Below are 56,467 nucleotides of genomic sequence, written 5' to 3'. Positions count from 1 at the left end.
CCTTGCGGACGGTGGTGCGGGAGGTGCGGAACTCCGCCGCGAGCAGGCGTTCGGCCGGCATCGCCGTGCCCGGCGGGCGGGCCTCGGTCATCCGCAGCAGCCGCTGCTTGATGCGGTAGTACTTCGGGACGCGGCTGGTGTCGCCGGGCGCCTCCCGTTCGGGTTTCCCGCCGCTGACGGCTTCGGTTCTCCCGGTGCTGACGTCCGTGGTCATGACCTGCCTTCCGGCTGCGGTGTCCGGCGCGCGGACGGCAGGGGCCGGCCGCGGTGCACGTCGGCGGACGACCGGGTTCGGGGCCGCACGCTCGGCGGTCCCGTTATAACCGCGCCTCGCTGGTTGGTCTAGTCCAACCCTCGGTCGGCGGGTCGTTATGCCCGTGTCTGGGCGGAGTTCGGCCCTCCGGATCCCGTGTTCCAGCCGTCACTCACCGGTGATGTGGCGACCCTTGACAGGGTCATAGGTCTAGGCCAAGCTCCCCTTGCTGGTCTAAACCATTTCGAGGAAGCCGGGTCCCAGCCCGCCGAGCGCGTGGGTGTTCAAGGCATTCCTTCAGGGAGGGGTGGCGCGTGAAGCGCAAGCTGATAGCCGCGATCGGTATCGCGGGCATGATGGTCTCCATCGCGGCGTGCGGCGGCGACAGCGGCGACGACAAGAAGGCCGGGGCGGACGGCTACGCCGGCGAGACGCTCACGGTCTGGGTGATGGACGGCTCCTCGCCGGACCAGTGGCAGAAGGACCTCGCCGCCGAGTTCGAGAAGAAGACCAAGGCGAAGGTCAGGTTCGAGGTCCAGCAGTGGAACGGCATCCAGCAGAAGCTGACCACCGCGCTGTCCGAGGAGAATCCGCCGGACGTCTTCGAGATCGGCAACACCCAGACCCCGGCCTACGCCAAGACCGGCGGCCTCGCCGACCTCGGTGACCTCAAGAAGGAGATCGGCGCCGACTGGACCGAGTCGCTGAACGAGTCGTCCGTCTACGAGGGCAAGCAGTACGCGGCCCCCTGGTACTTCGCCAACCGCGTCGTCCTCTACAACAAGAAGATCTGGGCCGACGCGGGCATCAAGGAGACGCCCAAGACCCGCGACGAGTTCTACAAGGCCCTGAAGACCATCGGTGAGAAGACCGACGCCGAGCCCATCTACCTCCCCGGCCAGAACTGGTACCACTTCGTCGGCCTGGTGATCGGCGAGGGCGGCGAACTGGTCAAGAAGGAGGGCGACAAGTACGTCTCCAACCTCGGCGACCCGAAGGTCGCCGCCGCCATGGAGACGTACAAGAAGTTCCAGGCGCTGTCCAAGGCCCCCAAGGACAAGGACGAGGCCACCCCGCAGCAGGGCGAGGTCTTCGCCAAGGGCAAGACCGGCGCGTTCATCGGCATGGGCTGGGAAGCCGGCATCGCCACCAAGGCCGACCCGAAGATCGAGAAGGAGATCGGCTACTTCACGATCCCGGGCGCCACGGCCGACAAGCCCGAGGGCGTCTTCCTCGGCGGCTCCAACCTCGCGGTCGCCGCGGGCAGCAAGAAGCAGGAGCTGGCCAAGGAGTTCCTGAAGCTCGCCCTGTCCGACAAGTTCGAGGGCCAGCTCGCCAAGCTCAACGGCGTCATCCCCAACAAGGAGTCGCTGCAGAGCAACCTCAAGGGCAACGCCCCCGCCGAGGCCGCCGCGCCGGCCGCCGCCGTCGGCGGCACCACGCCGCTGATCCCGGAGTGGGCCGCGGTCGAGAACGAGCCCAACCCGATCAAGACGTACATGACCGCCGTGCTGAACGGAAAGTCCCCGGCCGAGGCCGCCGAGAAGGTCGAGGACGAGTTCAACAAGCGCCTGGCGCAGCAGCAGTAGGAGCGCAGGGAGCTCCGGCCGAGCGGGGGCCGCCACCGGACGGCCCCCGCCCGCGTCGCGTGACGCGACCCGCCCCCGCGACCCCGGATAGGGGAACGGCGGTCGCGGGAGCGGGAGCGCGCCGGCCCGGTGCGAGGGCGCCGCGGCCCGGACGCCGCCGCGATGCCGCCGCGTGCGCCGCCGAGTACGTCGAGAAGAGAGATCGCGAGCATGACCGTGCAGACCGAACGGCCGCCCTCCGGCCCGGTGGACGTCCGCAAGACGGACGACGAGGGACCCGGCAGGCCCACCCCGCGAGCCGCGTCGCGCGCCGGCGCGCTCGTCCCGTACCTGTTGCTGCTGCCCGCCTGCGCGGCCACCGTGCTGCTGCTCGGCTGGCCGCTGCTGAAGGACGTGCTGCTGTCGTTCCAGAACCTCAACATGGCGCAGCTGATCCAGCACGTCACCGAGTGGAACGGCGTCGACAACTACAAGGAGGTCCTCACCGGGGAGGATTTCTGGCGGGTCACCCTCCGTTCCATCCTGTTCACGGCCGTCAATGTCGCCCTGACGATGGTCCTGGGCGCCCTGGTCGGTCTGCTGCTCGCCCGGTTCGGCAAGCGGATGCGCTTCACCCTGATGATGGGTCTGGTCCTGGCCTGGGCCATGCCGGTGGTCGCGGCCACCACCGTCTACCAGTGGCTGTTCGCGCAGCGCTTCGGCGTCGTCAACTGGACCCTGGACAAGCTCGGCTGGCACTCCATGGCCGACTACAGCTGGACCAGCAGCCAGATGTCGACCTTCTTCGTCGTCACCGTGCTGATCGTGTGGATGTCCGTCCCGTTCGTCGCGATCAACCTCTACGCGGCGACCACCACCATCCCCAGCGAGCTCTACGAGGCCGCCGCCCTCGACGGAGCCGGCAGCTGGCGCAGCTTCACCACCGTCACCCTGCCGTTCCTGCGGCCGTTCCTCTACGCCACGACGTTCCTGGAGATCATCTGGATCTTCAAGGCGTTCGTGCAGGTGTACACCTTCAACCAGGGCGGCCCCGACCGGCTCACCGAGATCCTGCCCGTCTACGCCTACATCGAGGGCGTCGGCAACCAGCACTACGGCATGGGCGCGGCCATCGCCGTGCTCACCATCCTGATCCTGCTCGGCCTGACGGCCTACTACCTGCGGATCGTGCTCAAGCAAGAGGAGGACGAGCTGTGAAGCGCTCGCTCTTCGGCCGCCTGTGGCCCAACGTCACGGCCGTCGTCCTGTTCATCGGCTGCGTCTTCCCCGTGTACTGGATGTTCGCCACGGCCTTCAAACCGACCGGCGACATCATCGCGGAGAACCCGGTCTGGTTCCCGGCGAACGTCACCTTCGAGCACTTCCGCACGGCGACCGAGGTCGACCACTTCTGGACGTACGTCACCAACTCGCTGACCGTCACCGTCCTCGCCGTCGCCTTCTCCCTGATCATCGCGCTGGCCGGCTCCTTCGCCCTGGCCCGGATGCGGTTCAAGGGGCGACGCGGATTCATCATCGGCTTCATGCTGGCCCAGATGGCGCCCTGGGAAGTCATGATTATCGCTATGTACATGATCGTGCGGGACGCCTCGATGCTGAACAGCCTGGTGCCGCTCACGCTCTTCTACACGATGATGATCCTGCCCTTCACCATCCTGACGCTGCGCGGCTTCGTCGCCGCCGTGCCCAAGGAACTGGAGGAGTCGGCGATGGTCGACGGCTGCACCCGGGCCCAGGCGTTCCGCCGGATCATCCTGCCGCTGCTCGCCCCCGGCCTGATGTCCACCTCGCTGTTCGGATTCATCACCGCCTGGAACGAGTTCGCGCTCGTCCTGGTGCTCAACAAGGACGCCGAGGCGAAGACGCTCCCGCTGTGGCTGTCCAGCTTCCAGACCCAGTTCGGTGACGACTGGGGAGCGACCATGGCAGCCTCGTCGCTGTTCGCCGTCCCGATCCTGATCCTCTTCGTCTTCCTGCAGCGCAGGGCCGTCAGCGGCCTGACCGCGGGCGCCGTGAAGGGATAACGCCACCCGATGACTGCCACCACCACCGGCACCGACACCCTCACACGGGACGCCCTGGCCGTACTGCAGCCGGGCTTCACCGGCACCACACCGCCCGACTGGGTGCGCCGCCGGCTCGGCGAGGGCCTCGTCTCCGTCGCCCTGTTCGGCCGCAACATCGTCGACGCGGAGCAGGTCGGCGCGCTCACCGCCGCGCTGCGGGCCGAGCGGGACGAACTGCTGGTCGCCATCGACGAGGAGGGCGGCGACGTCACCCGCCTCGAGGTCCGCACCGGCTCCTCCTTCCCCGGCGCCCACGCCCTCGGCGCGGTCGACGACGTGACGCTGACCCGGGGCGTGGCCGCCGAGCTGGGCCGCCGGCTCGCCGCCTGCGGGGTCAGCCTCAACTGGGCGCCCTCCGCCGACGTCAACGCCAACCCCGACAACCCGGTCATCGGCGTACGGTCCTTCGGCGCCGACACCGACCTGGTCGCCCGGCACACGGCCGCCTACGTCGAGGGCATGCAGGCCGCCGGGGTCGCCGCCTGCACCAAGCACTTCCCCGGGCACGGCGACACCAGCGTCGACTCCCACCACGCGCTCCCGCACATCGACCTCGACACCACCACCCTGCACGAACGCGAGCTCAAGCCGTTCCGGGCGGCGATCGAGGCCGGCACCCGGGCCGTGATGAGCGCCCACATCCGCGTGCCCGTCCTCGACCCCGACCGCCCGGCCACGCTCTCCCGCCGCATCCTCACCGACCTGCTGCGCGGCGAACTCGGCTACGACGGACTCATCGTCACCGACGGCATGGAGATGCGGGCCATCTCCGGCACCTACGGCCTGGAGCACGGCGTCGTCCTCGCCATCGCCGCCGGCGCCGACGCCATCTGCGTGGGCGGCGGGCTGTGCGACGAGGAGACGGTGCTCAGCCTGCGCGACGCCCTCGTCGGCGCCGTACGCTCCGGCGAACTGGCCGAAGAACGGCTGGCCGACGCCGCCGCCCGGGTCCGCGCCTTGGCCGCCTGGACCGCCGCGGCACGCCGCTCGTCCGCCCCGCCCATCGAGCCCCGCCCGGACATCGGCCTCACCGCCGCCCGCCGCGCCGTCACCGTCACCCGCACCCGGCCCAGCGCCCCCGTCACCGCACCGGTGTTCGTGGCCACCTTCACCCCGGCCGCCAACATCGCCGTCGGCGACGAGACCCCTTGGGGAGTCGGCGCGGAACTGCAACGAAGGCTCCCCGGCTCCGAGGTGGGCCGCTTCTCCGGCCCCGACGCCGGCGCCGAGGCCCTCAAGGCCGCCGCGGGCCGCCGGATCGTCGCCGTGGTGCGCGACGAACACCGCCACGCCTGGATGCGCACGGCACTGGACACGCTCCTCGGCGCCGCTCCGGACACCGTCGTCGTCGAGATGGGCGTACCCCAGTCCGCCCCGCGCGGCGCCCTCCACATCACCACCCACGGCGCGGCCCGGGTCTGCGGCATCGCCGCGGCCGAGGCGATCGTCACCGGCTGACCTGTGACGATCGGTTGATCGGCTGACGGGGGGCTGACCGGCGGAGCCGGTCCGGACGAAGGCTCGGCCGCCCGGACCGGCTCGGCCGGTCGGGGGACGGGTGCACCGGCCCCCGACCCTTCTCGCGATCAGGGATAGATCTTCTCCCCGGCCGTCAGCATCGCCACGAACTTCTCGATGCGGGCCGCTCGGGTCGCGGGGCGCTTGGCGTCCTGGATGCGGTAGAGGATGGCGTAGCGGTTGCGGCTGTCCAGGGAGTCGAAGAAGTCGCGGGCCGACTGCGGCGCCGCGTCCAGGGCGGCCCGCAGGTCGTCGGGAATCGTCGCCCTGCTCGGACTCGCGTACGCCGCCTCCCAGCGTCCGTCCGCCTTGGCCCGCTCCACCTCACGGAGCCCCGCCTCCCGCATCCGGCCCGCCTCGATCAGTGCGGTCGCCTTCTTCACATTGATCTGCGACCACTTGCTGCGCGGCCGGCGCGGAGTGAACCGCTGCACCCAGTGGGTCTCGTCCAGCTTCTTCTTCTGCCCGTCGATCCACCCGAAGCACAGGGCCGACTCCAGCGCGGTGGCGTAGTCGAGGCCGGTGAGCCCGGAGCCCTTCCGCGGCATCTTCACCCACACCCCGGTGGCCTCGGCGTGGTGTTCCTCCAGCCACTTCTCCCAGTCCTCCTGCGTGGCGAAGGCCAGGACCGGTTCACCCGATTCTCTTGGTTCACTCGCGTCGTTCGTTCCACCCGTGATGTCCGTCATGCCCGTCAGCGAAGCCGATCGCCGGGGCGAGGTCAACGCTTCGCCGGACCTTTCGGTCACGAGGTCCTGCCCGTTGGCGGAGCGTGTCGGTGTTGGGCCGAACGGGTGACCATGCGTAAGAATTGCCCGATGCAGACACTCAGGACGACCGAGGACGGAGCATGCCGGTGAACAGGCACGATGTCACCGACGAGCAGTGGGAGGGGCTCGCCCAGGTCGTTCCGCTGCGGGGCCGGGACGCCTGGCCGTCCGCGGTCGACCACCGGTCCGTGCCGGAGGTCGAGACGGAGGCGCGGCGCCGCTTTGTCGTTCTGCGTGTGAATGTGTTCGCGGACGCCCGCGACGTCGCCGAGACGCTGATGGCCGGCGTCCCGGTCCTGCTCGATCTGACCGGTGCGGAGACCGAGGTCGCCAAGCGGGTGCTGGATTTCAGCACGGGTGTGGTCTTCGGGCTGGCGAGCGGGATGCACCGGGTCGACCGCAATGTGTTCCTGCTGACGCCGGCCGGAACGGAGGTCACCGGGCTGATGGAGGGGGTCGAGGTTCCGGGGGCGTGAGGGCCGTCGGGGGCGTCGAGCGGGCGTGCGCGGTGGCAGGGGGCGCGAGCGGGTGAGCGGGCCGCCCGCCCGTTCGTAGGAAGGGCGCACCAGCGGAACGGTTCGCCCGGCGGTCGGCGGTCTAGCGTCCCGCGTATGACCGTGTCTTCGTCCCCTTCTGTTCCGCGCTCCGGTCGGGCGTCCGTCACGTCCGGCGGGCCGGTCGTGGATCCGGCAGCTCCGGTTCCTGCCAGTGCCTCGGTTCCCGCTCCTGCGACGCCCGTGGCGCGGCCGCTGCGGCCGTATGTCAGCGAGTTGGTGCTGACGGCGTTCGCCCGGCACCGGCGGACCGAAGTGCGGCTCGGGGCGCTGACGCTGCTCGCCGGACCCAGCGGGAGCGGGAAGAGCAGTGCGCTGCGGGCGTACGAGGCGCTGGCGCGGCTCGCGGGCGGGGCCGAGCTGGGGGAGGTGTTCCGCGAGCCGGGGGCCTGGGTGCCCGAGGGGGCGCGGCCCGATGCGCAGGGCCGGCGGGGGTTCCGGATCGGGTGTGCGGCGGCCGGGCCGGAGGGGCCGGTGCGGCTCGAGGTCGCCGTGCAGGCCGAGCCCGAGCTGCGGATCGTGGGGGAGCGGCTCACCGCCGACCGGCTGGTCCTGCTGGGCTCGGCGCTGCGCGACCCGCGCCGCCGGGTCGTGCAGGCGGCCTGGCATACGGCTGGTGCGGAGGTCACCCGGGGACTGCTGCCCGACGACCGGCTGGGCACCGCGCTGCTGCCGCTGCGCGTCGCCGGGACGACGTCGGGGCAGCGCAGGGTGCTGGCCGCCGCCGAGCAGATGCTGGTGGCGCTGCGCTCCGTCTTCGCCTGCGATCCCCGGCCCGACCGCATGGGCGCGCCCGTGCCCGTCGGCACCGGCCGTCTCCTCGGCGGCTGCGAGAATCTCGCCGCCGTACTGGCCCGTACCCGTGTCGAGTGCGGGCGGCGGCACGGGCTGCTCGTCGACGCCCTGCGGGAGGGGTGCGCAGGTCCGGTCGCCGATCTGCTCGCCGAGCCGTGCGGAGACGGACGTGTCCGCGCCCTGCTCGACCGCGGCAACGGCATCCGCACCGGCATCGAGCGGCTCGGCGACGGCGAGCTGCGCCATCTCGCCCTCGCGCTGGTGCTGCTCACCGGCCCCGGCGTGCTGGAGGTCGACACGGCCGTGGAGGTCCCGGACGCCCTGCAGACCCTCACCGTGCTGGCGGACAACTTCGACCGCGGCCTCGATCTCGCCCAGCGCGCCGCCCTGCTGGAGCTGGCGGTGCGGATGTGCGCCCGCGGGCACATCCGGCTGGTCGGTGCGGTGAGCGACGCGTCCTGGGCCGAGGGAGTGGACGGTGTGACGGTGGTACACCTGGACCGTGACTGATCACCGCGATCCCACGGACCCCACGGAACCCACCTGCCTCCCGGCCGGGACCCCGGCGCCCGGCCTGGCCGAACTCCAGCAGCGGCTCGCCGAGTTCGCCGCCGCCCGGCGCTGGCAGCCCTACCACACGCCCAAGAACCTGGCCTCCGCGCTCAGCGTGGAGGCCGCCGAACTCCTCGAGATCTTCCAGTGGTCGACGCCCGAGGAGTCGGCCCGGGTGATGGACGATCCGGACACCGCGCACCGCGTCACCGACGAGATCGCCGATGTGCTGGCGTACCTCCTCCAGCTGTGCGAGGTACTCGGCGTTGATCCGCTGGCCGCGCTGGCGGCGAAGATCGAACGGAACGAGCACCGGTTCCCCGCGCCGTAGTCGCCTTCCCCGTGCCGTAGGCGCCCCCGAGCGTGGGGAGTTGAACGCTCCGTTTGTACTCTCCGTAGCCGAATCGGTCGTCGAGTTCGAATTGTTGTCCGCTAATTTCCGTCTTCCTCTGGCTTTTTGTCTCAGGTGACCTCACTCTGGGTAGTGGACAAGGGAGTTCGGGTGGACGCGTGGGCAGCGCGTCGGACAGACGGGGGCAGCGCATGGATGCTGTGCGGCTCATCGTGACGAGCAGGAGAGCGCTGGCCGCGAGCGGCGGCGCTCCGGAGTTGCTGACCGAGGTGTGGCAGGCGCAGGCGCTCGCGCAGGCGGTGGGCAGCCGCCTCGCCGTCGCCGGCCCACCCGAACTGCGCGGCGAGGCACTGGGGCTGACCGAGCTGGCGGGCCGTGGCTGCGGGGTCCTGGACACCCCCGTGATCGCCCCCGGTGAGCTACGGGCGGCGCAGCTCACCGAGCTGGGTGACGCCCGCCAGTCCCTGACCGACCTCGGCGGGCTGCTCGGCGAGGTCGGCATGGCCCTTGTCGGCCTCGCCTGCGCGGCGGACGACGAGGCGACCTACTGGCAGTGCATGGAGGCCATCGACGCCGCGGACGAGTCCCGCGACCGCGTCCTGGAGATGCTCCGCAAACTCGCCGACCGCGACGAGTCCTTACCGGAGCGGGAGGCGGGCTGACACTCTCCCTTGGCCGGGGGGCCCGCCGACAACCACTCACATGGACCGGGCCCCCTCCAGAAGACTGCGCCCTCTCCAAAGTCCCCCTCAGCTCACCGGCCCGCCCCCTCCTCCTCCGCGCCGCCCCGACGGCCCACAGCCGCCGTCCGCAGATCCGCGTTCAGGGCCGACAAGTCCGCGTTCAGCGCGGCCATCAGCTCCTCCATCTGCTGAAGCAGCCCCTTCGGCTGCGGCGAGCTGCCGTCCTGCAACGGACCGCCGTCCTGCAGCGGTGCGGTCTCTTCCAACACGTCGGCCTCCTCGGCCCCGGCCCCGTTTCCGGGCCGGCACGGTGACGCACCGGGCGTTCCCCGACCGGTGCGGGTGCCGGGCGTTCCGGCTCCGAGCGGGCAACGATCTTCCTCGCGCGTCGGTCACTGGGGCGGTCATATCAATCGACCGATCAATCGGCCGACCGTGCAGGATGGTTGCATGGATCTGCGCATCTTCACCGAGCCCCAGCAGGGCGCCAGCTACGACACGCTCCTGACCGTCGCCAAGGCCACCGAGGACCTCGGATTCGACGGCTTCTTCCGCTCCGACCACTACCTGAAAATGGGCTCCGCCGACGGCCTGCCCGGCCCCACCGACGCCTGGATCACGCTGGCCGGACTCGCCAGGGAGACCCGCCGCATCCGGCTCGGCACCCTGATGACCGCCGCGACCTTCCGCCTCCCCGGAGTCCTCGCCGTCCAGGTCGCGCAGGTCGACCAGATGTCCGGCGGCCGGGTCGAACTCGGCCTGGGCGCGGGCTGGTTCGAGGAGGAGCACAAGGCGTACGGCATCCCCTTCCCCAAGGAGAGGCTCGCCCGTCTCGAGGAGCAGCTGGAGATCATCACCGGGCTGTGGGCCACCGAGACCGGCAGCACCTACGACTTCCACGGCACCTACTACGACCTCACCGGCTGCCCCGCGCTCCCCAAGCCCGCCCAGGCCAAGCTCCCGATTCTCGTCGGCGGCAAGGGACCCCGCCGCACCCCGCGGATCGCCGCCCGGTACGCCGACGAGTACAACCTCTCCTTCTTCTCGCCCGAGGACAGCGCGACCCAGTTCGGCCGGGTGCGGGAAGCCGCGCAGAAGGAGGGCCGGAACCCGGACGAGATCCTCTGCTCCAACCTCCTGGTGGTCTGCGTCGGCAAGGACGAGCACCAACTCGCCCGGCGGGCCGCCGCCATCGGCCGCGAGGTCGGCGAGCTGCGGGCCAACGGACTGGCGGGCACCCCGGCCGAGGTCGTCGAGAAGATCGGCCGCTACCAGGAGGCCGGCTCCCGCCGGATCTACCTCCAGGTGCTCGACCTCACCGACCTCGGCCACCTGGAACTGATCGCCTCCGAGGTCCAGTCCCAGCTGTCGTAGCAGCCCTCCAGCCCCGGTTCCCGGGGCGAGCCCGGCGCCGCCGGCGCCCTCGAACCACCGAAGAAGCACCGAAGAGCACCGAGGAAGCACCGGAGAAGCAGCGAAAAATCCCGAAGAGACCCGGCCACCGGGCCGGTACGGTGATCGGACGCGTTGGATCCCCGCGTGTCTCAGCAGTTCAGAAGGTGTTTCGAGGTGTAACCACCGTGTTCCTTTCGATCAGTACCACCGGCGGCCCCGAGCGCCCCGCGACCGATCTCGGCTTCCTGCTGCACAAGCACCCCGAGAAGGCGCAGTCGCGCTCGACCTCCTACGGCACGGCGCACGTCCTCTACCCGGAGGCGGACGCCGAGCGCTGCATAGCGGCGCTGCTGCTGGAGGTGGACCCGGTGGCACTGGTCCGGCGCGGCAAGGGCAAGGGCCGCGGCGGCGCACCCGACGCCGCGCTCGCGCAGTACGTCAACTACCGCTGATGAACGGCTCTGACCTGCGCAGACGGAGCTAGGCAGACTTCGCAGGGCACAACGGGGGCACATCGCCGAGAACGGCCTCGACCGCTGCCCTCGTTGTGTCCTCCTCGTCGGGCCACAGGTGGGTGTAGGTGTCGAGCGTGATCGACGGCTTGGTGTGCCCGAGTCGCTTCTGAACGGTCTTGACGTTCTCCCCGTGCTTGATGAGGAGCGACGCGTAGAAGTGCCGTAGGTCGTGCGGGCTGGCGCCGTCGGGAATGGTGACGCGAGCCGGTTCACGGCCTTCGGGCTTGCCACTGCGAACCCATGCCGCGTGCGCGGTGTCGTACGCCTCGGCGAGCGCGTCAGCGGCACGCCTGCGGGTCCTCCCCCACACCTGAGACCAAGCGCCGCGGCGCACTACTTCGCGGTGCTGGTTCAGGAACAGGAGCCGCGCGGTACGGGTCCGGGGCTTCCTGGGGTCCGTGCGATCTTCGATCTTCACCATGTGCGGGCCCGGTGAGCGTGGCGGACTGTGCGGCGCGGTCCGCGTTCCGGTCCCGGTCGTGCGACTGGACACGCACTATGTGGTCAAGCTCCGCGATGCATGGGCCGCACGCGTATAAGTCACCCGTTGCGCCCGGCGTCGTCACCGAACCGACCCACAGGACGCGTACGCCCTCCCGTCGGCAGTACAGCCAACAGGCCCCGGTCACCCACTGGTTCCCGTCGTCCGTCTGCGCGACGAGCGGCCAGGCATCACGCCACGGGCGCGCAATGGCCGGGGCGAAGGTCACGCCGTGCCCCCGTCCGTCCGCACGAGTTCGGCGAGTTGTGCCGGGGGCCGCATCACGGCGTAGTCGCCGAAAGTCCGGCGATAGCGTCGGTGTCCGGTCTCCTGCGTGTGCCTGCGCTGCCACTCCTCGACAGGCCCCGGGCCGCTGTGCGTGCCGGACTCCGCTCCACACTCGGTCTCGTCGCCGGACACGCACCGTGCCGCGTACTCCGGTTCTGCCGTTTGGTCCTGCTCAATGGTGAACGGGACGTAGCGGAACCTGCGACGAGTCACCGCGCGACCCCTCGCTCGCTGTACGCCGAGTCCTTGACGTGCAGGAAGCCGCCGGCCTTCTCGATCTCGCGCGCCACCTCGTCGTACTCCTGCGGCACGGACGAGATCATCGAGCGCCATGCCGTGAGCACTGCCCCGGCCTCGCCGCTCTTGATGTGCTCGACGGCCCGGCCCAGCCCGTCACGCCCGTGCGGCGACAGGAGCCCCGCGCGTTCCTCGATCACGCCCGTGATCTCCCACCCGAACGCCTCGGCGTACTCGGTGCACTCCTGGCGGGGCGCCGTGATGTCCGCGTTGGGGGCGCCGCACAGGTAGATCACGCAGCGGAACCGCTCGACTTTCGCCGCCTCGGCCGGCACGTCGGCCTCGCCCGGCCTGACGCCCGCTGCCGCGTCCGCGAGTGCCTGCCGTCGTCTCAGCTCACCATCGGTCCGGCGGATTTTCACCCGCCCCTGCCTCTGTCCGCTCTCGACGCTGACCATGCATCAATCGTGCCCACTCGATCACCGACGGTGAAGTGATGAGGCGTACGACCGGGCGTGGTTGGCGGGCCCGCGCTCCTACGCTCCGTAGGACTCACGCGATCAAGGGCATGCCGATGAGTTCGCTGATGTTGCGCACGCGCGCCGTGGACACCTTCGCAAGGCGCTTGCCGATGACGCCCGGCAACGCCTGATGCTTGACCCACTCCGGAGCATCGAGCGCCACCTCGATCAGCGTGTCTCCGGCCTGGTCGTAAAGGCCGGCCGCGCACTGCGCGAGGGCGACGTCGAGCTTGTAGCGGTTGCGGGCAACCTTCGACATGGACTTGGGCAGCTTCTTCATGTCGGGGTGACTGGCGAGCTTCAGCGCGCGCCCGTAGTTCTTCAGGGCGACGTGGATTCCAACCGCCTCGGTCTTCGCCGCCGTTGGGCCGAAGCTGGTCCCGTACAACTTCTCGTCTCGGCCGAGCCGCGCCGCTGCGGCGTGCGCCTGTGAGATGTAGTCGTCGGCCGCGCTCTCGTCCTCCCGCCGCGATGCTGCCACGGCTGCGGAGATCATCAGTCGCCCGTACGCGAGCAATTGCGGGCGTGACCCGTTGCTGAACGACGGCTCGATTGCCAGTGCCGCCCGCTCGGCCACGGCGACGGCGCGCGGCAGCTTGGCGCCGCGCAGGTAGATCCACGACAGCGTGGATTCCAGCAGCGCCGTCATCACGGGGTCATCGACTTCCCGCGCGAGGTGCTTCGCCGACGTGAGCGCGCTCAACGCAAGGTCGCGTTGCCCGAATCCGTTCGAGCAGGACGCGGCTACGCGGTAGGTACTCGCCAGGATCGATCCCAACTGCTCGCGCTCGCTGCCGGTAGCGCTCGCGTACCGAACCTGTCCTTCCATGAGCACCTTGGAGGCGTAGCTACTGACCTTCGCCGTGTCGCTCGCCCAGTAGGCGTCCCACGCACGGTCCCGAGCCTCGCTCAGGTCCTCGAGGGTGCTCGGGTCCTCGATGCCCTCCCACTCACCGAGGGCGCTCTCGTGCACGGCGTCGGACAGTTGCCGCAGGGCGGCGCGGTCGCTCTGGTCCATGCCCCGGCGCGGTGCCTGCTGGCCCAGGATCACGGATACGTCCGTGTTCAGCGCGTGGGCGAATTTGAGCAGCGAACCCACCGACAACTCTCCGCGGTCCTGCTCGGCTTTCTGCACCAGGGCGAGGGAAACCCCCGCGGCATCCGCGAGTCCCTGCTGTGTCAGATCGGAGCCCCGGAGGTGCTTGATGCGCTGCCCGTTCGTAAGGTCGGCCCAGTTGCTCACGATCACCCCAGTGCGTTTGCAGGCTGCTGTACTCCGATGGTAGGTCCCGACACCCGGGCGCCCGGGGCGAACGGAACAGACCCAAGGCAGGGGCACGCCCGGCGCCCGGCCTCAGATGAACGTTCCCGCCCCACGCCGCCCCGACACCGAGCGACCCGCGTCCCGGGCAGGGGGAGGGCACAGCGAGGGCACATGGCCCCAGAAAAACATGAAAACCTGCGGCAATCACCGAAAGTGATTACCGCAGGTCAGAGCGCCAATTCTGGCGTATGCGCAGGTCAGGCGATCATGGCCGGAAGTTCGTGAACGACCGCCCGTACGCGGCCTCCTCGCTGCTCGCCGTCGCCCTGAGGCGTTCGCCCAGTACGCGGCGGACGGGGTGGAGCGGGTGGTGTGCGAGGAGAAGCACATGGGCTCGCGCGCGGTGGCCCTGGTGTGCCGGGACGCGGAGACCGCCCGTGAGCGGTTCGGGGCGGACGGCGTGACCGGTTCGCTCTACACGCGCACCGGCCGCCCGTTCTTCGACGACCCGGCCGTCACCGAGGAGATCCTCGGCCGGCTGCGCGCCGCCGTCACCGAGGCGGGCCTGTGGGAGGAACTCGGCACCGACTGGCTGCTGCTGGACGCCGAGCTGATGCCGTGGTCGCTGAAGGCGAGCGGCCTGCTGCGCTCCCAGTACGCGGCCGTGGGCGCCGCGTCCGGCGCGCCCTCCCGCCCGCGCTGGCCGCTCTGGAGGCGGCAGCGGCCAGGGGCGTGGACGTCGGGGAGCTGCTGGGCCGTCAGCGGGAGCGGGCCGGGGCCGCCTCCGCGTTCACCGAGGCCTACCGCCGCTACTGCTGGACCACCGAAGGCCTGGACGGGGTGCGGCTCGCCCCGTTCCAGCTGCTCGCCGTCCAGGGCCGCAGCCTGGCCGCGCTGCCGCACGACGAGCAGCTCGCGCTGATCGACCGGCTGGTCGAGCACGACAACTCCGGGCTGCTCCAGACCACCCGCCGGCTGTATGTCGACACCGGGGACCCGGAGTCGGTGCGGGCCGGCACCGACTGGTGGCTGGAGATCACCGGGCGCGGCGGCGAGGGCATGGTCGTCAAGCCGGTCGGCGCGCTGGTGCGCAACACGGAGGGCCGGCTGGTGCAGCCCGGCATCAAGTGCCGCGGCCGCGAGTACCTGCGGATCATCTACGGCCCCGAGTACACCCGCCCGGAGAACCTCGCGCGGCTGCGCGGCCGCTTCCTGAACCACAAGCGGTCGCTGGCGATCCGCGAGTACGCGCTCGGCCTGGAGGCGCTGGACCGCCTCGCCGAGGGCGAGCCGCTGTGGCGGGTGCACGAAGCGGTGTTCGGTGTGCTCGCACTGGAGTCCGAGCCCGTCGACCCGCGGTTGTAGTACAAGAGGCGCATGATTCCGGCCGAGTCGCCCGCGTGGGGGACTTCGGCCGGACTTCCCGCCCCGGGACCTCACCCGTCCCTGGTTAACCGTCAGTTGCCGTGCTAACTTCGCAGGTCGGTCAGGCAGGCGAACCGACTCATGGGGGACAGTCGGTGGAGAACGGCGAGGGGCTCGGCGGACCCGGGGGCGGGACGTCGCGCACGCGAGGTCTGGAACTGCTGTTACGACTCACCGACGCCCTGTGCGATCTGGTCTGCATGGCGGACGCGCAGAGCCGCGCCCAGTTCGCCACCGTGCTCGGCGAACAGCTGGGCCGCACCATCGACGTGCGCGGCCTGAGGCTCCGTGAGGACGCGGTGGCCATGGTGCGCGCCGCGCTGAACGTCCCGGGCGGCGAACGCGTACTGGTGAGAGTGGTCGAGCTCTACGAGGGGACCGCGCCGGCCGACGAGCTGGGCCGGCTGATCGCCCCCGCCGCACCGCCCCCGGCGGCCACCCTGCCCGGCCCCCTGACCGGGCACGACGTCCGCTCGGCCCGCGCCCTGCTCGCCGACGCCGAACGGGAGGTGCGCCCCGCCCGGTTACGGGAGCGGCTCGCCGCGGAGCTCGGCGGCCTCCATCTGCCCGACGGCCTCACCCCCGACCAGCTGTTCGCGCACGTCCTGGAGTGGAACGCCCAGCCGGACGGACTGCCGCCCGCGGTGATCCTCCTCGACATCACCGCCCAGCTGATGTCCACGCCCGGGCAGGGGGCCCCGCTGGTCAAATGGGTCGACGGCTGGGCCCAGCGCGCCGGGCTGACGGCCGCCGTGGCCGAGCGGCGCACCGAACGGGCGAGGGCCACGGCCGACCCGGACATCCCCTGCTGCCTGATCGTCGCCGTGGAGCCCGCCCGCGACGGCTCCGGCGAGTACGTGGTGCGCACCTGGCTCAACACCGTCCCCGGCTACTGGGACCCCCAGCCCGGCGAGCCCACCGTCACCACCCTGCCCGGCCTCGGCCAGGCGGTGGAACGCGCGCTGCGGCAGGGCTCCCGCCTGTGGACCACCCCGGCCGGACCCCGTCCGCCCGGCCCCGACCAGCCCACCTTCGTGGAGTTCGTGCTCCCTTACGACCTGCTCAATCACGACGTGGCGAGCCTGACCTTCCAGGTCGGCCACGGACGCGCGCTGCCGCTCGGCCTGCGCTACGCGGTCCATCTGCGCAGCCTGGAACGGATGCGCACCGACGACGTGCTGGTCCGGCGGCAGTGGCAGGAGCGGTGGCAGCGGCTGCGCCGGCACGGCGTGGCGGTGCACCGCTGGACCGCCGCCGACGCCCACCGGCTGGACGCCTGGCAGACCGCCCTCGCCGAGGACACCGGGCATACCGCCGTGGTGCTCGACGCGCCCGACGACACGCCCGCGCTGGAGGCGCTGAAGGCCGCGATCGCGGAGGGCATAGCGCTCGCCGTCTGGGACCGCCGGGGAGTCTTCAAGGAGGAGCGGCGCGAGGTGGTCACCGCGGTGTTCGCCTCCGTCCCGTTCGCCGCGCAGATCCCCATGGCGATCCACCGGCTGCGCCGGAAGGCGGTCGGTGAGGAGCAGAGCCCGGAGCTGCTCGGACGTCATATCGCCTTCTTCTGGGACGATCCCACACGACTGGTCGACATCCACACCGACGACGGCGATCTCGCCAGCGAGGAGACACCGGCATGACCGCGCAGGAGGAGCAGGCGACCGTGTCCCCCGCCCCGGCCCCGGACGGCTGGCGGGTCTTCCACGCCACCGGCATGGCCCCGCAAACCCCGCCGGTCCTGCCCCCGGCCCCGCCCTGGCGCCGCTTCCGCGGCGGCCCGGCCCTGCCTCCGCCGCCCGACGACCCCGAGGCCGCGCTGCGCCGCATCGGCCCCGACGAGCTCACCCCGCAGCTCGGCTCCGACGAGATCGACGTCGTCAACGCCGCGCTGCTGCTGCGCCGCCCGCTGCTGATCACCGGCCCGCCCGGCGTCGGCAAGTCCACCCTCGCCCATGTGATCGCCCGGGAACTGGGGCTCGGCCGGGTCCTGGAGTGGAACATCGTCAGCCGGACGACGCTGAAGGACGGCCTGTACAACCACGACGCCATGGGGCGAGCCCAGGCCATCGCCGCCTGGCAGGCCGGGCTGCGCGGCGGCCCGGGAGCTGCCGCCCCCGCGGGCCTGCCCGAGCAGCGCGAGCCCGCCGTCGTATTGAATGAACGTCAACTTCCGCCGCTGCTCGGGGATTTCATCACCCTCGGGCCACTCGGCACGGCTCTTCTGCCCTACGATCGTCCGCGGGTGCTTCTTGTCGACGAGCTCGACAAGAGCGACATCGACCTGCCTAACGATTTGTTGCACGTGCTGGAGAACGGAAGCTATGACGTCCCGGAGCTGGTCCGCGACGCCGCCGAGACCGCGAGCGTCCACACCAGCGACCCCGGGGTCCGCGCCGAGGTGCGCCAAGGGCGGGTCGAGTGCCGGGAGTTCCCGGTCGTGGTGATCACCAGCAACGGCGAACGGGAGTTTCCGGCCGCCTTCCGCAGGCGCTGTCTGCCGCTCGAACTGCGCACACCCACCCGCGAGCGCCTGCTCGCCATGGTGAAGCGGCATCTGGGGGAGCACCCCGAGGGCACCGAGGAGCTGGTGGACCTGTTCCTCCAGCGGGTCCAGGCGGGCGGCACGCACTCCCTGGATCAGCTACTCAACGCTGTCCAGATCACTACCCTGGGTGGTTTCCAGGTCGACGGCAACGGGCGTAAGCTCGTGGAAATGCTCCTCCGCGACCTCGCGAAGGGCCGCTGAATGAACAACGGCTTTCCCAGGGAGCGCGCATCCGGATCCGGCGGCGGACCAGTGTCGGGGTCGTCGCCTCCTTCGGCGTTCCCCGAACCCGACGGGTACGCGAGCGAGTACCAGAGCCTCCTTCCTCCTGCCCCGCACACGGCCGCCGCCCAGGACGAGGCGCCGCGCTGGCAGGAGGTCGCCGACGCGGTGTGGCTCGCCGCGTACTGGGACCGCCACGGCGGCCCCGCCGCGAACGGGCCGGGAGCCGGGCGGCGCCAGGACGAAGGCCCCGCCGCCGCGCGCCCCGGCAGCACCGGGAAAGCCGAGCCCGCGAACACCGGAGAAGCCGAGCGCGCCGGCACCGGGGAAGCCCAGCCCAGCGCTGAGGAAGCCGGGCACACGTCCCGTCCGCAGGACCCCGCGCCGACGGTCGGAGAGGCGGCAAGCTCCCCGGCCCTCACCGACCCGACCGCACCCGCCCCGGCCGCCACGGCCACCGAACGCGACGGGCGGCGGTCCGACGACCCCTTCGACGGTCCCCGCCGTCCCGTGCCCGACCCCCTGGACGGACTGCCGGGCCCCGCCCCCGAGCGCCCCGGCGGTGGCCTGTTACCCGACCCCGAGGGCTCCGTCACCCTGCATCTCGCCCCGCCGCTGCTGGCCGACGACGCCAACCAGCCGCAGCACGGCCCCGGACGCCGCACCGCCCAGCTGGCCCGCGCCCTGCACCAGCTGCAGCGCCGCGTGTCCTCCCGCGACGCCCACGAGCTCGACGAGGAGGCCACCGCCGAACAGGGCGTCGCCGACGGGCTGTGGCTGCCGTTCCTGCGGCCCGCCCGCACCACCGCCTTCGACCTGGTGCTGCTCGCCGACGACGCGCCCACCATGCGGATCTGGGAGGAGACGGTGGCCCGGCTCGCCGAGGCCGCCGAGCACAGCGGCGCCTTCCGCAGTGTGCGCACCGTCCGGGTCGTCGTCCCGCGCAGCGGCTCGCCCACGCTGCACTGGACCAGCGGCGGCGCCGTCGCCGACCCGGCCGAGCTGATCGACGGCCGCGGCGGACGGGTCTTCCTCGTCGTCACCGACGGACTCGGCCACGGCTGGGCCGCCCCCGCCGCCGACACTCTCCTCGGCCGACTCGCGCACGCCGGCCCCACCGCCCTGGTCCATCTGCTCCCGCCCCATCTGCGCCACCGCAGCTCCCTCTACCCCCACCCGGCGGTCCTGGAGGCGGGCGGATTCGGCGCGGCCAACGACGCCCTCGGACACTGGGCGCCGCCCGGCGGCCCCGACCCCATGCGCCCCCTGCCCGAGGCCGGCGACGACTCGCTGCCCGTCCCGGTGCTCTCCCTCAAGCCCGCCTCGATCGCCGCCTGGGCCGACCTCGTCACCGGCGACCGCGGAGTGCGCCGCTCGCTGCCCGTCGTCCTCGCCGGCACCCTCACCAAGGGCGCCCCCGCCCCCGGACTGCGCGCCCCGCGCTTCCCGCGCGCCGCCGCCGCGGCCGTGCGCCGCTTCTTCACCCTCGCCACCCCGAAGGCCCGCCGCCTGGCCACCCAACTGGCCGCCGTCCCCTTCGAGTTCGAGCTGGTCGAGCAGCTGCGGCGCAGGCTCATGCCCGACACCGGGCCGGACCATGTCGCCGAGATCCTCATGGGCGGGCTCATCGACTGGGACGGCGCGGGCCAAGGACGCCCCGAGTTCGCGGACGGGGTGCGCGAGGCGCTGCTCGCCGCCACCACCCGCACCCAGCTCGCCCGCACCGTCAGCGTGGTGGGCGACCTGCCGGCCGCCGGCGAGCGGGGCATGGCGCTGCGCGCCGCCCTGCGCGACCCGGTCGGCACCACGCTGCCCGACCCCGCCGAGGCCGGCTGGGTGCGCAGCGAACTCGCCGTGATGCGCGCCCTGTCCGGGCCCTACTCCGAACGTGCGAACCGCATCCATCCCGACCCCTTGAGGCGCATGCCCGACGGGGCCGAACGGGTGGAGCCCAGCGCCCACCAAGGGACGAACAACCCAGATGGCGGCGACTCCCGAGACGATCAGGCAGGGAGTCATCCAGCGTCCGACCACCCCGACTCCTCTGGAGATCCCTTGCCGACCCCGGTGACCGAGACCCACCCCGAAGCCCCGGAGGCTGAGCAGCTCATGCAGAGCACCACGACCGCAACGCCGGCCCTTCTGGTGAACGTTCCGCTGCGGAACACGTCGTTCGTCGGCCGGCAGGCACTGCTGCGGGCCGTGGAGGAGCAGCTCGGCGCGCAGGACACGGCGGCCGTCCTGCCGCACGCCCTGCACGGGCTCGGCGGCGTCGGCAAGTCCCAGCTCGCCCTCGAGTACATCTACACCCACCAGCACGAGTACAGCGTCATCTGCTGGATCCCCGCCGAGCGGGAGAGCCTCATCCTGGCCGCGCTGGCCCACCTCGCCGACGCGCTCGGCGTGGCCCCCGCGGGCCACGACTCCGCGGGCGGCGCCCCCGCCGCCAACGCCGCCGTGCCCGCCGTACTGGAGGCCCTGCGTTCCGGCAGCCCGTACCGCAACTGGCTGCTGGTCTTCGACAACGCCGAGGAAATCGACACGGTGCGCCGCTACTTCCCGGCCAACGGACCCGGCAAGGTCATCGTCACCTCCCGCAACCGGGCCTGGGAACGCGTCGCCACCCCGCTGCCGGTGAACGTCTTCGACCGGGAGGAGTCCATCGAGCTGCTGCAGAAGCGCTCGCCCGACCTGACCACCGAGGACGCCGACCGGCTCGCCGAGGCCCTCGGCGACCTGCCGCTGGCCATCGAGCAGGCGGGCGCCTGGCGGGCCGTCACCGGCATGCTGGTCGACGAGTACCTCGACCTGCTCGCCCAGCGCAGCCCGGAGATCCTGGAGCTCGACCCGGCCCCCGACTACCCGGTCTCCGTCGCCGCCGCCTGGGACATCTCCCTGGAGCGCATCAAGGAGAGGAACCCCGGTGCCCGGCAGCTGCTCGACATCTGCGCCAGTATGGCGCCCGAGCCCATCCCGCGGTCCATGCTGCGCGGCAGCCGCGGGGTCAACATCACGCCCGAGGTCGACCCGCTGCTGCGCGAGTCCATCAAGCTGAACCGCGCGGTGCGCGACCTGAGCCAGTTCTCCCTGGTGAAGGTCGACCCCAGGTCCGACACCCTGCAGATGCACCGTCTGCTGCAGACGGTGCTCCTCGCCAAACTCGACCGCGAGCAGCACGAGCGCATGCGCGACGCCGCCCACCAGCTGCTGTCGGCGGCCAAGCCCGGCAACTACGCCTCGTCGCTGGAATGGCGCTCCTACCAGATGCTGCTGCCGCACATCCTGGCCTCCCAGGCGGTGACCAGCACCGACACCTATGTGCGCGAACTGGTCTACGACACCGCCCTGTTCCTGTACTACTGGGGCGACCACGAGGGCGCCGTGGACCTCGCCCGGCAGGCGTACAACGCGTGGCTCGCCGCCTCCGGCGAGGAGGACATCCACGTCATCCGTATCGCCAAGAGCCTGGCCTTCACGCTGCGTCAGGTCGGTCAGATCGCGGAGGCCATCCCGCTGACCGAGAAGGCCCTGGAGGTCTGCCGGCGCAGCGACGACGTCGACGCCGAGGACCTCATCGACTCGCTGTGCGAGATGGCCGACGCCCGCCGTTACCAGGGCCGCTTCGCCGAGGCGCGGGACCTGGGCAAGGAGGCCACGGAACTGGCCCGCTCGCTGATGGGCCCGGACGACCCGATGACGCTGCGCGCCACCCACAGCTGGGCCGTCGACCTGCGGCTGTGCGGACAGTTCCGCGAGGCGCTGGAGCTGGACCAGGAGAACGCCCGGCTGCGGGAGCTGATGTACGGCCCGGCCAGCTTCTTCACCCTCAACACGCTCAACGGCCTCTCCATCGACATGCGGGAGAGCGGTGACTACCCGGGCGCCCGCGACTTCCAGGAGGACGTCCACCGGCGCGCCCGGACCGCCATGGGCGAGGAGCACCCGCTCACCCTGCGCGTGGCCCGCAACCTCGCCGTCTGCCTGCGCCGCGACGGTGCGCTGGACGAGGCGGTGAAGCTCTCCGAGGAGACCCTGCGGCGCTTCCTGTCCCGCTACGGCCCGCTGCACGCCGACTCGCTGGCGTCGGCGCTGAACCTCTCCGTGGACCGCCGGCTCGCCGGGGATCTGGACCGGTCGCTGGAGCAGGGCGAGGACACGGCCCGGCGCTACGCCACCCTGTTCGGCGACGACCACGCGTACACACTGATGGCGCAGGCGAACGTGGCGTCCACCCTGCGGGCCAAGGGCCGGCTGGACCAGGCCCACGACATCGAGGAGGAGGTGGCGGGCCGGCTGAGCGCCACCCTGGGGGCCGAGCACGTGACCACGCTCACCGTGGCCCTCGGCCAGGCCAGCACGGCGTACGCGCAGCTGGACTTCGACCGGGCGCACGAGATCGACTCGGCCAATCTGCCGCGGCTGGAGGAGATCGCCGGGGAGGAGCACCCGCTGACCTTCGCCTGCCGGGCGAACCTCTCGCTGGATCTGCGGGGGCTCGGCCGGGGCGAAGAGGCGGACGAGGCGCAGCGCACGGCGGTGGAGGGCTTCACCCGGGTGGTCCGGCCCGACCACCCGTGGCTGGTGGCGGCCCGTCACCGCCGCCGGATCGACGTCGACATGGCGCCGATGCCGCTGTAGGGCGTCGGGCAGCGACGACGACGGGCGGGCGGCACTCGGTGCCGCCCGCCCGTCGTCGTGTCAGATGTCTCCGGGTGTCTCTCTCAGCTGGGTGTCTCTCTCAGCTCAGGTCGGCGACCGGGGCCGCACGGGTGCCGTCCTGTCCTGCGGGCGTCGGGCGCGCGGCCGGGCCCGCGTCGTACGGCGGGCGGGTGCGCTCCCCTCCGCCTTGAGGGCGGGTCAGGCGCAGCAGCGGCTGGGTCAGCAGGGTGGTGGCCAGGGCCATGAAGACCAGGACGGTGTACAGGTCGGGACTGAGCAGGCCGGCGCGCAGGCCGGCGTCGAGGGCGATCAGCTCGGTGAGGCCGCGGGCGCTCAGCAGGACGCCCACGGTGCGGGCGTCCTGGCGGCCGAGACCGCCCAGCCGGGCGGCCCACGTGCCGCTGCCGACCTTGGTGAGCACCGCCAGGACCGTCACGGCAAGCAGGGCGGTCCAGCCCGCGGTGCCCATGGTGTTCAGCGTGACGGCACGGCCGGAGACCACGAAGAAGAACGGCAGCAGCAGCGAGCCGACGTCGTTCAGCGGCCGCAGCAGATCCGGGTCCAGGGTGCCGTCCGGCTCCCGGGGGGTGACCACTCCCGCCAGCAGCGCACCGAAGATCACATGCAGGCCCACGGCGTGCGACACCCCGGCCGAGGCGAGGGCGAAACCGATGAGCAGCGCCGGCCGCAGCGCGGGAGAGGTCCCGGCGCGCCACAGCAGCCGGCGCAGCAGCGGCCGGGCCGCGAGGAGCATCAGGAGCACGAATCCGGCGGCGAGCAGCAGGCGCCAGGGCCAGGTGAGGGCGTGGCCGTCGCCGCTGTCCAGCATCGTCCCGGCCAGGACCGTCCAGCACACCACGTCGAGGAGTCCCGCCGCCGAGACGGCGACCACGCCGGGCACCGTGGGGGCGAGGCCGTTCTCCCGCACGATCGCGGTCAGCACCGGCACCGCCGTTATCGACAGGGCGAGCCCCGCGAACACCAGCACGGCGGGGGAGGGGTCGCGCGGCATGCCGAGCCCGCTGAGCTGCTCGCGGAACAGCAGCGCCCCGCCGGTGCCCGCAGCCATGGGCACGACGAACGAGGCGAGCGCCACCGTCACCGTCGTCCGCGCCCGGTCGCCCAGCACCTTCAGGTCGAGCTCGTAGCCCACCGCGAACAGGAAGACCACCAGGGCGAACTGGGCGAACCCGGTCAGCGCCGTGTCGATCTCCGCGGGGAAAAGCCGCGCGTACACGCCGGGCGCCACGCCGCCGAGCAGCGAGGGACCGAGCGCCATGCCCGCTACCAGCTGGCCGGCGATGTACGGCTGGCCCAGGCGCCGGGCGGCCCATCCCGCTGCGTGCGCGGCCACGAGGATCAGTGCCGAGGCCCCCACGAGGTGGGTGATCAGCGCGTCAGGGCTCATGTGTCCCCCTCTCTTCCAGCTCTCTTCCAGCACGGTCCGGTCCGGCGGCCGGTCGCCGCCACCCGGGGTGAGTGATGCACAGCCGTCGCACCGTACCGGCCGGCTGACGGCGCATCGGCAGTCGTACACGCCCGGGTGGTGGATCACCGGAAGCAAGCGCCGGTGATCGCCGACGGCGCAGGGAGCGGTGCGCCGTTCGGGGGGCGGGCGTCCGCCGTCCGGCCGCCGGGGGCGGACGCGGTGGCGACACGGGCGGGCGGAGCGTGCGCCCCTCGTGCCTCGTCCGGCGGTGCGGGCGACCGCGCGTGCCGTCATGCGCTCCTCATGCGCCCCTTCGGTACGTCCTCCGGACGCCCCGCCGGTTTGCGTACGCATCCGGCGCGGGGCGGCCGTCCCGATGCGGAGGGATGGTTTCCGGCCGTATGGGCACGCCTCGCGCCTCTCACAGGAGCGGGTCGTGCTCTGCCGTACCCCGGCCTCGGGCCGGTCCGGCGCCAGGGCACCGGAAGACCGGCCTCCGGCAGGCCGGGCCGTCCGGGCCGCACCCGCCCTCCGCCCGCCCGGATGCCCGCCGCACCGCCCGTATCGCCGCTGATGGCGCCCCGTGCCGAAGCGCGCCGGGCCAGTGGTCCCGCACCCCGTCCCCGCGGCACCACTGGCCCGCCCCGTCACAGCGTGGCCGGCCCGCGGGTCACTGCGGTCTCACCAGTCCCGTCGGGCCGGAGCCGGAGGCTTCGCGAGGGCGTACGCCGAAGCGGCCGCCGCCGCCCGCCCGTTGCCGAGCGGAGCGCGAATTGAACTTCATGTCAAGGGAGTTGGGAGCCTCATCCGGACATACGCACGATGCATGATGATCGGGTGGCGTGATCGTATGGTTTTCGATGCGGGCATCAGTGGCCATGATGGATAGGGACACGGGGCATCGCGTGCCACCGTGCGAGAAGGGGGACGCACCTTGCATCAGCCGCCCGCTCAGCGCAACGCCGTTGCCGCCGCCCGAGAGCCCGGCACCGCGGCCGGGGCTGCCGTCGTGGAGTCGGACCTGGCGGACCTCGCGGCTCTGCCCCTGACCGCCGTGGACCGACTCGCTCCGCTCCGGCCCGGTACCCGCCTTCTCACCGAAGTCCTGCGATCCCGGGGCGGCATGAAGGGCGGGGGCGAGACGGGCCGCGCCGAGTAGCACCTCGCCGCTGCGGGAAAGCGCCCCGCAGCGCTTTCGCATGCCCGCCCACCGACCGGAGGTCACCGGTGACGACCGCCGAGCAGCGCCCCACCCCGTTCCGCATGCCCGAGCACCTGTTCGCGGAACTGGCCGCCGGCGGCGGCTCCCCCGAGGCCCTGGCCTTCCTCGAACGGGCCGAGCGCGCCCGCCGGTTGCTGCTGCTGCGCACCGTCCTGGACCACCTGGCGGACCTGCCCACCCCGCTCACCCCGGCCGCCGAGGCCTGGCGGCTGCTGAAGGAAGCGGCCGAGCACGCGCCCGGACCGGTCGACCGGCTGCTGCTCGCGCCGACCACGGGCGGCTGGATCGCCCATCTGCTGCGCCGGGTGCACGGCACCGCGACCGGACCGCCGCTGTGGGCCGAGGCGGGACGGCTCAACGCGCTCACCGTCGCCGCGGCCCTGCACGCCGGCACCGACACCGACCTGCTCGTGCCGCTGGTCGACGGCGCCCTGTCCCTGCCGGGGCTTGGCACGGCGTGCCTCCCGGAGGGCGCCGGGGGACTGACGGCGGGCCGGGCCAGGACCCGCGCCGGAGAACTGACGCTCACCGGCCCCGACCGGGCCGGACGGCCGGCCTCCCTGAGATGCCGCCCGCGACCGGTGCCCGTCGGCGACGCCGCCCGCGCCGAGACGCTGCACTGGCTGCCCCTGCGCACGCTCACCACGCCCGCCGGAGACACCGCCGTCCCGCTGGAGGACCTGGACCCCTACCGCGACCTCGACGGCCCCGTACCGCCCGCCCGGCTGGACGCCGAGGAGGCCGGGGCCTGGCAGCGGCTGTTCGACGAGGCCGCCGGCATCCTCGCCGCGGCGGGCGACGCGGGCCCGCCCGGACGGCTCGACCCCGCCGTGATCCGGACCATCGTGCCCTGGGAGCGGACCAGCCTGCTGCCCGAGCCGCCGCCCGACGTCCGGGTGTCCGCCTCCAGCGGTGACTCCTACGGCGCCATGGTCATCGCCCGCCCCGCCTCGGCGACCGCGCTCGCCGAGGCGCTGGTCCACGAGTTCCAGCACAGCAAGCTCGCCGCCCTGATCCACCTCTTCCCGCTCCTCGACGACGACCGGGCCGAGCACTACTACGCCCCCTGGCGCCACGACCCGCGCCATCTCACCGGCCTGCTGCACGGCGCCTACGCCTTCACCGGCGTCGCCGGATTCTGGCGCGACCGCCTGGCCGAGCCCGAGCACGCCGGGACGGCCGCCTACCACTTCGCGCTGCGCCGCACCCAGAGCCGGCTGGTGGTGCGCACCCTGCTCACCAGCGGCCGGCTCACCCCCGCCGGGCACGCCCTGGTCACCGGCCTCGCCCGCACCCTCGACGGCTGGCTGCGCGAGCCCGTCGACCCCGCCGCCCTCACCCGGGCCCGCACCGCCGCCGCCCTGCACCGCACCGAGTGGCGCCTGCGCAACGTGGCCCGCCCGGCCGGGAGGCAGGGCGCTCCCCTCACCGGTGACACACCGCCCGGCACTCCGCCGCTGCGACCCGACCGCGCCCCCTGGCCCGACCACCGCACCCACGCCTTCGCCACCGCGCCCGAGCATCCGCGCACCCCCGACGAACACCTCGCCGCGGGCGACCCGGCCGCCGCCCTCGAGGGCTACGCCAAGGAGCTGGCCCGGGAGCCCGGCGACCCGCATCTGCTCGCCGGATGGATCGTCGCCCGGGCCGCGCTGGAGCCGGGGGCGGCCGCCCGGCGCATGCTGGCCCGGCCCGAACTGGTGCCGGCCCGGCTCGCCGGGTGACCGGGCGGCCGGTGAGTCCCCCGGGTGACCCGAGCGGCGGCTGAGTCCGCCGGGGTGACCCGGGCCGCCGACGAGTCTGTGCAACAGGGGGGTGAACAGGCGCTCGAGTGGTCAGGATGGAGGCATGACCTACCACGTCGACTCCGAGGCCGGGCGACTGCGCCGCGTCATCCTGCACCGGCCCGACCTCGAGCTCAAAAGGCTCACGCCGAGCAACAAGGACGCGCTGCTCTTCGACGACGTGCTCTGGGTGCGCCGGGCACGTGCCGAGCACGATGGTTTCGCGGACGTGCTGCGCGACCGGGGCGTCACCGTGCACCTCTTCGGCGATCTGCTCACCGAGACGCTGGAGATCCCGGCCGCGCGGGCACTCGTCCTGGACCGGGTCTTCGACGAGAAGGAGTACGGTCCGCTGGCCGCCGACCATCTGCGGGCCGCCTTCGAGACCCTTCCCGCGGCCGAACTGGCCTCGGTGCTGGTCGGCGGCATGACCAAGCGGGAGTTCCTGGACGCCCACGCCGAGCCGGTCTCCGTGCGCTTCCACGCCATGGAGCTGGACGACTTCCTGCTCGACCCGCTGCCCAACCACCTCTTCACCCGGGACACCTCCGCCTGGATCTACGACGGGGTCGCCATCAACGCCATGCGCTGGCCGGCGCGGCAGCGCGAGACGGTGCACTTCGAGGCGATCTACCGCCACCATCCGCTGTTCACCCGCGAGCGCTTCCACGTCTGGTCCGAGGGCCAGGCCGACTACCCGTCCACCATCGAGGGCGGCGACGTGCTGGTCATCGGCAACGGCGCGGTGCTGATCGGGATGAGCGAGCGGACCACCCCGCAGGCCGTGGAGATGCTGGCGCACAAGCTGTTCGCGGCCGGTTCGGCGCAGACCCTCGTGGCCCTGGACATGCCGAAGAGACGCGCCTTCATGCACCTCGACACGGTGATGACGATGATCGACGGCGACACCTTCACCCAGTACGCGGGCCTCGGCATGCTGCGCTCCTACACCATCGAACCGGGCGCCGGCGAGAAGGAGCTGAAGGTCACCGACCATCCGCCGGAGCACATGCACCGCGCCATCGCCGCCGCCCTGGGGCTCAGCGAGATCCGGGTGCTGACCGCCACCCAGGACGTGCACTCGGCGGAGCGCGAGCAGTGGGACGACGGCTGCAACGTCCTGGCGGTCGAGCCGGGCGTGGTCGTCGCCTACGAGCGGAACTCCACCACCAATACGCATCTGCGCAAGCAGGGCATCGAGGTGATCGAGATCCCGGGCAGCGAACTGGGCCGCGGCCGCGGCGGCCCCCGCTGCATGAGCTGCCCGGTGGAGCGCGACCCGGTCGGCTGAGCCCCCGGCAGCGGCGGCTCCGGATACCGGAGAGACGGGCGGGAGCCCGAGAGCCATGGGGCCTTCGGGGCGCCTGGATTGCCCGGCGGGGTGCGCCTGAGCGCCATGCGGCTCCGGGGCCCCGGGGGGACGGGCGGGTGTCCGGGAGTGATGCGGCTTTGGGGTGCCTGGATTGCCCGGCGGGGTGCGCCTGAGCGCCATGCGGCTCCGGGGCCCCGGGGGGACGGGCGGGTGTCCGGGAGTGATGCGGCTTTGGGGTTCGGGCATGTAGACCAGCCAGCCGTGCTCGGTCAGCCCGCCGTCGCCGAGCATCCAGTCGACGGCGGCCCGCGCGTGCGACTCCAGCCGGGCCGCCAGCTCCCGGTGGGCGTGCAGCAGCACCAGGAACAGCGGCGTGGAGTCGACCGCCCCGTAGTAACGCCCGTACGGGACCTGCCGGAAGTGCGCCAGCTCCCCGCTGCGCACCTCGTGCACGATGCGCCCCGGCTGCTCGTTGCGGAAGGCGTCGTACTCGGTGCCCTGGGTCGCGGCGAGCGCCAGCAGCGTGTGCTCGGCCAGCCCGGGACGGTAGGGCAGCGCGAAGAGCGAGGTGAGCAGTGAGTCCCGCCCGAACAGGGTCAGGAACCAGGGGATCCCGGCGCCCGGCACCCGCAGCTCCTCGCCGTCGGGTCCGGTGGCCGGCACCCGCAGCAGGGCGAGGTCGGCGAGGCCCTGCGCACAGGCGCGGGCCAGCCGGTCCGTGCCCTCCACGACCCACGGCAGGGCGAACTCCTCGATGTCCGCCGCCAGTTCGGCCGCCGCCCGCGCCGGAGTCGCCACCTCGGACACGATCCGCCCGCCGGGCGTCCGTGCCTGGGCCCGCACCGTCAGCTCCGCCTCGCCGTGCGGCGGCAGTGTCAGCGTCCAGCCGAGCAGCACACCCTCCCCGGTCTGCCGGACCGACTCCGGGGCCGGGGTGCCGCGCACCGCGGTGGACGCCGACCAGTCCTCGCCCCGGCGGTAAGTGAACTCGGCGCCGTCGGGCAGCACCGCGACTGACCGCCGGCCGTCGCCCTTGTCGTACTCCCGCCCGTCGGACCGCAGCTCGAACTGGTCCGCGAAGTCCGCGTCGGCCAGCAGCTCCAGACGGACCGTCGCCTCCGCCGGCCGGTTGCTGACCAGGCGCAGCCGCTCCAGCAGCACCCCGGAGGCGACTGCCTGCTCACGGAAGACGGTGTACGCGGCGGGCTCGTCCCGCACGCCCTGCGGCATCAGCACCGACACCGCGGGCACCGCGCCGTCCGCCGCGGGCGACAGCACTGCGGGCTCCGCGCCGTCCACGGTGAGCCGCCAGCGGCTCAGATGGCGCGCGTCGCAGCGGAACAGGCCGTCCGGGGACGTGCCCCGGCGCCCGGTGATCCCGCCGGACGGGCTCAGCGCCGCGAACGTGCCGTCCCTCACCAGAAGCACCTGATCTCCTCTCATGTCGTCACCGCCGTCACCGCCAGGTCCAGCGCCAGCGCCGCCGTCCACGCGAAGCCGCGCGTGCCGCGCGCCTCACCGGTGAAGGGGTCGACGTACTCGGCGAATCCGGAGTCCACCGCGCCCGCGACCGCGTCGGCGAGCAGCCTGTACTGCCGCAGCCCGCGCTCGATCACCCACGCGGTGTTGAACCACGCGGGCCCCGCGCCAGTATCGCGACGGGTCGAACGCGGGACCCTTCAGGTCGTACGACGGCACCAACGGCAGCTCGCCGAGCCGGAAGTGCGGGCCGGTGAGTGTGGTGTGCAGGGCCCCGGCCACCTCGGCGGGCAGGCCGGGCACCAGCAGCGGCATCAGCCCCGCCACGCTGCGCTCGTCGATCGGTTCGCCGGAGATCACGTCCCGGCACCGGAAGATCCCGTCACCGGAGTCCCACAGCCGCTCCAGCAGGGCGTCGGTCAGCCGTGCCGCCCGCTCCGGACCTCGGCCCGCATCTGATCGACCTGCTGGACGAGGCGGTGGGCCCCGTGGTGTCGATCCGCGGCACCGGCGACCCGCGCCGCTGGATCGAGCTGACCTGCGAGCACGCGAACGGCGCGGTCAGCCAGGCCTCCCTGTCGGGCGCGGTGCGGCTGCCGGGCGTGCGCACCCGCATCGAGCTGTTCGGGACCGAGAACGAGTTGGTGTACGACACCGCGGGGATCGACCATGAGGAGTGCTGGCCGGTGCTGCGCCGGGAGTTCGCGGCGGCCGTGCGCGCGGGCAGGTCCGGCGAGCTGGACGCGGCCCGCGGCCTGCGGCTGCAGGAACTGCTGACCCGGGCACTGGACTGAGGACCGAGTCGGTATAGTGATGCATTCTGTATAGTGATGCATTCGTTCGTATAGTCATCAAGGATCCGGGAGCTCGCATGGCGACAGACCTCGGCGGCCGCCACTTCCTGAAGGAGCTCGACTTCACCGGCGAGGAGCTCCGGCACCTCCTCGCCCTCGCCGCGGAGCTCAAGGCCGCCAAGAAGGCGGGCACCGAGACCCAGCGGCTGCGGGGCCGCAACATCGCGCTGATCTTCGAGAAGACCTCGACCCGCACCCGCTGCGCCTTCGAGGTCGCCGCCGCCGACCAGGGCGCCCACACCACCTACCTCGACCCGTCCGGCTCACAGATCGGGCACAAGGAGTCGGTGAAGGACACCGCCCGGGTGCTGGGGCGGATGTACGACGCGATCGAGTACCGCGGGGACAGCCAGGCCAAGGTGGAGGAGCTCGCCCGGTACGCCGGGGTGCCCGTCTACAACGGGCTCACCGACGACTGGCACCCCACCCAGATGCTCGCCGACCTGCTCACCATGACCGAGCACTGCGCCAAGCCCCTCACCGACATCGCCTTCGCCTACCTCGGCGACGCCCGCTTCAACATGGGCAACTCCTACCTGGTCACCGCGGCCCTGCTGGGCATGGACGTCCGGATCGTCGCGCCGAAGACGTACTGGCCCGCCCAGGAGATCGTGGACCGCGCCCGCGAGCTGGCCGCCGCCAGCGGGGCCCGCATCACGCTCACCGAGGAGGTCGCCGAGGGCGTGGCCGGCGTGGACTTCGTGGCCACCGACGTCTGGGTGTCCATGGGCGAGCCCAAGGAGGTCTGGGCCGAGCGGATCGCGGCCCTCGCCCCCTACGCGGTGACCATGGACGTGCTGCGTGCCACCGGGAATCCCGAGGTGAAGTTCCTGCACTGCCTGCCGGCCTTCCATGACCTCGGCACCGCGGTCGCCCGCGAGGTGCACGAGGCCCACGGCCTGGACTCGCTCGAGGTGACCGACGAGGTCTTCGAGTCGCCCCACTCGGTGGTCTTCGACGAGGCGGAGAACCGGATGCACACCATCAAGGCGCTGCTGGTCGCGACCCTGGGCTGACCCGGGGTGTCCGTCTATGGGCTGACCCGGGGTATCCGTCTAAGGGTGCGGCTCGCGCTGCCGGGGGAGCGGGGAGAGGTAGAACCACACCGCCTTGCCGGACTCGGTCGGGCGGTGCCCGCAGGACGAGCTCAGGGTGCGCAGGAGCAGCAGGCCGCGCCCGTGCTCCTGCCAGGGGTCCGGCATGCCGGGGGACGGCCGGGTCAGATCGCCGGGCGGCTCCGGGTCGCCGTCGTGCACCTCGACCCGGCAGCCGTTAGGCAGCAGCCGCACCACCAGCTCTATCGGCGTGCCGGCGCAGGTGTGCTCGACGGCGTTGGCCACCAGTTCGGCGGTCAGCAGCTCCGCCGTGTCGCGGTCGGCGGAGTGGTCCTGCTCGGTCAGGGCCGTACGGACCAGCGCACGGGCCACGGGCACCGCGGCGGTGCTGTGCGGCAGCGCCACGCGCCAGGAGGCGGGGGCTGAGGAGCGTTCGTACAAGGCGGGTCCGTTCATGGCAGCAGGCCGTCCTGCTTTCAATTACTCAATGGTACGGCCGGGTGATCCCGGCACCGGACGGCCTACCCAGCCCGTTCCGCCGCCTCCCCTCCCGGCCGGCACCGTTACCTCCCTGTGGACGAGCCGTGACGAACGCGGCGGTCGTATGGCACGCCATATTGCGCCTACCTGACGACAGTCACGAATGAGTGATAACTTCGGGTGGTAGAGCTCAGCGAGCAGTGCCGCGCCCGCTTCGAGGAGGCCGCCCTGATGAGTCCCTTCACCGGCTCCGCCGCCCGCACCGCCCGCTGGGAGCATGTGCGCGTCGGCATCGACGACGGCGTCGCCACCGTCACCCTCGCCCGCCCCGACAAGCTCAACGCGCTCACCTTCGGCGCCTACGCCGACCTGCGCGATCTGCTGGCCGAGCTGTCCCGCGAGCGCGCCGTGCGGGCCCTGGTGCTGGCCGGCGAGGGGCGCGGCTTCTGCTCCGGCGGCGACGTCGACGAGATCATCGGCGCCACCCTCGCCATGGACACCGCCCAGCTCCTCGACTTCAACCGGATGACCGGCCAGGTGGTCCGCGCCATCCGGGAATGCCCCTTCCCGGTGATCGCCGCCGTCCACGGGGTGGCGGCCGGCGCCGGCGCGGTCCTCGCCCTGGCCAGCGACTTCCGGGTGGCCGACCCGACCGCCCGCTTCGCCTTCCTCTTCACCCGCGTCGGGCTGTCCGGCGGCGACATGGGCGCGGCCTATCTGCTGCCGCGCGTGGTCGGCCTCGGCCACGCCACCCGGCTGCTGATGCTCGGCGAACCGGTCCGCGCCCCCGAGGCCGAACGCATCGGCCTGATCAGCGAGATGGCCGAGGACGGCGGAGCCGACCAGGCCGCCCAGGCGCTGGCCCGCCGCCTGGCCGACGGCCCCGCCCTGGCCCACGCCCAGACCAAGGCCCTGCTGACCGCGGAGCTGGACATGCCCCTGGCGGCCGCCGTCGAACTCGACGCCTCCACCCAGGCCCTGCTGATGAACGGCGCGGACTACGCCGAGTTCCACGCCGCCTTCACCGAGAAGCGCCCCCCGAAGTGGCAGGGGAGGTAGGGATGCCGTCCACCCAGCAGATCGCGATCGCCGGCGGCGGCCCCGGCGGCCTTTACGCCGCCGCGCTGCTCAAACGCCTGGACCCCACCCGCCGGGTGACCCTCTGGGAACGCAACGCCCCCGACGACACCTTCGGCTTCGGCGTCGTCCTCTCCGACGAGACCCTCGGCGGCATCGAGCACGCCGACCCCGTCGTCTACGAGGCGCTGCGCAAGGAGTTCGTCCGCTGGGAGGACATCGACATCGTCCACCGCGGCAACCGGCACACCTCCTCCGGGCACGGCTTCGCCGCCCTCGGCCGCCGCCGGCTGCTTCAGATCCTGCACGACCGCTGCCGCTCCCTCGGCGTCGACCTGCGCTTCGGCACCCCCGCCCCCGACCCCGCCCGGCTGATGGAGACCCACGACCTGGTCATCGCCGCCGACGGGGTCCACAGCACCACCCGCACCGCTTTCCAGGAGGTCTTCCGCCCCCGCATCACCCCGCACCGCTGCCGCTACATCTGGCTCGCCGCCGACTTCGCCTTCGACGCCTTCCGCTTCGAGATCGCCGAGACCGAGCACGGCGTGATGCAACTGCACGGCTACCCGTACTCCGCCGACGCCTCCACCGTCATCGTCGAGATGCGCGAGGAGGTCTGGCGCGCCGCGGGATTCGACGAACTCGGCGAGACCGAGTCGGTCGAACGCTGCGCCAAGATCTTCTCCGAGGCGCTCGGCGGACGCCCGCTGCGCTCCAACAACTCGGTCTGGACGACCTTCCGCACCGTCGTCAACGAGCGCTGGTCGCACAACAACCTGGTGCTCCTCGGCGACGCTGCCCACACCGCCCACTTCTCGATCGGCTCCGGCACCAAGCTCGCCGTCGAGGACGCCCTCGCGCTCGCCGCCTGCCTGCGCGAACACCCCACCGTCCCGGAGGCGCTCACGGCCTACGAGGCCGAGCGGCGCCCGGTGGTCGCCTCCACCCAGCGCGCCGCACGGGCCAGCCTCGAATGGTTCGAGAACCTGGACCTCTACCTCGACCAGCCGCCGCTGCGGTTCGCCTTCAACCTGCTCACCCGCAGCCGCCGGGTCACCCACGACAACCTCCGGCTGCGCGACGCCCGCTTCACCGAGTCGGTGGAGCGCGAGTTCGGCTGCCCGCCCGGCACCCCGCCGATGTTCACCCCGTTCCGGCTGCGCGAGGTGACCCTGCGCAACCGGGTCGTGGTCTCCCCGATGGACATGTACTCGGCCGTCGACGGCGTCCCCGGCGACTTCCACCTCGTCCACCTCGGCGCCCGCGCGCTGGGCGGGGCCGGACTGGTGATGACGGAGATGGTGTGCGTCAGCGAGCAGGGCCGCATCACCCCCGGCTGCGCCGGCCTGTACACCGGCCGGCAGGCCGAGGCCTGGCGGCGGATCGTCGACTTCGTGCACAGCCGGTCCCCGGGCACCGCGATCGGCGTGCAGCTCGGCCACAGCGGCCGCAAGGGGTCCACCAAGCTGATGTGGGAGGGCATGGACGAGCCGCTGGACCACGGCAACTGGCCCCTGGTCGCGGCCTCCCCGCTGCCCTACAAGCCCGGCAGCCAGACCCCCCGCGAACTCACCCGCGCCCAGCTCACCGACATAAGGGAGCAGTTCACCACCGCCGCCCAGCGGGCCGCGCGCGCCGGTTTCGACCTGCTCGAACTGCACTGCGCCCACGGCTATCTGCTCTCCGGCTTCCTCTCCCCGCTGACCAACCGCCGCACCGACGCCTACGGCGGCTCACTCCAGAAGCGGCTGCGCTTCCCGCTGGAGGTCTTCGACGCGGTGCGCGCGGTGTGGCCCGAGGACCGGCCCATGACGGTGCGGATCTCTGCCACCGACTGGGCGGAGGGCGGCAACACCGCCGACGACGCCGTGGAGATCGCCCGCGCCTTCGCCGAGCACGGCGCCGACGCCATCGACGTCTCCACCGGGCAGGTGGTCGCCGATGAGCAGCCGGAGTTCGGCCGCTCGTACCAGACGCCGTTCGCCGACCGCATCCGGCACCGCGTCGGCATCCCGGTGATCGCCGTGGGCGCGATCTCCTCCTGGGACGACGTCAACTCGCTGATCCTCGCGGGCCGTGCGGACCTGTGCGCCCTCGCCCGCCCCCACCTCTACGACCCGCACTGGACGCTGCACGCGGCGGCCGAGCAGGGCTACCAGGGGCCGGGCGCGGTGTGGCCGGCGCCCTACCGGGCGGGCAGCAGACGCCCCCAGACGGGCCGCACGGACGCACCCAAACCCCGGCTCACGCTGGATGTCTGAGGAGACCTGAAGGCCCCTGGGGCTACAGCCCCACGAACTCGGCCCCCGCGTCCCTCAGCCGCTCGTGCAGGCCCCGGAAGACGGCGGCGGAGCGCACGCCGGGCCAGTCGGGCGGCAGCAGCGCGGGCGGCAGGCCGGGGTCGGTGTAAGGGAGGTGGCGCCAGGAGTCCAGGGCGAGCAGATAGTCCCGGTACGCCTCCTCCGGCGGGGTGTCCGGGCGCCGCTCCCACGCCTTCAGCACCCGCTCGTGGCGGTCCAGGAACGCCTCGTGCTGCTTGGCGATCCCGGCCAGGTCCCACCAGCGGGCCACCGCGTCGGAGGTCGCGGCGAAGCCCAGATGCTCACCGCGGAAGAGGTCCACATAGGTGTCCAGGCCGAGCCGCTGAAGGGTGTGCCGGGTCTCCTCGTACAGCCGCGCCGGGGCGATCCACACGCCGGGTGCCGCCGTGCCGAAGCCCAGGCGGGACAGGCGGGAGCGCAGCACGTGCCGCTTGTGCCGCTCGGACTCCGGCACCGAGAACACCGCGAGCACCCAGCCCTCGTCCTCGGGCGGCGCGGTGGCGTAGATGCGGCGGTCGCCGTCGTCGAGCAACTGGCGGGCCTCCGGCGACAGTTCGTAGCCGGCCGCGCCCTCGGCGGTGCGGGCCGGGACGAGCAGCCCGCGCCGCTTGAGCCGGGACACCGACGAGCGCACCGAGGGGGCGTCCACGCCGACCGCCGCCAGCAGCCGGATCAGCTCGGCGACGGGCACCGGTCCCGGCACGAAACGGCCGTAGGCGCCGTAGAGCGTGACGATCAGGGACCTCGGGGCGTGCTGCGCGGGCTGTTCTTCGGACACGTTGATCATCCTAATCGCGTCGCCGGAGCCCGGCCGCCCGTGTCTGACCTGGTCAGCCGCGCAACCGGAAGCGCTGGAGCTTTCCGGTGGCGGTGCGCGGCAGCGCGTCCAGGAAGACGATCTCGCGCGGGCACTTGTAGGGCGCCAGCTCCGACTTCACGAACTCCCGCAGCGCCTCGGCGTCCCGTTCGCCGCCCTCCTTGAGCACCGTGTACGCCACCACCACCTGACCGCGGTCCTCGTCCGGCCGTCCGACCACCGCCGCCTCGATCACGTCCGGGTGGCGCAGCAGCGCGTCCTCGACCTCCGGCCCGGCGATGTTGTACCCGGCCGAGATGATCATGTCGTCGGCGCGGGCCACGTACCGGAAGTAGCCGTCGGGTTCGCGGACGTAGGTGTCGCCGGTGATGTTCCAGCCGCCGCGCACGTACTCCTGCTGGCGGGGGTCGGCGAGGTAGCGGCAGCCGACCGGTCCGCGCACCGCGAGCAGGCCCGGCTCGCCGTCCGGCACGGGGTTGCCGTCGGCGTCCTGGACGCGCGCCTGCCAGCCGGGCACCGGGACCCCGGTGGTGCCCGGCCGGATGTCCTCGTCGGCGGCGGAGATGAAGATGTGCAGCAGCTCGGTGGCGCCGATGCCGTTGATGATGCGCAGCCCCGTGCGCTCGTACCAGGCCTGCCAGGTGGCCGCGGGCAGGTTCTCGCCCGCCGAGACGCAGCGGCGCAGCGAGGAGATGTCGTGCCCGTCGAGCTGGTCCAGCATCGCCCGGTACGCGGTGGGCGCGGTGAACAGCACCGACACCCGGTGCTCGGCGATCGCGGGCAACAGCTGGGCGGGATGCGCCTGTTCGAGCAGGAGGGCGCTCGCTCCGGCCCGCATCGGGAAGACGACGAGACCGCCGAGGCCGAAGGTGAAGCCGAGTGGCGGGGACCCGGCGAAGACGTCCTCCGGGAGGGGCCGCAGTACATGCCGGGAGAAGGTGTCCGCGATGGCGAGGACGTCCCGGTGGAAGTGCATGCAGCCCTTGGGCCGTCCGGTGGTGCCGGAGGTGAAGGCGATCAGCGCCACGTCGTCGGCGGCCGTGTCCACCGCCTGGAACGGCGTGGAAGGCGCCGGGCGGTGCAGCAGGTCGTCGGGGGAGTCGCCGCCGTAGGTGGCGATGCGCAGACCGGGCACCTCGGCCTTGGCGAGGTCGTCGACCGAGCGGATGTCGCACAGCGCGTGCTGCACGCGGGCGATCTGGCAGATGGTGCTGAGCTCGTGCGCGCGCTGCTGGGCCAGCACGGTCACGGCGACCGCCCCGGCCTTCAGCACCGCCAGCCAGCAGGCGGCCAGCCAGGGGGTGGTGGGGCCGCGCAGCAGCACCCGGTTTCCGGGGACGACCCCGAGGTCGCTGGTCAGGATGTGCGCCAGACGGTCGACGTGGGCGCGCAGCTCGTCGTAGGTCCAGCTCCCGCCGTCGGGGGTGCGGAACACCGGCCGGTCGCCGGGCTGCCCGGTGAGCAGTTCGGCGGCGCAGTTGAGCCGTTCGGGGTACTGCAGCTCCGGCAGGTCGAAGCGGAGCTCGGGCCACTGTTCCGGTGGCGGGAGGTGGTCGCGGGCGAAGGTGTCGACGTGCGCGGTGGCTCGTGGATTCATGACGATTCGCCCCCTCGGCGTGGTGGGCTCGCAGGGAAGGAGCGTATCGTGTTGGTGACGGCAGTCAACGGTCCGCGATAACCTCGATGAGCTCAGGCGCGACCGGCGGGCGGCAGGCCTCCGGGCGGCCCACGGGGACAGACCCCCACGGGGAGAGAGGGGACCGGCGATGACCGCATTCTCGCTCGAACCAGGACAACGCGCCTGGTGTGCCGAACTGCGCACGCTCGCCGCCGAACGCCTGCGACCGCTCGCCGACAAGGGCGAACCCGGCCATGTGAACCGGCCCCTGGTCGCCGAACTCGGCGCCCTCGGCCTGCTGCCCCGGCTGTTCACCTCCGGCGCCCTGGACCTGTGCCTGATGCGGGAGTCCCTCGCCTACGCCTGCACCGAGGCCGAGACCGCCCTCGCCCTCCAGGGCCTCGGCGCCCACCCCGTGCACGCCCACGGCACCCCGGAACAGAAGGAGCGCTGGCTCCCCCAGGTGGGTGACGGCAGCGCCGTGGCCGCGTTCGCGCTCAGCGAGCCGGGCGCCGGCTCCGACGCCGCCGCCCTGTCGCTCACCGCTCACCCGGACGGCCCCGGCCGCTGGCGGCTCACCGGCGAGAAGTGCTGGATCTCCAACGCCCCCGAGGCCGACCTCTACACCGTCTTCGCCCGCACCACCCCGGGCGCCGGGGCGCGCGGCGTCACCGCCTTCCTGGTCCCCGCCGGCCGGCCCGGCCTGACCGGCACCGGCCTCGACATGCTCTCCCCGCACCCCATCGGAGCCCTCGGCTTCGACGGCGTTCCGGTGAGCGCCGCCGACGTCCTGGGCGAGGTGGACGGCGGCTTCCGGGTCGCGATGGGCACACTCAATCTGTTCCGGCCCAGCGTCGGCGCGTTCGCCGTCGGCATGGCCCAGGCGGCGCTGGACGCCACCCTCCAACACACCGCCCGCCGCGAGGCGTTCGGCGGCCGGCTCAGCGACCTGCAGTCCGTCGCCCACCAGGTCGCCGAGATGGCGCTGCGCACCGAGGCCGCCCGCCTGATGGTCTACGCGGCGGCCACGGCGTACGACGCGGGCGAGGGCGACGTCCCGAAGCGCGCCGCCATGGCGAAGCTGCTGGCCACCGAGACCGCGCAGTACGTCGTCGACCACGCCGTCCAGCTGCACGGCGCCCGCGCCCTGCAGCGCGGACACCTGCTGGAGCACCTCTACCGCGAGGTCCGCGCGCCGAGGATCTATGAAGGGGCCAGCGAGGTCCAACGGGGCATCATCGCCAAGGAGTTGTACAAGAATCTGGAGGCCGACCGGTGACCTGCGAGCGCATCGACCCGCCCGAGCTGTCCCCGCCGACCGGCTTCTCCCACGCCGTGGTCGCCACCGGCAGCCGGGTGGTCTTCCTGGCCGGCCAGACCGCCCTGGACGGCGACGGCAAGGTGACCGGCGAGACCCTGCCCGAGCAGTTCGAGCGGGCGCTGGACAATCTCCTCACCGCGCTGCGCGCGGCCGGCGGCACCCCGTCCGACCTGGCCCGCGTCACCGTCTACGCCACCGATGTCGCCGAGTACCGCAGGCACGCCCGCGAACTGGGCCGCATCTGGCGGGAGGCGGCGGGCCGGGACTACCCCGCGATGGCCGTCGTCGAGGTCGTCCGGCTCTGGGACGAACAGGCGATGGTCGAACTCGACGGCTTCGCCGTGCTGCCCTGAGGCCTGTCGCCCGGGTCTGTTGAGCGGCGGGCCGGTGATCAGGCCGCGACCACGAGGCGGTCGGCCGGGGCGCGGTGCGGGGCGATCACCCTGCCGTCCGGCAGCAGCTCGCCCGTGTCGTCGAAGACGATCGAGCCGTCGCACAGCAGGCTCCAGCCCTGCTCGGGGTGGGCGGCCACCACGTGCGGGGCCGGGGAGTCGGTGCGGGGGCAGGAAGACCGGTGGGCACACATGGCGCACCTCCACGTCGTGACGATCCGGATGGGCCGTACACCTCGACCATGCGCCCGTCAGGGGCACCGCGGAACGGCCCGCCGGGAAACGTGACAGCTTCCGGACACTCCCGCGACCGTTCTCCGACGGCCGATGCGGACTCGCCACCGAAGGGGTGAGGATGACGGGCGCCGCCCCGCCCGCCGGGTACTGCTGGAACCCCCACAGGTCGGATTGTCGCTCCAATCGGGAGGTTCCCCATGTCTCTGCGCCCCCTCCTCACCGCCGCGGCCGGCGCGGCGCTGCTGCTCGGCCCCGTCGTCGCCGCGCCCCCGGCCGCCGCGGCGGCCGCGCCCGGCGAGACCGTCACCGTCAGCGCCACCGGCCGGATCACCGACGACGGCAAGATCACCCTCTCCGGCACCTACCGCTGCACCGGCGCCACCGGCCCGGCCTTCGTCAGCTCCTCCGTCCACCAGGGCAGCTCCACGGTCCGCTACGGCATCGGCGGCACCGGGGCCGTGTGCGACGGCACCCTGCGCACCTGGAAGAACACCGGCTCGGTGCACGCCGACACCGTGCGGCCGGGCAAGGTGGAGGCCGAGGCCACCGTCACCGAGCTGCGCTCCTTCGCCGGCCTGCCGCTTCCGGTCATCCACGCCGTCCAGAAGAAGGGCGTCGAGCTGAAGGCCGCCTGACGGAGGCCCTGCCGATGCCTGCCCGCCGCCCGACGGACGCCCACTTGGCCGGCCGCGCTCACTCCCCGTCGGCCGGCCAGCCCAGCAGACGTGCGCCGATGACCGCGGTCTGCAGCATGTACCGCTGGGCCGGGTCGGCGGGATTGGCGCCGGTGAGCTTGTGGATGCGCTCCAGGCGGTAGGTCAGGGCCCGCACGCTCAGCGACAGCCGCCGGGCGGCCTCGGCGGCGACGCAGCCGGAGTCGAAGTAGGCGGTCAGGGTGTCGAGCAGCGGCCGGGCACCGCCGCGGGCCTTGGTGAGCGGACCGAGGGCGTGGTGCACCAGGTCGGTCATGGCCTGCCGGTCGCGCGCGAGGACGGGGTAGACCAGCAGGTCGGCCGCGTGCAGCACCGGGTCGTCCAGCTCCAGCCGCTCGGCGATCTCCAGCGCGCTCAAGGCCTCCTCGTAGGACTGCACCACCCCGCCCGGCCCGCTGTGCGCCCGCCCGATGGCCACCTGGCCGCCGTCGGTGGCGGCGTGCGCCTGCTTGGCGAAGACCGTGAGCACTTCCTTCTGGTGTCTGGGCGCGATGCACAGCAGCCGCCCGTCCTTGGTGCTGAGCAGCACATGGCGGTCACCGAAACGGGCGATCAGCGCACGCTCCACCTGGCGGGGGACGGCGTCGCCCTCGTCGTAGGCGGCGGGGCCGCGGGCCACCGCCACGGCGTGCGCGTGGGACAGGCGCAGGCCGAAGCGTTCGGCGCGTTCGGCGAGCCGGCCCAGGTCGCTGCGCCCGTAGAGCAGGTCGTCGATGAACTCCCGGCGCGCGGCCACCTCCTGGCGCACCGCCAGCCGCTGGGCGCGCTCGTAGCCCTCGGCGAAGGCGTCCACCGCCTGCTGGACGGCCGCCAGCGCGTCGTCCACCGAACCGTTGCCGCGCGGCCAGGCCGTGCGGGCGGCGGACAGATGGGCGCGGACCAGGGCACGCATGCCGTAGCCGGCCTCCGCGGCCCGCTCGCCCAGCGCCCGGCGGGCGGAGAGCTCGTCCCGGGTCAGGCGCCGGCCGGTGGCGGCCACATCGGCGAGCAGACGGGCGTACCCCTCGAGATACTGCTCCGGAATCTCCCGCTCCACCATGCTCCCCCGGCCCCCGTGATCCTGACGCCCGTGTGACGCCCCTGGCCTCCCACCGGCAGGCTGACCCTAATGAACGCTGCCGGAATCCGGCAATGCGGCCCGGGCCGGTGTACGGGCACCATGGGCGCGGGGAGCACGGGGGAGGTTCCGGTTCCCGGCACCGGCAGATGCCGGGATCCGGAGCCGCTGCGGAGGGCCCCGCACTCATCGGTCGGTGGCGTGTGCCGCGGCGAGCGCGGCCAGCTCCTCCGGTGTCCGGGGCCCGCCCCCGTCCGCCGGCCACCCGTGCGCGCGCAGCAACTGCCCCACCGCGACACCCCACGGCAGCCGCAGCCCCGCCTCCGCCAGCAGATCCGCGCGGGCCAGCAGCTCACCGGCCGGACCGGTGCGCACACCCGACGGGGTGAGCAGCGCGGCGTCGTCGGCCCAGCGCAGCGCGAGGTCCACGTCATGGGTGGCCATCACCACCGTCGTGCCGCCCGCCCGCAGCCGGCCGAGCGTGGCCAGCAGCCTCTCCTGGCCGTCGGGATCGAGACCGGCGGTCGGCTCGTCCAGGATCAGCACCCGGGGCCGCATGGCGACGGCGCCCGCGATCGCGGTCCGCTTGCGCTGCCCGTAGGACAGCAGATGCGTGGGCCGGTCGGCGAGGTGGGAGATGTCAAGCGCGGCCAGCGCCTCGGCCACCCGGGCGCGCACCTCCTCGTCCGGCAGCCCGAGGTTCAGCGGCCCGAACGACACGTCCTGGCCGACGGAGGCGGCGAAGAGCTGGTCGTCGGGGTCCTGCACCACCAGCTGCACGGTGGTCCGCAGCCGGGTCAGCCCCTTGCGGTCGTGACGCACCGGCCGGCCCCCGACGGTCAACTCGCCCTCCAGCGGTCGCAGTCCGCCGCTGAGCAGCCGCATCAGCGTGGTCTTGCCGCTGCCGTTGCGCCCCAGCAGCGCCAGCGCGCGGCCCTCGGGGACCTCGAAGTCGAGGCCGCTGAGCACCAGCGGCCCGTCCTCGTAGGCGAACGACGCGCCCCGCAGGGCGACCAGGGCCGGTTCGGTCACGACAGGGGCCTTTCCAGGACGAAGGTGAGGGCGGTCAGCGCCGCCAGCAGGGCGAGGCTCGCCGCCGTGAAGCGGACGGAGACGCGCGCCTCGGGGACCAGCACACGCAGGGTGCCGTCGTAGCCGCGCCCGGCGAGTCCCGCCTGGAGCCGGGCCGCCCGGTCGAAGGACCGGACGAACGCGGTGGCGCCGAGACCGCCGAGCGAACGCCAGGTGGCCGCGCGGGTGGTGTGCCCCAGCCGGGCCGCCTGCGCCTCCCGGATCCGCCGCACCGAGTCGAGCAGCAGAAAGCTCATGCGGTACGTCACCAGCGCCACGTCCACCAGCGGCGCCGGCACCCCGGCCCGGACCAGGCGGGGCAGCAGATCGGACATGGGGGTGGTGAACGCGAACAGCAGCACGCCCAGCGAGGCGGCCGAGGTGCGCAGCAGCAACTCCCCGGCGCGCAGCGGCCCGTCGCCGGCGAGCGCCAGGAAACCGCCGGGCCCGCCCACCCGCACCAGCAGGGTGAGCGCCCCGGTGACACAGAAGCCCAGCGGCACCCGCCAGGCGCGCCACAGCCGCCGCGCCGGCACGCCCGCCGGCCCCAGCAGCCCGACGAGCGCGGCCGCGATCACCAGCGCCGCGCCCGGCCACGGCGGCAGCGAGATCGCCAGCACCGTCAGGCCAAGACCGAGCACCGCCTTGTCCACGGGATGCCGGCGGCGCCAGCGACTGCTGTGCGCCGCCGCGTCGATCGACAGCACCCGGTCAGCTCCGCGGCCGGGACGCGGTCTCGTCGCCGCCGCCCCCGTCGCCCGCGGGCTCGTGCTCCGGTTCGGTGCGGACCAGCGCCCTGGCCTCGCCCTGGCGGCGGCCCCGCCGCAGACCGAAGTAGTAGGCGAGGACCCCGGCGCCGATCGCGGCCTGCAGGGCGAACAGGGCCGACTCGATCTCGGCGGACGGAGGCTCGTACAGCGGGGAGAACCACGGCTCGTAGTCGGGGTCCAGCTCGGTGATCGCGGTCTCCGCCTCCCCGTCCGCCCCGGCGAACGGCTCCTCCTTGTGGTCGCCGAGCCCGAGCACCAGCGGCAGCACGGCGAGCGCGGCCACCGCGAGCAGCAGCAGAAGGTTGATCCGGGTGCCGCGCTTCACCGGGCCACCGCCTTCCGCTCCGCGGTGCGGGCGGACCCCGCCCCGGCCACCAGCACACCCAGCCGGGTCAGTTCGCCCCTGCTGGACTGCACCAGCATCCGCATCACCAGCACGGTCAGCAGCCCCTCGCTGACCGCCAGCGGGATCTGCGTCACCGCGAAGATGGAGCCGAACTTGCCGAGCGCGCCCAGGAATCCGCTGCCCGGGTCCGGGAAGGCCAGCGCCAGCTGCACACTGGTCACGCAGTACGTCGACAGGTCGGCGAGGAACGCGCCGCAGAACACGGCGGCCATCAGCGGCACGTCGTAGCGCCGCAGCAGCCCGTACACGGCGTAACCGGCCCAGGGTCCGACGACCGCCATGGAGAACACGTTGGCGCCCAGCGTGGTCAGGCCGCCGTGGGCGAGCAGCAGCGACTGGAACAGCAGGGTGATGGTGCCCAGCACCGCCATCACCGGCGGCCGGAACAGGATCGCTCCCAGCCCGGTACCGGTGGGATGGGAGCAACTCCCGGTCACCGAGGGCAGTTTCAGCGCCGACAGAACGAAGGTGAAGGCTCCCGACGCGCCCAGCAGCAGCGTGCTCTCGGGGTGTTCCCTCACTTCACGGATGAGCGACCGGGCTCCGTGGATCACGAACGGCGCCGCTGCGACGCCCCAGGCGACCGCGTGCGCCGGTGGCAGAAAACCCTCGGCTATGTGCATGGCTCAGCAGACCCTCTCCAGCACCTCGTGGATGGTTGACGTGCCTTGGCCGGTCTCCTGGCTGACGGGTACCACCGCCCGTGCTCCGCCTTCCCGGGTCCCAAGACCCAGTGGCTGTCCGTGAGGACCGGAGCCGGACTTCCCGATCACAGTGGCGAGGGCCGCACCGGCATCACACCGGTTTCCCGTCACCAAGGCGTGGTGACAGTAGTTCGCGTCACGGCCCGGTGACAAGCCGCCACCGGGGCGCGTGGAGTTCGCCCGGCAGGGCGGGCTGGCCGCCGACGGCCGCTGCAAGGCGTTCTCCGACGACGCCGACGGCACCGGCTGGTCCGAGCGCGTCGGCGTGCTGGTGCTGCAGCGGCTGTCCGACGCCCGCCGCGAGGGACGCCGGGTGCTGGCCGTGCCGCGCGGCAGCGCCGTCAACCAGGACGGCGAGAGCAACGGCCTCACCGCACCCAACGGCCCCTCCCAGGAACGCGTCATCCGCCACGCCCTCGCCTCCGCCGGGCTCACCCCGGCCGAGGCCGACGCGGTCGATACGGCGACGCCGGAGCGGCCTTCACCCTCTTCATCTCGGTGCTCGGCACCAGCATGGTGCAGCTGTACGGCAGCGAGGAGCTGAAGGCGCGCTATCTGAACCCCATGGCCGCCGGGGGCACGTTCTGCGCCACCCTGGGGAGCGAACGGGCCGCCGGCATCGAACTCGGCCGCATCGAGTCCGTGGTGTCCGAGGAGGGCGGCGAACTGGTCTCACCGGGGAGAAGTCGCCCGGGGGTGCTCAGAGGACGCCCAGGGAGGCGCACTCGGGGTCCGGGATCCACCAGCGGGCGACGTGCCCGTCCTGCCCCGGCACGGCGGGCGAGACTGAAAAGGTCCCGGCGAGTGCAGGAAGCGCCGTCGCACCGCTGCCGCGTCCGTGACAGGTTGCTGCCGCCGCCCGTCAGGCGCAGCCGTGGCGCCAGTTCCAGCCGGCGAAGGTGTGCCGCGCCTCCACGTCGAAGCGGCATGAGGCGGTGCCGTCGGCGGCGAGGTCCACGTAGGAGTGGTGGGTGTTGGCGTACCAGGAGCCGGTCGGGTCGAAGATGCCCCGGTAGCCGAAGTCCGCGTGCGCCTCGGTGCGGGAGACCGCGCAGTCGGCGCTGCAGTCGGTGTCGCTGCGGGCCGAGACCAGCGACCAGCCGGCGTTCCACGGCTCGCGGTTGAACTGCTGGGTGGCCCCGGTCGAAGCGGCCGCGACCCGGCTGCCGCCGGTGGTCCACTCGGAGGCCGTGTACAGGCCGGTCATCCGGATGTTGCAGCAGTCGTACATCTCGTTCCAGCTCGACACCCGGTGAGTGCCGTCCGCCTTCGTGCCGGACGCCGCCTTCGTGCCGGACGCCGCCGTCGCGCCGGACGCTGCCTTCTTCGTGCCGGACGCCGCCGCCATGGTCCGGGCCGCCGCGCCCTCGGCCTTGCCGGCCGGCACCATCCGCACCGTGCCGTACCGGGCCGTGCAGTCCGCGCCGATCGACACCTCCCGCTCCACCGCCATCCCCGCGGGCGGCACCGGCAGCGAGCCCGTCAGCCGCAGCGTGCCGCAGGACCGCTCGGTGGGCCGTGCCTCGTCGCCGCCGGCCGCCCGTGCGGCGGGCGCCATGACGGTGAGCACGGCGGCGGCGAGCATCGTGCCGAGAGCCATTCGGATACGCAATTCCCGTTCCTTTCAGAAAAGTTCGACGCGGACCATTCCGGAAGGAAACGTAACCTCGCGCCCGCGATTGCGGGGCGGTCGCCCGGAATGTGGCAGAAAGCTGACGGTCTGCGTTCCCCGCGGGAGGACCCGCCGTGCAGCACCTTCATGTCAGCGCAGTTGAGGCGCTCCGGGACCGGTACGGACAGTGGTGATCCGAATGTGCGCATCCGCCACCCCTCCCGTGTCGGAAGGGTTTCCGATGAGCGTGCGGCAGCTGAGCGGGACCACGGCGGACATCCGGGCGAAATCCGGGAGACCAGCGGCCTGCTCGACCGGATCCCCCTGCACGACGCCGAACTGGAACGCCGGTTGCGGGAATCCCTGGAACGCGTGGAGAAACGGCTTCTCGCCGTGGCCCAGGACGGTGCTGATCCGGCAAGGGAGCCGGTGATGACCCTGCACGAGTGGATCGCCGAGCTCGACCGCATCCGCCGCGACGTTCTCGCCGGCCCGGGCGAGAAGGCGACGGCGGCGCAGCACGCCAAGGGGAAGCTGACGGCGCGGGAGCGCATCGAGCGGGATCGATCACCTGCACCGGCGGCGTCGGCAAGACCGCCCTCGCCGTCCACTGGGCCCACCAGGTGCACGCCCGCTTTCCCGACGGGCAGCTCTTCGCCGACACGGCTACGACGAGGAGCAGGCCCCGCGCAAGCCGAGCGCCGTCCTCCACCGCTTCCTGCGCGCCCCCGGCGTGCCGGGCCCGCAGATCTCCGCCGACCAGGTGGAACGCACCGCCCTGTTCCGCAGCGTGCCGGACGGCCGGCGGGTGCTGAACGTCCTCGACAACGCCCGCTCGTTCTCCCAGATCCGCCCGCTGCTGCCGGGCACCCCCCGCTGCTGCGTCCTGGTCACCAGCCGCGGCAGCATGGGCGGGCAGCGGCATGGCCGGCGACTACGCCCTCGTGCCCCTCCAGCTCGGCGACCGGGACCGCCTCACCCGGTGTCGTCTCACCCGACGTCGAGGCTCTCCCGCACGGCCTGGGCCGTGACCTTCGGGTCGTAGTCCTCGGGGACGCCCTCGACCAGGACGATGTCGGCCTCGCTGTGCCGGGTGCGCAGCGGGGCGATCTCCCGGTAGGCGGGGGAGCTCCACCACGCCCGCGCCTCGGCGATCCCCGGAAAGGCGATCATCACGACATTCCCGGGCCAGTCCCCCTCCACCACCTCGTGCTGCCTGCCGTGCACCAGGAAACGACCGCCGTACGGCTCGAAGGTGCCCTGGATGCGCTCGATGTACTCGGCGACGTCCGCATGCGGCGTGACCCGGTGCAGCCGGGCGATGGCGTAGGCGGTCATGGTGCCCCTCCGGTCGATCGGTCGGTCGGAATCCGTATGCCGCCGATCATGGCAGCAACCGCACAGGCGGTCGATTACCTTTCGGGTAATGGACCCCGAGTGACCATTCGCTGCCCCCGCCGCTCACCGAACCGTCAGGTTCGGCCCCATAGCGACAGTTGGCGACAAGCCCGCGTGGCCCGCGTCCGTGCGTGCTGGGATGGGCCCTTACCACTGGCGGCAGCACGGCTGGGTCCGACATGAAGAACAAGACCGACGCGACGGCCACCTGTCCCGTCGCCGCCCGGGAACCGGGCACCCAGGTGATCCCCTCGCAGCCCGGCGCGCCGGGAACCGCGGAGGAGCGTTTCCGCGGGCTGCTGGAAGCGGCACCGGACGCCATGGTCATCGTCGACGACACGGGAACCATCAAGCTGGTCAACGCCCAGACCGAGGCGCTCTTCGGCTACCGGCGCGAGGAACTCCTCGGCCAGTCCGTCGAACTGCTCGTCCCGCACCGGCTGCGCGGTCACCACACGCAGCACCGCAGCGCTTACGCCGCGAACCGGCAGGTCCGTCCCATGGGGGCCGGGCTGGACCTGTACGGACTGCGCCGGGACGGCAGCGAGTTCCCGGTCGAGATCAGCCTCAGCCCCCTGGAGACCACCGAAGGGCTGCTCGTGTCGGCCGCCGTGCGCGACGTCAGCGACCGCAAGGCCGCCGAGGAGCGCATCAGCGAACTGGCCTCGCTGGTGGAGTCCTCCCAGGACGCCATCCTCGCCAAGACGCTCGACGGGTACATCACCTACTGGAACACGGCCGCCCAGCGGCTGTACGGATACACGGCCGCCGAGGCGACGGGCCGGCATGTGTCCCTGCTCGCCCCGGACGACCGGCACGAGGAGGTCACCGCGCTGCTCAGCCGCCTGCGGCGCGGTGAGAAGGTGGAGCACTTCGAGACCCTGCGCGTCACCAAGAGCGGCGCCCTGCTGGACGTCGACGTCACCGTGTGGCCGCGGCGGGCCCCGGACGGCACGGTCATCGGCGCCTGCGCCATCGTCCGCGACATCAGCGACCGCAAGCGGGCCGAGGCGAAGCTGACCGAGCTGTACGAACAGCAGCGCCATGTCGCCCTCACCCTGCAGCGCAGCCTGATGGGCACGCCGCCCGCCGTCCCCGAACTCGTCACCGCCAGCCGCTACCGGCCCGCCACCCAGGGCGCCGGGGTGGGCGGCGACTGGTTCGACCTCGTCCCGCTCGGCGCCGGCCGGGTCGGTGTCCTGATCGGCGATGTGATGGGCCGCGGCCTGGAGGCGGCCGCCGTGATGGGTCAACTGCGCTCGGCGGCCCACGCGTTGGCCAAGACCGGCATGCAGCCCCAGGGGCTGATGCAGACCCTGGACACCTGCGTGGCCGACCTGGACGTCCCCGACCAGCTGGTCACCTGCTGCTACCTGGTCGTCGCCGCCGACGAGGGCGAGGTGACCCTGTGCTCCGCCGGCCACCTCCCGGTCCTGGTTCGCCGCGCCCGGTGAGGCGGCACGCCCGCTGCCCGCCTCGGTGAACGCACCCCTCGGCGTCGGCGACGTCCTGTACGAGCAGTCCACGTCCCCGGTCCCGCCCGGCGCGACCCTGGTGCTGTACACCGACGGCCTGATAGAGACCCCCGACTGCGACATCGAGGACCGGATCCGCCAGCTGACGTCCACCTGCGGCTCGCTGCTCACCACCCGCACACCGAGCCTGGACACGGCGGCCGACCGCATCCTGTCCACGCTGCGCCCGGACGCCGAGGGGCACGACGACGACGTCACCCTCCTGCTGGTCCAGCTGCCCGCGGCGCCCCTCGCCTCCGCCACGACGGCCCTGCCCGCCCGCCCCGAGTCCGTGCACGAGGGGCGTTCCTTCCTCGCCAAGACCCTCGCCGCATGGGGCTGCCAGGAGAAGACCGACGACGCACGGCTCCTCGTGTCCGAGCTGCTCACCAATGCGGTGCAGCACGGCCGCGGGCCCATCACCCTGCATGTGTGCCGCACCGCCGCGGAACTCACGGTCGAGGTGAGCGACGGCAGTTGTCATCTGCCGGAACCCCGTCGTGCCGAGGAGGACGAGGAGTCCGGCCGCGGCCTCAATCTGGTCCGCATGCTCGCGGACAGCTGGGGCGCCCGCCCCACCGACGAGGGGAAGCGCACCTGGTTCACCCTGCGGTGACCGGCGGTCAGACCCTGCGGTGACCGGTGGTCAGACCCTGCGGTGACCGGCGGTCAGGCGCGGGCGATGTGGAAGTTGAAGTCCGGGTGGCCGAACGCTCCGAACAGGCGCAGCCACATCGGCAGCAGCATCTCGGCACCGCGGGCGGTGGTGATGTCGCCGAGGTCCAGCACGGCGGACCGTGGCCAGCCGAAGGAGATCAGCAGCTCGGTCACCTGCTCCTTGGCGGCGGCGTCGTCGCCCGAGACGAACGCGTTGTGCTCGCCCGGCACACGGGAGGGATCGACCATGATCCGGCAGTTCATGGTGTTGAGGGTCTTGACGACCTTCGCCTCGGGGAAGGCCCGCTGGATCTGCTCGGCGAGGCTGTCGGTGTTGACCGGGTTCAGCACCGGCGGCATTCCGGCGGAGGCGTCCAGCGGGTTGGCGATGTCGATCAGCACCTTGCCCGCGAGGTTGTCCGCGCCCGCGGCGGTCAGGGCCGCGAGACTGGCGCCGCCCGAGGTCGCGTTGACCACGGCCTGCGCCTGCGAGGCGGCCTCGGCATAGGGCGCGGGCCGCACCTCGGGGTGAGCCGTGTGCCATTCGGCGAAGGGCGGGTTGCCCATGGGGTCGGGCTCGGTGCGGGCGAGGGTCGCCTGCACGTCACGGGTGCCGATCAGGGCCTGGTGGCCGAGCGCGGCGAGTCTGGCGGCGATGGTCCGGCCTACGATGCCGGTGCCGAGGACGGCGTAGCGCATGAGCGGATCCTTTCCGGTCGCGGAACGCCCCGTGGCGTCCGCGTGCCACGGGAGAGAAGCGGCGGGCTTCTCAACGCAGTGTCCGGACCGCGACGCGGCTCCGAGCGGTCCGACACGCACCGGTCGGCTCCCCGGCACACGCCGGTCGGCTCCCCGGCACACGCCGGTCGGCTCCCCGGCACACGCCGGTCGGCTCCCCGGCACACGCCGGCCGGCTCGCCGGTCCGCGCCGGCCGGCTTCCCGATCCGCCCCCCGGTCGGCCCCCTCGCCCCAGGCCGAGCGGCTCTCGCGCCGGGCCGAGCGGCCCTCGCGCCGGGCACCCTGCGCGCATGAAGACGTCGTTTCGTTCGGCGTGATCGCTCGCGGGCCGTGCATGACTGCTCTGGTGGAGCGGTTGGTTCCGGACGAGTGGGTGCTGTTCCGTGCAGGGGCCCGGGGCGGTGGCCGCCCGCTGCCGCGAGGTGGACAGGGTTACCGCGGGTCGCGGAGTGGCTGCGGCTGAGATGTCCGCCCGGATGTGTCCCAAAACTGCGGTGCATGTCCGTTGTTGTGCATGTCAAGATCGCCGCATGAGGAAGATCATCGCATTACCGGCCGCTGTCCTTTGCGCTGCTTTTCTCCTGTCCGGCGCTTCCCCCGCGCAGGCCAAGCCGAATCCGGCGATGCCGGACCCGTTCGACAAGCGAGTCCGGTGCACGTCGACTGATGCCGGGAGTACGACGGCGTTGCCATCAAGACCGGCGGCAAGCCCGCACAGGTCAAATTCACTGTGATCGTGCAGTACACGCGCAAGACGAAGGACAGAAGGTACGACGCCGGTAAGGGGCAGAAGATAGGTGTCATCAACGCCTTCTGCCGCAACCAGCCGCACAACAAGTGTCCCGGATGGATGAACAAGTGACGGATCCCGAAGACCGGGATCAGCAGGCGGCTGTCAGCCGTCTGCTGATCCACTACCTCAACGCGCCCCTCGCCGAGGACTGGCACCTGCGTGGTGTCCTGCCCGCCCCGGGCGCCGTACGCATCGCCGTCCATGCCGGGGACGACGAGGACGGCGCCACGTTCCTGTACGAGATCCCTCACGACGTTGTAGCCCCCTACTACATCCCCGGAATCCTGCGCACCGTGCTGAAAGGCACGCAGCTCTACAGCAGCAGCGACATCAGCGAGGCCATGGGGATGACCGTCGTCCGCCTCCGGCCCGAGGAGATCACCCCGGACCCCGAACCCGAAGAGGGTCAGGTGCTCACTGTCGTGCGGGCGCTGTCCGACCCCGGCGACGAGGAAAACCCTTTCCTGGTCGGTTTTCTGATGTGTGGTCATGCAGTGCTGCGCCTGTATGTGCAGCGGCCCGATCAGCCCGGCATCATCGGCGTCGACATCCGGCTGACCAACGCACCCACGGCGCTGATCGCCGCTCTTCCCAGCCTGATCACGGAAGAGCAGTACCAGCAGCCCGCCGGTGACGACCCGCACTGCGATCTGCTCGTCGACCTGACGGACTGGTAGCAGGCCCGCTCTCACAGTATGCGCACCCGCATATCAGGCCGGTGCTGCTGCCGTCGTCGGATGGTCATTGCGGGTCATGGGCGGGGCCCGGCGGCGGCCTCAGGGCCGCTCCGGGCTGCTCACGGACGCCTGTGCCCGTGCCGCCGGGTGATCCGCTCCCTGGCCCAGTGATCATGAACGGTCCACCTCCGGTCACCATGGCGAGGAGCGTCCGGTCACCCTGGCGAGGAGCGTGCGGCGAGGTCACGGACCCGTCCTGGCCGATGTCCGTCTTGTTCCAGCCGGCCGCGATGACGATCCGCACACCGAGCCCCTGCCGCCGGCGCGGGGAGCGGGAATCTGGGGCTTCCAGCTGCGGCCGGAGCCACCCGACGCGACGCGCCTGGTCGTCCGTACGCGCGGGCGTGCCCGGCCGCTCCGGCTCACCCGGCCGGTCGATCTGCTGCTCCGGGAGCCCGCGCACTGGATGATGCGGGCGCGCCAGTTCCACACCTGCGCACCGGCTCGCCGCGAGCGCATGACGCAGGTGCCCGGTCAGGAGTCGTCCTCCGGGTCGACGCCCGTGAACTCCGAGGCGTCCTTGCTGCCGGCGGGGCGCCCGGAAGGGCCCCTGCGCTCGGTGTCCCGCTTGCCCTGCTGCGGCTCGGCGCCGTACTCCTCGCCCCGCCGGGTGTCGCTCTTCGCCACGTCGCCGGGGACGGAGGTGCGTTCCTCCTTCGACGGTTCGCGCCCCGCTCCGCGCGACGGCGCGTGCTCCTCCGGGTGGAAGGAGCGGCGGGCGCTGGGGTTGTCCTGCTGTCGCTGCTCGTCGACGTCGGGCGACCAGCCGTGGTGCTCCGAGCCCTGGTGACGGCTGGGCCCGTGATCGTCCGACGGTCGTGACTCGTGCCTCCTGGCCATGTGCCGACCTGCCTGTCCGCTGTCGTGTCCTGCGCGCTCTGCGCGTCCTGCGTGTCATCGAGGGCACACCTCGCGCGCCTGGACACCCCGGGTTCCCGCAAGCGGACATATCAGTCATATCGCCCGGCCCGCCGTGCGAGCAGCCCGATCCGCCGTGCGAGCAGCCCGATCCGCCGTGCGAGCCGCCCGGCCCGCCGTGCGAGCCGCCCGGCCCGCCGTGCGAGAAGCCCCCGGGTTCGTCACCCGCCCCGTCACACGCCCGCAGCCTTCCATGTGGCGGGAAGCGCGCCTCGTACGAGTGATGAACGGGATTCATTGCCGCGGCCCCGGGGCCTGGATGCCGGACGATCGCAGCCCGTGGCCCAGCCGCCCGCGCCGCAACCCGGAAGACCCGACATGCGCATCCTGCTCATCGCCAGTGCCTACAACAGCCTCACGCAGCGCGTGCACGCCGAGCTCCGCGACCGCGCCCACACCGTCGCCGTCGAGGTGACCGCCACGGGCGACGACGTGCGCGCCGCCGTCGAGCGGCACGCGCCCGATCTCCTCCTGGCCCCGATGCTGAAGACGGTCGTCCCGCGTGACGTGTGGACCAGGCACACCTGCCTGATCGTCCATCCGGGCCCCGTGGGCGACCGCGGCCCCTCCTCCCTCGACTGGGCGCTGCAGGAGGGCGCAGCCGAGTGGGGCGTCACCGTGCTGCAGGCCGAGGCGGAGATGGACGCCGGGCCGGTGTGGGCAACGGCCGGCTTCCTCGTGCCGCCGGGGGCCGGCAAGAGCGACCTGTACCGCAATGAGCTGGCGGACGCGGCCCTCGACGCCGTGCTGACGGCGGTGGAGAGGTTCGCCTCCGGCACCTTCGCCCTCGCCGACCAGCGCACCCTGCCGAGCGCTCCCGGGGCCCGCACCCGGCCCCCGATGCGCCAGGAGACGCGCCGCATCGCGTGGGCCGAGGACACCACGGAGACGGTTCTGCGCAAGCTCCGGGCCGCCGATTCCCAGCCCGGCGTGCTGGACACGCTGCTCGGTGGCGAATGGTTCCTGCACGGCGGCCACGCCGAGCACCGGCTGCGCGGCCTCCCCGGTGAGCTGCTGGCGACCCGTGCGGGCGCCGTGTGCCGGGCGACGACGGACGGCGCGGTGTGGATCCCGGAGCTGCGGGAGCGCAGCCGCCCCGGTGAGCCGCGCGCCTGCAAGCTGCCCGCCACCCTGGCCCTGGCCGGGCGCCTGCCCCGGCTGCCGGAGGCGCCCCTGCCGGTGCTGCCATCCGCCGAGGACACCGAGGACACCGAGGACACCGGGGGCACCTGGTCGGACATCCGCTACCGGGAGCACGGGCCGGTCGGCGTGCTGTCCTTCTCGTTCCCGGGCGGCGCCATGTCCACCGGCCACTGCCGGCGCCTGCTGGCGGCCTACCGGGCCGCGCTGGAGCGGCCCACCACGGTCCTGGTGCTCGGCGGCGCCCGGGACTTCTTCTCCAACGGCATCCACCTGGGCGTCATCGAGGCCGCACCCGACCCGGCGGCCGAGTCCTGGGCCAACATCAACGCCATGAACGACCTGGTCGAGGCCGTTCTGACCACCGCGGACCGGCTGGTCGTCGCCGCGCTCGGCGGCAACGCGGCCGCCGGCGGGGTCATGCTGGCGCTCGCGGCGGACGAGGTGTGGTGCCGCTCCGGTTCCGTGCTCAATCCGCACTACCGGCTGATGGGCCTGTACGGCTCGGAGTACTGGACGTACACCCTGCCCCGCCGGGTCGGCCCCACGGCGGCCGAGCGGCTGATGACGCAGGCGCTGCCGGTCAGCGCCGCCAAGGCCGTGGAACTGGGTCTGGCCGACCGGCTCGTCGAGTGCGCTCCGGCGCGCTTCACCGCCGAGGTAACCCGACTGGCCGAACTCTGGGCGGCTTCTCCCGGGGCGCCCGCACGGCTCGCCGAGAAGAAGGCGGAGAGCGAGCTGCGGGAGGCGCTCACCCCGCTGGCTGCGGTCCGCGCGCGAGAACTCGACCGCATGCGCAGGATTTTCTTCGACCCCGGATCGCCGTACCACGCGCTGCGCCGGGCGTTCGTACACAAGCAGACCGCGCCCGTACGCGAGCGGTCCGCGTCGTCCGAGCGCATCGGCTCCGCTGCGGAGACGGAGCAGGTGGCCGACTCTTAGCAGGAACCCCAGGGGCCGACGCATCGGCTCTGCCGCATTCCTCCCCGGGAGGCATTGATGAACGCAGCATCCCCGGCCACGAGCGAGGCGCCGGACGCCTCCGGCGCGGTCGGCACGGACGACAGGCCGATCCACATCCTCTGGATCAACGCCGGTCTGAGTTGCGACGGCGACTCGGTCGCCCTGACGGCCGCCATGCAGCCCAGCATCGAGGAGATTGCCCTGGGCGCGCTGCCCGGGCTGCCGAAGATCGCCGTGCACTGGCCGCTGATCGACTTCGAGTGCGGCCCGGTCGGCGGGGCGGACACGTTCATCGAGTGGTTCTTCAAGGGCGAGCGCGGCGAGATCGACCCCTTCGTGCTCGTGATCGAGGGGTCCATCCCCAACGAGGACATCAAGCCGGAGGGCTACTGGTGCGGCTTCGGCGACAACCCGGAGACCGGCCAGCCCATCACCACCAGCGAGTGGATCGACCGGCTGGCGCCCAAGGCGCTCGCCGTCGTCGCGATCGGCACCTGCGCCACCTACGGCGGCATCCACGCCATGGCCGGCAACCCCACCGGCGCCATGGGCGTGCCCGACTACCTGGGCTGGGACTGGAAGTCCAAGGCGGGCATCCCCATCGTCTGCGTGCCGGGCTGCCCCATCCAGCCCGACAACTTCGCCGAGACCCTCACCTACCTGCTCTACCAGGCCGCCGGCTCGGCGCCGATGATCCCGCTGGACGACAAGCTCCGCCCCACCTGGCTGTTCGGGGCGACCGTGCACGAGGGCTGCGACCGGGCCGGCTACTACGAGCAGGGCCAGTTCGCGCTGTCGTACGACTCGCCGCAGTGCCTGGTGAAGATCGGCTGCTGGGGGCCGGTCGTGAAGTGCAATGTGCCCAAGCGCGGCTGGATGAACGGGATCGGCGGCTGCCCGAACGTGGGCGGCATCTGCATCGCCTGCACCATGCCCGGTTTCCCCGACAAGTTCATGCCGTTCATGGACGAGCCCCCCGGCGCCAAGCTCTCCAGCACCGGCAGCCGCGCCTACGGTGCGCTGGTCCGCCGGCTGCGCTCCATCACGGCCGACACCGTGGACAAGGAACCCAAGTGGCGCCACACCGGCCGGAAGATCACCACCGGCTACCGGCCGCCGTGGTGAGGCCCCCGCACCCGATCACCGTCGGCACTCCCCCCGCTCGCACACCCCGACCGACCGAAGGGCAG

General features: G+C 72.6%; 48 protein-coding genes, 7 pseudogenes and 1 riboswitch (1 of these 56 running past the window's edge). Of the genes and pseudogenes, 30 read left to right on the top strand and 25 right to left on the bottom strand.

The features are described from left to right. A protein-coding gene (locus tag ABD198_RS04960) for a GntR family transcriptional regulator (protein WP_343998102.1) crosses the window boundary here: on the bottom strand, nt 1–214 show its start. It extends 575 nt beyond the left edge of the window; 214 of the gene's 789 nt are visible here — the first part of the coding sequence; it begins with the start codon at nt 212–214; the stop codon falls past the left edge of the window. A 353-nt stretch (nt 215–567) separates the two neighbouring features. Here ABD198_RS04960 and ABD198_RS04955 point away from each other — a divergent pair, with 353 nt between their 5' ends. The 4 genes from ABD198_RS04955 to ABD198_RS04940 all read left to right on the top strand — a co-directional run bounded on the left by ABD198_RS04955 (nt 568) and on the right by ABD198_RS04940 (nt 5,366). Continuing rightward, on the top strand, nt 568–1,842 hold the full coding sequence (locus ABD198_RS04955; RefSeq protein ID WP_343998101.1) for an extracellular solute-binding protein: 1,275 nt from the start codon (nt 568–570) through the stop codon (nt 1,840–1,842). A gap of 210 nt (nt 1,843–2,052) precedes the next feature. Further along, a complete protein-coding gene (locus ABD198_RS04950) occupies nt 2,053–3,039 on the top strand; it encodes a carbohydrate ABC transporter permease (protein ID WP_343998100.1) in 987 nt (328 codons plus the stop codon). Continuing rightward, nucleotides 3,036–3,866: a carbohydrate ABC transporter permease gene (locus ABD198_RS04945; protein WP_343998099.1), complete on the top strand. Its 831-nt coding sequence runs from the start codon at nt 3,036–3,038 to the stop codon at nt 3,864–3,866. Before ABD198_RS04950 ends, ABD198_RS04945 begins: the two co-directional genes overlap by 4 nt. A gap of 9 nt (nt 3,867–3,875) precedes the next feature. Beyond that, on the top strand, nt 3,876–5,366 hold the full coding sequence (locus tag ABD198_RS04940) for a glycoside hydrolase family 3 protein (RefSeq protein ID WP_343998098.1): 1,491 nt from the start codon (nt 3,876–3,878) through the stop codon (nt 5,364–5,366). A 128-nt stretch (nt 5,367–5,494) separates the two neighbouring features. Here the strand turns inward: ABD198_RS04940 and ABD198_RS04935 are convergent, their stop codons facing one another. After that, nucleotides 5,495–6,115 carry a YdeI/OmpD-associated family protein gene (locus tag ABD198_RS04935; RefSeq protein WP_343998097.1) on the bottom strand — a complete coding sequence of 207 codons (621 nt, stop codon included), beginning with the start codon at nt 6,113–6,115 and terminating at the stop codon, nt 5,495–5,497. Nucleotides 6,116–6,276: 161 nt separating this feature from the next. Between ABD198_RS04935 and ABD198_RS04930 the strand changes: the two genes are divergently transcribed. The 4 genes from ABD198_RS04930 (at nt 6,277) to ABD198_RS04915 (ending at nt 9,111) form a co-directional block, all read left to right on the top strand. Beyond that, nucleotides 6,277–6,672 (top strand): cell division protein SepF, encoded by a 396-nt coding sequence (locus ABD198_RS04930; protein WP_343998096.1) that lies wholly within the window; start codon nt 6,277–6,279, stop codon nt 6,670–6,672. Nucleotides 6,673–6,807: 135 nt separating this feature from the next. Further along, entirely contained in the window at nt 6,808–8,055 is a 1,248-nt protein-coding gene (locus ABD198_RS04925; RefSeq protein ID WP_343998094.1) for an AAA family ATPase, read from the top strand. Between the two features lie 64 nt (nt 8,056–8,119). Next, nucleotides 8,120–8,428, top strand: coding sequence for a nucleotide pyrophosphohydrolase (locus ABD198_RS04920; protein ID WP_343998119.1), 309 nt, complete (start codon nt 8,120–8,122; stop codon nt 8,426–8,428). 212 nt (nt 8,429–8,640) lie between these two features. After that, on the top strand, nt 8,641–9,111 hold the full coding sequence (locus tag ABD198_RS04915; RefSeq protein WP_343998093.1) for a DUF6099 family protein: 471 nt from the start codon (nt 8,641–8,643) through the stop codon (nt 9,109–9,111). A gap of 92 nt (nt 9,112–9,203) precedes the next feature. Here ABD198_RS04915 and ABD198_RS04910 read toward each other — a convergent pair whose 3' ends face one another. Then, a complete protein-coding gene (locus tag ABD198_RS04910; protein ID WP_343998121.1) occupies nt 9,204–9,401 on the bottom strand; it encodes a hypothetical protein in 198 nt (65 codons plus the stop codon). A gap of 181 nt (nt 9,402–9,582) precedes the next feature. Between ABD198_RS04910 and ABD198_RS04905 the strand changes: the two genes are divergently transcribed. Together ABD198_RS04905 and ABD198_RS04900 are read left to right on the top strand one after the other, a co-directional pair. Then, nucleotides 9,583–10,506 carry an LLM class F420-dependent oxidoreductase gene (locus tag ABD198_RS04905; RefSeq protein ID WP_343998092.1) on the top strand — a complete coding sequence of 308 codons (924 nt, stop codon included), beginning with the start codon at nt 9,583–9,585 and terminating at the stop codon, nt 10,504–10,506. Nucleotides 10,507–10,712: 206 nt separating this feature from the next. Beyond that, a pseudogene (locus tag ABD198_RS04900) lies at nt 10,713–10,976 on the top strand (3' terminal RNA ribose 2'-O-methyltransferase Hen1); the annotation flags it as partial. Between the two features lie 31 nt (nt 10,977–11,007). Here ABD198_RS04900 and ABD198_RS04895 read toward each other — a convergent pair. The 4 genes from ABD198_RS04895 to ABD198_RS04885 form a co-directional block, all read right to left on the bottom strand. Further along, nucleotides 11,008–11,463 (bottom strand): tyrosine-type recombinase/integrase, encoded by a 456-nt coding sequence (locus tag ABD198_RS04895; protein WP_343998091.1) that lies wholly within the window; start codon nt 11,461–11,463, stop codon nt 11,008–11,010. 285 nt (nt 11,464–11,748) lie between these two features. After that, the gene (locus tag ABD198_RS30890) at nt 11,749–12,024 is read right to left on the bottom strand and encodes a DUF7848 domain-containing protein (protein WP_486388884.1); all 276 of its coding nucleotides are present in this window, start codon (nt 12,022–12,024) and stop codon (nt 11,749–11,751) included. Then, a complete protein-coding gene (locus ABD198_RS04890; RefSeq protein ID WP_343998090.1) occupies nt 12,021–12,506 on the bottom strand; it encodes a recombinase family protein in 486 nt (161 codons plus the stop codon). Before ABD198_RS04890 ends, ABD198_RS30890 begins: the two co-directional genes overlap by 4 nt. Before the next feature lie 94 nt (nt 12,507–12,600). Then, on the bottom strand, nt 12,601–13,812 hold the full coding sequence (locus ABD198_RS04885; protein WP_343998089.1) for a helix-turn-helix domain-containing protein: 1,212 nt from the start codon (nt 13,810–13,812) through the stop codon (nt 12,601–12,603). Between the two features lie 269 nt (nt 13,813–14,081). Here ABD198_RS04885 and ABD198_RS04880 point away from each other — a divergent pair. The 5 genes and pseudogenes from ABD198_RS04880 to fxsT all read left to right on the top strand — a co-directional run. Continuing rightward, nucleotides 14,082–14,192 (top strand): annotated as a pseudogene (locus ABD198_RS04880) (hypothetical protein); the annotation flags it as partial. Beyond that, a pseudogene (locus ABD198_RS04875) lies at nt 14,162–15,198 on the top strand (polynucleotide kinase-phosphatase); the annotation flags it as partial. The pseudogenes ABD198_RS04880 and ABD198_RS04875, both read left to right, overlap by 31 nt. 155 nt (nt 15,199–15,353) lie before the next feature. Beyond that, nucleotides 15,354–16,898 (top strand): VMAP-C domain-containing protein, encoded by a 1,545-nt coding sequence (locus ABD198_RS04870; RefSeq protein ID WP_343998088.1) that lies wholly within the window; start codon nt 15,354–15,356, stop codon nt 16,896–16,898. After that, nucleotides 16,895–18,004 (top strand): AAA family ATPase, encoded by a 1,110-nt coding sequence (locus ABD198_RS04865; RefSeq protein WP_343998087.1) that lies wholly within the window; start codon nt 16,895–16,897, stop codon nt 18,002–18,004. The genes ABD198_RS04870 and ABD198_RS04865 overlap by 4 nt, the downstream gene beginning before the upstream one ends. Beyond that, nucleotides 18,005–22,663 carry an FxSxx-COOH system tetratricopeptide repeat protein gene (fxsT, locus tag ABD198_RS04860; RefSeq protein ID WP_425580417.1) on the top strand — a complete coding sequence of 1,553 codons (4,659 nt, stop codon included), beginning with the start codon at nt 18,005–18,007 and terminating at the stop codon, nt 22,661–22,663. Between the two features lie 100 nt (nt 22,664–22,763). Here fxsT and ABD198_RS04855 read toward each other — a convergent pair whose 3' ends face one another. Next, the gene (locus tag ABD198_RS04855) at nt 22,764–24,092 is read right to left on the bottom strand and encodes a cation:proton antiporter (RefSeq protein WP_343998085.1); all 1,329 of its coding nucleotides are present in this window, start codon (nt 24,090–24,092) and stop codon (nt 22,764–22,766) included. Nucleotides 24,093–25,340: 1,248 nt separating this feature from the next. On the opposite strand from ABD198_RS04855, the gene ABD198_RS04850 reads away from it, so the two are divergent. Both ABD198_RS04850 and ABD198_RS04845 read left to right on the top strand, forming a co-directional pair. Then, the gene (locus tag ABD198_RS04850; protein WP_343998084.1) at nt 25,341–27,059 is read left to right on the top strand and encodes an HEXXH motif domain-containing protein; all 1,719 of its coding nucleotides are present in this window, start codon (nt 25,341–25,343) and stop codon (nt 27,057–27,059) included. A 124-nt stretch (nt 27,060–27,183) separates the two neighbouring features. Continuing rightward, nucleotides 27,184–28,410 (top strand): arginine deiminase, encoded by a 1,227-nt coding sequence (locus ABD198_RS04845; RefSeq protein ID WP_343998083.1) that lies wholly within the window; start codon nt 27,184–27,186, stop codon nt 28,408–28,410. Nucleotides 28,411–28,677: 267 nt separating this feature from the next. Here the strand turns inward: ABD198_RS04845 and ABD198_RS04840 are convergent. The 3 genes and pseudogenes from ABD198_RS04840 to ABD198_RS30665 form a co-directional block, all read right to left on the bottom strand. Next, nucleotides 28,678–29,874, bottom strand: a pseudogene (locus tag ABD198_RS04840) (glycogen debranching N-terminal domain-containing protein); the annotation flags it as partial. Then, nucleotides 29,871–30,047: an MGH1-like glycoside hydrolase domain-containing protein gene (locus ABD198_RS30670; RefSeq protein WP_425580416.1), complete on the bottom strand. Its 177-nt coding sequence runs from the start codon at nt 30,045–30,047 to the stop codon at nt 29,871–29,873. The pseudogene ABD198_RS04840 and the gene ABD198_RS30670, both read right to left, overlap by 4 nt. 88 nt (nt 30,048–30,135) lie before the next feature. Continuing rightward, nucleotides 30,136–30,309: pseudogene (locus tag ABD198_RS30665) on the bottom strand (MGH1-like glycoside hydrolase domain-containing protein); the annotation flags it as partial. 41 nt (nt 30,310–30,350) lie between these two features. Here ABD198_RS30665 and ABD198_RS04830 point away from each other — a divergent pair. Then, a pseudogene (locus ABD198_RS04830) lies at nt 30,351–30,704 on the top strand (gfo/Idh/MocA family oxidoreductase); the annotation flags it as partial. A gap of 77 nt (nt 30,705–30,781) precedes the next feature. Continuing rightward, the gene (argF, locus tag ABD198_RS04825; RefSeq protein WP_343998082.1) at nt 30,782–31,780 is read left to right on the top strand and encodes an ornithine carbamoyltransferase; all 999 of its coding nucleotides are present in this window, start codon (nt 30,782–30,784) and stop codon (nt 31,778–31,780) included. 39 nt (nt 31,781–31,819) lie between these two features. Here the strand turns inward: argF and ABD198_RS04820 are convergent, their stop codons facing one another. Next, complete coding sequence (locus tag ABD198_RS04820; RefSeq protein ID WP_343998081.1) at nt 31,820–32,275, bottom strand: ATP-binding protein; 456 nt, start codon at nt 32,273–32,275, stop codon at nt 31,820–31,822. Nucleotides 32,276–32,530: 255 nt separating this feature from the next. Here ABD198_RS04820 and ABD198_RS04815 point away from each other — a divergent pair, with 255 nt between their 5' ends. Both ABD198_RS04815 and ABD198_RS04810 read left to right on the top strand, forming a co-directional pair. Then, nucleotides 32,531–33,358: an enoyl-CoA hydratase family protein gene (locus ABD198_RS04815; protein WP_343998117.1), complete on the top strand. Its 828-nt coding sequence runs from the start codon at nt 32,531–32,533 to the stop codon at nt 33,356–33,358. Nucleotides 33,359–33,360: 2 nt separating this feature from the next. After that, a complete protein-coding gene (locus ABD198_RS04810) occupies nt 33,361–35,640 on the top strand; it encodes a bifunctional salicylyl-CoA 5-hydroxylase/oxidoreductase (RefSeq protein WP_343998079.1) in 2,280 nt (759 codons plus the stop codon). Nucleotides 35,641–35,662: 22 nt separating this feature from the next. Here ABD198_RS04810 and ABD198_RS04805 read toward each other — a convergent pair whose 3' ends face one another. Both ABD198_RS04805 and ABD198_RS04800 read right to left on the bottom strand, forming a co-directional pair. Further along, nucleotides 35,663–36,487, bottom strand: a complete 825-nt coding sequence (locus tag ABD198_RS04805) for a PaaX family transcriptional regulator (RefSeq protein ID WP_343998077.1) — start codon at nt 36,485–36,487, stop codon at nt 35,663–35,665. A gap of 43 nt (nt 36,488–36,530) precedes the next feature. Continuing rightward, a complete protein-coding gene (locus ABD198_RS04800) occupies nt 36,531–38,114 on the bottom strand; it encodes an AMP-binding protein (RefSeq protein WP_343998076.1) in 1,584 nt (527 codons plus the stop codon). 169 nt (nt 38,115–38,283) lie between these two features. Here ABD198_RS04800 and ABD198_RS04795 point away from each other — a divergent pair, with 169 nt between their 5' ends. Together ABD198_RS04795 and ABD198_RS04790 are read left to right on the top strand one after the other, a co-directional pair. Continuing rightward, the gene (locus tag ABD198_RS04795; RefSeq protein ID WP_343998075.1) at nt 38,284–39,414 is read left to right on the top strand and encodes an acyl-CoA dehydrogenase family protein; all 1,131 of its coding nucleotides are present in this window, start codon (nt 38,284–38,286) and stop codon (nt 39,412–39,414) included. After that, nucleotides 39,411–39,809 (top strand): RidA family protein, encoded by a 399-nt coding sequence (locus tag ABD198_RS04790; protein ID WP_343998074.1) that lies wholly within the window; start codon nt 39,411–39,413, stop codon nt 39,807–39,809. Before ABD198_RS04795 ends, ABD198_RS04790 begins: the two co-directional genes overlap by 4 nt. A gap of 38 nt (nt 39,810–39,847) precedes the next feature. On the opposite strand, the gene ABD198_RS04785 is transcribed toward ABD198_RS04790, so the two are convergent. Further along, the gene (locus tag ABD198_RS04785; protein WP_343998073.1) at nt 39,848–40,042 is read right to left on the bottom strand and encodes a DUF5999 family protein; all 195 of its coding nucleotides are present in this window, start codon (nt 40,040–40,042) and stop codon (nt 39,848–39,850) included. A 240-nt stretch (nt 40,043–40,282) separates the two neighbouring features. Between ABD198_RS04785 and ABD198_RS04780 the strand changes: the two genes are divergently transcribed. Further along, the gene (locus tag ABD198_RS04780) at nt 40,283–40,720 is read left to right on the top strand and encodes a DUF6299 family protein (protein WP_343998072.1); all 438 of its coding nucleotides are present in this window, start codon (nt 40,283–40,285) and stop codon (nt 40,718–40,720) included. A gap of 58 nt (nt 40,721–40,778) precedes the next feature. Here the strand turns inward: ABD198_RS04780 and ABD198_RS04775 are convergent, their stop codons facing one another. The 5 genes from ABD198_RS04775 to ABD198_RS04755 all read right to left on the bottom strand — a co-directional run bounded on the left by ABD198_RS04775 (nt 40,779) and on the right by ABD198_RS04755 (nt 44,725). Then, on the bottom strand, nt 40,779–41,837 hold the full coding sequence (locus ABD198_RS04775; protein ID WP_343998071.1) for a PucR family transcriptional regulator: 1,059 nt from the start codon (nt 41,835–41,837) through the stop codon (nt 40,779–40,781). 204 nt (nt 41,838–42,041) lie between these two features. Further along, on the bottom strand, nt 42,042–42,887 hold the full coding sequence (locus ABD198_RS04770) for an energy-coupling factor ABC transporter ATP-binding protein (RefSeq protein ID WP_343998070.1): 846 nt from the start codon (nt 42,885–42,887) through the stop codon (nt 42,042–42,044). Beyond that, nucleotides 42,884–43,633, bottom strand: coding sequence for a cobalt ECF transporter T component CbiQ (gene cbiQ, locus ABD198_RS04765; RefSeq protein WP_343998068.1), 750 nt, complete (start codon nt 43,631–43,633; stop codon nt 42,884–42,886). The genes ABD198_RS04770 and cbiQ overlap by 4 nt, the downstream gene beginning before the upstream one ends. A gap of 4 nt (nt 43,634–43,637) precedes the next feature. Next, the gene (locus ABD198_RS04760; protein WP_343998067.1) at nt 43,638–44,021 is read right to left on the bottom strand and encodes an energy-coupling factor ABC transporter substrate-binding protein; all 384 of its coding nucleotides are present in this window, start codon (nt 44,019–44,021) and stop codon (nt 43,638–43,640) included. After that, nucleotides 44,018–44,725 carry an energy-coupling factor ABC transporter permease gene (locus tag ABD198_RS04755; protein WP_343998066.1) on the bottom strand — a complete coding sequence of 236 codons (708 nt, stop codon included), beginning with the start codon at nt 44,723–44,725 and terminating at the stop codon, nt 44,018–44,020. Before ABD198_RS04755 ends, ABD198_RS04760 begins: the two co-directional genes overlap by 4 nt. 30 nt (nt 44,726–44,755) lie before the next feature. Then, a riboswitch (cobalamin riboswitch) is annotated at nt 44,756–44,936 on the bottom strand. Nucleotides 44,937–44,969: 33 nt separating this feature from the next. On the opposite strand from ABD198_RS04755, the pseudogene ABD198_RS04750 reads away from it, so the two are divergent. Continuing rightward, nucleotides 44,970–45,266, top strand: a pseudogene (locus ABD198_RS04750) (beta-ketoacyl synthase N-terminal-like domain-containing protein); the annotation flags it as partial. A 402-nt stretch (nt 45,267–45,668) separates the two neighbouring features. Here the strand turns inward: ABD198_RS04750 and ABD198_RS04745 are convergent. From ABD198_RS04745 to ABD198_RS04735, 3 genes are all read right to left on the bottom strand, one after another. Then, nucleotides 45,669–46,406, bottom strand: a complete 738-nt coding sequence (locus tag ABD198_RS04745) for a hypothetical protein (protein ID WP_343998064.1) — start codon at nt 46,404–46,406, stop codon at nt 45,669–45,671. A 162-nt stretch (nt 46,407–46,568) separates the two neighbouring features. Next, nucleotides 46,569–46,940 (bottom strand): hypothetical protein, encoded by a 372-nt coding sequence (locus tag ABD198_RS04740; RefSeq protein ID WP_343998063.1) that lies wholly within the window; start codon nt 46,938–46,940, stop codon nt 46,569–46,571. A 468-nt stretch (nt 46,941–47,408) separates the two neighbouring features. Beyond that, nucleotides 47,409–47,756, bottom strand: a complete 348-nt coding sequence (locus ABD198_RS04735) for a DUF1330 domain-containing protein (protein WP_343998062.1) — start codon at nt 47,754–47,756, stop codon at nt 47,409–47,411. A 239-nt stretch (nt 47,757–47,995) separates the two neighbouring features. Here ABD198_RS04735 and ABD198_RS04730 point away from each other — a divergent pair, with 239 nt between their 5' ends. Both ABD198_RS04730 and ABD198_RS04725 read left to right on the top strand, forming a co-directional pair. After that, nucleotides 47,996–49,270 carry a PAS domain S-box protein gene (locus ABD198_RS04730; RefSeq protein ID WP_343998061.1) on the top strand — a complete coding sequence of 425 codons (1,275 nt, stop codon included), beginning with the start codon at nt 47,996–47,998 and terminating at the stop codon, nt 49,268–49,270. 25 nt (nt 49,271–49,295) lie between these two features. Beyond that, complete coding sequence (locus ABD198_RS04725) at nt 49,296–49,946, top strand: ATP-binding protein (protein WP_343998060.1); 651 nt, start codon at nt 49,296–49,298, stop codon at nt 49,944–49,946. 53 nt (nt 49,947–49,999) lie between these two features. On the opposite strand, the gene ABD198_RS04720 is transcribed toward ABD198_RS04725, so the two are convergent. Beyond that, nucleotides 50,000–50,686 (bottom strand): NADPH-dependent F420 reductase, encoded by a 687-nt coding sequence (locus ABD198_RS04720; RefSeq protein ID WP_343998058.1) that lies wholly within the window; start codon nt 50,684–50,686, stop codon nt 50,000–50,002. A gap of 898 nt (nt 50,687–51,584) precedes the next feature. Between ABD198_RS04720 and ABD198_RS04715 the strand changes: the two genes are divergently transcribed. After that, complete coding sequence (locus ABD198_RS04715) at nt 51,585–52,196, top strand: hypothetical protein (RefSeq protein ID WP_343998057.1); 612 nt, start codon at nt 51,585–51,587, stop codon at nt 52,194–52,196. 534 nt (nt 52,197–52,730) lie between these two features. Here the strand turns inward: ABD198_RS04715 and ABD198_RS04710 are convergent. Then, nucleotides 52,731–53,096 carry a hypothetical protein gene (locus tag ABD198_RS04710; protein WP_343998055.1) on the bottom strand — a complete coding sequence of 122 codons (366 nt, stop codon included), beginning with the start codon at nt 53,094–53,096 and terminating at the stop codon, nt 52,731–52,733. Nucleotides 53,097–53,492: 396 nt separating this feature from the next. On the opposite strand from ABD198_RS04710, the gene ABD198_RS04705 reads away from it, so the two are divergent. After that, the gene (locus ABD198_RS04705; RefSeq protein ID WP_343998054.1) at nt 53,493–55,256 is read left to right on the top strand and encodes a hydrogenase maturation protein; all 1,764 of its coding nucleotides are present in this window, start codon (nt 53,493–53,495) and stop codon (nt 55,254–55,256) included. Between the two features lie 57 nt (nt 55,257–55,313). Next, a complete protein-coding gene (locus ABD198_RS04700) occupies nt 55,314–56,402 on the top strand; it encodes an NADH-quinone oxidoreductase subunit B family protein (RefSeq protein ID WP_343998053.1) in 1,089 nt (362 codons plus the stop codon). The last annotated feature ends 65 nt before the right edge of the window (nt 56,403–56,467 follow it).

The organism is Streptomyces thermocarboxydovorans (genome assembly GCF_039524635.1).
Lineage (GTDB): Bacteria > Actinomycetota > Actinomycetes > Streptomycetales > Streptomycetaceae > Streptomyces > Streptomyces thermocarboxydovorans.
This window is presented reverse-complemented; position numbering and strand designations above follow the sequence as displayed.

Coding starts and splice junctions, on each gene's coding strand:
- ABD198_RS04925 (WP_343998094.1), top strand. CDS start 6,808: ATGACCGTGTCTTCGTCCCCTTCTGTTCCGCGCTCCGGTCGGGCGTCC.
- ABD198_RS04720 (WP_343998058.1), bottom strand. CDS start 50,686: ATGCGCTACGCCGTCCTCGGCACCGGCATCGTAGGCCGGACCATCGCC.
- ABD198_RS04815 (WP_343998117.1), top strand. CDS start 32,531: ATGAGTCCCTTCACCGGCTCCGCCGCCCGCACCGCCCGCTGGGAGCAT.
- ABD198_RS04930 (WP_343998096.1), top strand. CDS start 6,277: ATGCCGGTGAACAGGCACGATGTCACCGACGAGCAGTGGGAGGGGCTC.
- ABD198_RS04935 (WP_343998097.1), bottom strand. CDS start 6,115: ATGACGGACATCACGGGTGGAACGAACGACGCGAGTGAACCAAGAGAA.
- ABD198_RS04810 (WP_343998079.1), top strand. CDS start 33,361: ATGCCGTCCACCCAGCAGATCGCGATCGCCGGCGGCGGCCCCGGCGGC.
- ABD198_RS04745 (WP_343998064.1), bottom strand. CDS start 46,406: ATGGCTCTCGGCACGATGCTCGCCGCCGCCGTGCTCACCGTCATGGCG.
- ABD198_RS04845 (WP_343998083.1), top strand. CDS start 27,184: ATGACCTACCACGTCGACTCCGAGGCCGGGCGACTGCGCCGCGTCATC.
- ABD198_RS04755 (WP_343998066.1), bottom strand. CDS start 44,725: ATGCACATAGCCGAGGGTTTTCTGCCACCGGCGCACGCGGTCGCCTGG.
- ABD198_RS04735 (WP_343998062.1), bottom strand. CDS start 47,756: ATGACCGCCTACGCCATCGCCCGGCTGCACCGGGTCACGCCGCATGCG.
- ABD198_RS04895 (WP_343998091.1), bottom strand. CDS start 11,463: ATGGTGAAGATCGAAGATCGCACGGACCCCAGGAAGCCCCGGACCCGT.
- ABD198_RS04940 (WP_343998098.1), top strand. CDS start 3,876: ATGACTGCCACCACCACCGGCACCGACACCCTCACACGGGACGCCCTG.
- argF (WP_343998082.1), top strand. CDS start 30,782: ATGGCGACAGACCTCGGCGGCCGCCACTTCCTGAAGGAGCTCGACTTC.
- ABD198_RS04865 (WP_343998087.1), top strand. CDS start 16,895: ATGACCGCGCAGGAGGAGCAGGCGACCGTGTCCCCCGCCCCGGCCCCG.
- ABD198_RS04950 (WP_343998100.1), top strand. CDS start 2,053: ATGACCGTGCAGACCGAACGGCCGCCCTCCGGCCCGGTGGACGTCCGC.
- ABD198_RS04710 (WP_343998055.1), bottom strand. CDS start 53,096: ATGGCCAGGAGGCACGAGTCACGACCGTCGGACGATCACGGGCCCAGC.
- ABD198_RS04820 (WP_343998081.1), bottom strand. CDS start 32,275: ATGAACGGACCCGCCTTGTACGAACGCTCCTCAGCCCCCGCCTCCTGG.
- ABD198_RS04915 (WP_343998093.1), top strand. CDS start 8,641: ATGGATGCTGTGCGGCTCATCGTGACGAGCAGGAGAGCGCTGGCCGCG.
- ABD198_RS04780 (WP_343998072.1), top strand. CDS start 40,283: ATGTCTCTGCGCCCCCTCCTCACCGCCGCGGCCGGCGCGGCGCTGCTG.
- fxsT (WP_425580417.1), top strand. CDS start 18,005: ATGAACAACGGCTTTCCCAGGGAGCGCGCATCCGGATCCGGCGGCGGA.
- ABD198_RS04700 (WP_343998053.1), top strand. CDS start 55,314: ATGAACGCAGCATCCCCGGCCACGAGCGAGGCGCCGGACGCCTCCGGC.
- ABD198_RS04905 (WP_343998092.1), top strand. CDS start 9,583: ATGGATCTGCGCATCTTCACCGAGCCCCAGCAGGGCGCCAGCTACGAC.
- ABD198_RS04775 (WP_343998071.1), bottom strand. CDS start 41,837: ATGGTGGAGCGGGAGATTCCGGAGCAGTATCTCGAGGGGTACGCCCGT.
- ABD198_RS04855 (WP_343998085.1), bottom strand. CDS start 24,092: ATGAGCCCTGACGCGCTGATCACCCACCTCGTGGGGGCCTCGGCACTG.
- ABD198_RS04785 (WP_343998073.1), bottom strand. CDS start 40,042: ATGTGTGCCCACCGGTCTTCCTGCCCCCGCACCGACTCCCCGGCCCCG.
- ABD198_RS04890 (WP_343998090.1), bottom strand. CDS start 12,506: ATGGTCAGCGTCGAGAGCGGACAGAGGCAGGGGCGGGTGAAAATCCGC.
- ABD198_RS04705 (WP_343998054.1), top strand. CDS start 53,493: ATGCGCATCCTGCTCATCGCCAGTGCCTACAACAGCCTCACGCAGCGC.
- ABD198_RS04795 (WP_343998075.1), top strand. CDS start 38,284: ATGACCGCATTCTCGCTCGAACCAGGACAACGCGCCTGGTGTGCCGAA.
- ABD198_RS04730 (WP_343998061.1), top strand. CDS start 47,996: ATGAAGAACAAGACCGACGCGACGGCCACCTGTCCCGTCGCCGCCCGG.
- ABD198_RS04800 (WP_343998076.1), bottom strand. CDS start 38,114: ATGAATCCACGAGCCACCGCGCACGTCGACACCTTCGCCCGCGACCAC.
- ABD198_RS04805 (WP_343998077.1), bottom strand. CDS start 36,487: ATGATCAACGTGTCCGAAGAACAGCCCGCGCAGCACGCCCCGAGGTCC.